General features: G+C 63.5%; 55 protein-coding genes and 1 pseudogene (2 of these 56 cut by a window edge). 32 read left to right on the forward strand and 24 right to left on the reverse strand.

Annotated elements, in window-relative coordinates:
• The 4 genes in view from metX to GYH29_RS20895 are tightly spaced (at most 52 nt apart) and all read left to right on the forward strand, a layout consistent with a single transcriptional unit that may run on beyond the window.
• Nucleotides 1-192, forward strand: the 3' end of a protein-coding gene (gene metX / locus GYH29_RS20880) for a homoserine O-succinyltransferase MetX (RefSeq protein ID WP_043590005.1). Its footprint begins 951 nt before the window's first position; 192 of the gene's 1,143 nt are visible here — the last part of the coding sequence; the start codon falls outside the window, past its left edge; its stop codon occupies nt 190-192.
• Entirely contained in the window at nt 189-794 is a 606-nt protein-coding gene (metW, locus tag GYH29_RS20885) for a methionine biosynthesis protein MetW (RefSeq protein ID WP_019104002.1), read from the forward strand. The genes metX and metW overlap by 4 nt, the downstream gene beginning before the upstream one ends.
• A gap of 52 nt (nt 795-846) precedes the next feature.
• Nucleotides 847-2,115 (forward strand): AmpG family muropeptide MFS transporter, encoded by a 1,269-nt coding sequence (locus GYH29_RS20890; RefSeq protein WP_043589754.1) that lies wholly within the window; start codon nt 847-849, stop codon nt 2,113-2,115.
• Nucleotides 2,112-2,447, forward strand: coding sequence for an MliC family protein (locus tag GYH29_RS20895; protein WP_161524335.1), 336 nt, complete (start codon nt 2,112-2,114; stop codon nt 2,445-2,447). Before GYH29_RS20890 ends, GYH29_RS20895 begins: the two co-directional genes overlap by 4 nt.
• Before the next feature lie 17 nt (nt 2,448-2,464).
• Here GYH29_RS20895 and GYH29_RS20900 read toward each other — a convergent pair whose 3' ends face one another.
• The 6 genes from GYH29_RS20900 to polA form a co-directional block, all read right to left on the reverse strand.
• On the reverse strand, nt 2,465-2,890 hold the full coding sequence (locus GYH29_RS20900) for a type IV pilin protein (protein ID WP_161524612.1): 426 nt from the start codon (nt 2,888-2,890) through the stop codon (nt 2,465-2,467).
• Nucleotides 2,887-3,570: a hypothetical protein gene (locus tag GYH29_RS20905; RefSeq protein ID WP_081575868.1), complete on the reverse strand. Its 684-nt coding sequence runs from the start codon at nt 3,568-3,570 to the stop codon at nt 2,887-2,889. Before GYH29_RS20905 ends, GYH29_RS20900 begins: the two co-directional genes overlap by 4 nt.
• The gene (locus GYH29_RS20910; RefSeq protein WP_161524336.1) at nt 3,567-4,418 is read right to left on the reverse strand and encodes a PilW family protein; all 852 of its coding nucleotides are present in this window, start codon (nt 4,416-4,418) and stop codon (nt 3,567-3,569) included. The genes GYH29_RS20905 and GYH29_RS20910 overlap by 4 nt, the downstream gene beginning before the upstream one ends.
• Nucleotides 4,419-4,420: 2 nt before the next feature.
• Nucleotides 4,421-4,867 carry a hypothetical protein gene (locus tag GYH29_RS20915; RefSeq protein ID WP_043589750.1) on the reverse strand — a complete coding sequence of 149 codons (447 nt, stop codon included), beginning with the start codon at nt 4,865-4,867 and terminating at the stop codon, nt 4,421-4,423.
• Entirely contained in the window at nt 4,851-5,387 is a 537-nt protein-coding gene (locus GYH29_RS20920) for a GspH/FimT family pseudopilin (protein WP_161524613.1), read from the reverse strand. Before GYH29_RS20920 ends, GYH29_RS20915 begins: the two co-directional genes overlap by 17 nt.
• 181 nt (nt 5,388-5,568) lie before the next feature.
• Entirely contained in the window at nt 5,569-8,337 is a 2,769-nt protein-coding gene (polA, locus tag GYH29_RS20925; protein WP_161524337.1) for a DNA polymerase I, read from the reverse strand.
• A 15-nt stretch (nt 8,338-8,352) separates the two neighbouring features.
• Between polA and GYH29_RS20930 the strand changes: the two genes are divergently transcribed.
• From GYH29_RS20930 to GYH29_RS20960, 8 genes and pseudogenes are all read left to right on the forward strand, one after another.
• The gene (locus tag GYH29_RS20930; RefSeq protein WP_019101898.1) at nt 8,353-9,081 is read left to right on the forward strand and encodes an LOG family protein; all 729 of its coding nucleotides are present in this window, start codon (nt 8,353-8,355) and stop codon (nt 9,079-9,081) included.
• A gap of 26 nt (nt 9,082-9,107) precedes the next feature.
• A complete protein-coding gene (locus GYH29_RS20935; RefSeq protein WP_039755176.1) occupies nt 9,108-9,434 on the forward strand; it encodes a DUF2782 domain-containing protein in 327 nt (108 codons plus the stop codon).
• A 10-nt stretch (nt 9,435-9,444) separates the two neighbouring features.
• Nucleotides 9,445-10,389: a homoserine kinase gene (gene thrB / locus GYH29_RS20940; RefSeq protein WP_161524338.1), complete on the forward strand. Its 945-nt coding sequence runs from the start codon at nt 9,445-9,447 to the stop codon at nt 10,387-10,389.
• Between the two features lie 171 nt (nt 10,390-10,560).
• Nucleotides 10,561-10,830: a hypothetical protein gene (locus GYH29_RS20945; RefSeq protein WP_019101144.1), complete on the forward strand. Its 270-nt coding sequence runs from the start codon at nt 10,561-10,563 to the stop codon at nt 10,828-10,830.
• A 299-nt stretch (nt 10,831-11,129) separates the two neighbouring features.
• Nucleotides 11,130-13,006 (forward strand): annotated as a pseudogene (locus GYH29_RS24915) (YjbH domain-containing protein); the annotation flags it as partial.
• Nucleotides 13,007-13,264: 258 nt separating this feature from the next.
• The gene (locus GYH29_RS24920; protein ID WP_232060618.1) at nt 13,265-13,852 is read left to right on the forward strand and encodes a phosphatase PAP2 family protein; all 588 of its coding nucleotides are present in this window, start codon (nt 13,265-13,267) and stop codon (nt 13,850-13,852) included.
• Nucleotides 13,853-13,863: 11 nt separating this feature from the next.
• Nucleotides 13,864-15,840, forward strand: coding sequence for an SLBB domain-containing protein (locus tag GYH29_RS20955; protein ID WP_232060431.1), 1,977 nt, complete (start codon nt 13,864-13,866; stop codon nt 15,838-15,840).
• 34 nt (nt 15,841-15,874) lie between these two features.
• Nucleotides 15,875-17,071: a GumC family protein gene (locus GYH29_RS20960; protein ID WP_043589745.1), complete on the forward strand. Its 1,197-nt coding sequence runs from the start codon at nt 15,875-15,877 to the stop codon at nt 17,069-17,071.
• Here GYH29_RS20960 and GYH29_RS20965 read toward each other — a convergent pair.
• Nucleotides 17,068-18,264 (reverse strand): multidrug effflux MFS transporter, encoded by a 1,197-nt coding sequence (locus GYH29_RS20965; protein ID WP_043589743.1) that lies wholly within the window; start codon nt 18,262-18,264, stop codon nt 17,068-17,070. The genes GYH29_RS20960 and GYH29_RS20965 overlap by 4 nt on opposite strands.
• A 176-nt stretch (nt 18,265-18,440) precedes the next feature.
• Between GYH29_RS20965 and arsC the strand changes: the two genes are divergently transcribed.
• The 5 genes from arsC to GYH29_RS20990 all read left to right on the forward strand — a co-directional run bounded on the left by arsC (nt 18,441) and on the right by GYH29_RS20990 (nt 23,800).
• Nucleotides 18,441-18,788 (forward strand): arsenate reductase (glutaredoxin), encoded by a 348-nt coding sequence (gene arsC, locus GYH29_RS20970; RefSeq protein ID WP_043589741.1) that lies wholly within the window; start codon nt 18,441-18,443, stop codon nt 18,786-18,788.
• Between the two features lie 279 nt (nt 18,789-19,067).
• Nucleotides 19,068-19,568 carry a MarR family transcriptional regulator gene (locus GYH29_RS20975; protein ID WP_019101138.1) on the forward strand — a complete coding sequence of 167 codons (501 nt, stop codon included), beginning with the start codon at nt 19,068-19,070 and terminating at the stop codon, nt 19,566-19,568.
• 109 nt (nt 19,569-19,677) lie between these two features.
• Nucleotides 19,678-21,084 carry an efflux transporter outer membrane subunit gene (locus GYH29_RS20980; protein WP_161524339.1) on the forward strand — a complete coding sequence of 469 codons (1,407 nt, stop codon included), beginning with the start codon at nt 19,678-19,680 and terminating at the stop codon, nt 21,082-21,084.
• Between the two features lie 10 nt (nt 21,085-21,094).
• Nucleotides 21,095-22,255, forward strand: a complete 1,161-nt coding sequence (locus GYH29_RS20985) for an EmrA/EmrK family multidrug efflux transporter periplasmic adaptor subunit (RefSeq protein WP_019101136.1) — start codon at nt 21,095-21,097, stop codon at nt 22,253-22,255.
• 12 nt (nt 22,256-22,267) lie between these two features.
• Nucleotides 22,268-23,800: a DHA2 family efflux MFS transporter permease subunit gene (locus GYH29_RS20990; protein ID WP_039754557.1), complete on the forward strand. Its 1,533-nt coding sequence runs from the start codon at nt 22,268-22,270 to the stop codon at nt 23,798-23,800.
• 48 nt (nt 23,801-23,848) lie between these two features.
• Here GYH29_RS20990 and GYH29_RS20995 read toward each other — a convergent pair whose 3' ends face one another.
• From GYH29_RS20995 to paaG, 13 genes are all read right to left on the reverse strand, one after another.
• A complete protein-coding gene (locus tag GYH29_RS20995) occupies nt 23,849-24,622 on the reverse strand; it encodes an enoyl-CoA hydratase-related protein (RefSeq protein WP_019101134.1) in 774 nt (257 codons plus the stop codon).
• Entirely contained in the window at nt 24,622-25,836 is a 1,215-nt protein-coding gene (pcaF, locus tag GYH29_RS21000; RefSeq protein WP_161524340.1) for a 3-oxoadipyl-CoA thiolase, read from the reverse strand. Before pcaF ends, GYH29_RS20995 begins: the two co-directional genes overlap by 1 nt.
• A gap of 15 nt (nt 25,837-25,851) precedes the next feature.
• Nucleotides 25,852-26,625: an enoyl-CoA hydratase-related protein gene (locus GYH29_RS21005; RefSeq protein ID WP_019101132.1), complete on the reverse strand. Its 774-nt coding sequence runs from the start codon at nt 26,623-26,625 to the stop codon at nt 25,852-25,854.
• Nucleotides 26,594-27,226 (reverse strand): TetR/AcrR family transcriptional regulator, encoded by a 633-nt coding sequence (locus GYH29_RS21010; RefSeq protein WP_019101131.1) that lies wholly within the window; start codon nt 27,224-27,226, stop codon nt 26,594-26,596. The genes GYH29_RS21005 and GYH29_RS21010 overlap by 32 nt, the downstream gene beginning before the upstream one ends.
• Before the next feature lie 122 nt (nt 27,227-27,348).
• Nucleotides 27,349-28,416, reverse strand: a complete 1,068-nt coding sequence (gene paaE / locus GYH29_RS21015; protein WP_019101130.1) for a 1,2-phenylacetyl-CoA epoxidase subunit PaaE — start codon at nt 28,414-28,416, stop codon at nt 27,349-27,351.
• Between the two features lie 33 nt (nt 28,417-28,449).
• Nucleotides 28,450-28,956, reverse strand: a complete 507-nt coding sequence (gene paaD, locus GYH29_RS21020; RefSeq protein ID WP_039754569.1) for a 1,2-phenylacetyl-CoA epoxidase subunit PaaD — start codon at nt 28,954-28,956, stop codon at nt 28,450-28,452.
• On the reverse strand, nt 28,956-29,738 hold the full coding sequence (paaC, locus tag GYH29_RS21025) for a 1,2-phenylacetyl-CoA epoxidase subunit PaaC (RefSeq protein WP_019101128.1): 783 nt from the start codon (nt 29,736-29,738) through the stop codon (nt 28,956-28,958). Before paaC ends, paaD begins: the two co-directional genes overlap by 1 nt.
• A gap of 10 nt (nt 29,739-29,748) precedes the next feature.
• On the reverse strand, nt 29,749-30,249 hold the full coding sequence (locus tag GYH29_RS21030; protein WP_019101127.1) for a 1,2-phenylacetyl-CoA epoxidase subunit B: 501 nt from the start codon (nt 30,247-30,249) through the stop codon (nt 29,749-29,751).
• A 12-nt stretch (nt 30,250-30,261) separates the two neighbouring features.
• The gene (gene paaA, locus GYH29_RS21035) at nt 30,262-31,245 is read right to left on the reverse strand and encodes a 1,2-phenylacetyl-CoA epoxidase subunit PaaA (protein ID WP_043589735.1); all 984 of its coding nucleotides are present in this window, start codon (nt 31,243-31,245) and stop codon (nt 30,262-30,264) included.
• A 121-nt stretch (nt 31,246-31,366) separates the two neighbouring features.
• Complete coding sequence (gene paaK / locus GYH29_RS21040; RefSeq protein ID WP_161524341.1) at nt 31,367-32,680, reverse strand: phenylacetate--CoA ligase PaaK; 1,314 nt, start codon at nt 32,678-32,680, stop codon at nt 31,367-31,369.
• Nucleotides 32,681-32,811: 131 nt separating this feature from the next.
• Nucleotides 32,812-33,243, reverse strand: coding sequence for a hydroxyphenylacetyl-CoA thioesterase PaaI (gene paaI / locus GYH29_RS21045; RefSeq protein WP_019101124.1), 432 nt, complete (start codon nt 33,241-33,243; stop codon nt 32,812-32,814).
• Nucleotides 33,236-34,750 carry a 3-hydroxyacyl-CoA dehydrogenase PaaH gene (paaH, locus tag GYH29_RS21050; protein ID WP_161524343.1) on the reverse strand — a complete coding sequence of 505 codons (1,515 nt, stop codon included), beginning with the start codon at nt 34,748-34,750 and terminating at the stop codon, nt 33,236-33,238. The genes paaI and paaH overlap by 8 nt, the downstream gene beginning before the upstream one ends.
• 1 nt (nt 34,751) lies before the next feature.
• Entirely contained in the window at nt 34,752-35,549 is a 798-nt protein-coding gene (paaG, locus tag GYH29_RS21055; RefSeq protein WP_039754561.1) for a 2-(1,2-epoxy-1,2-dihydrophenyl)acetyl-CoA isomerase PaaG, read from the reverse strand.
• Between the two features lie 202 nt (nt 35,550-35,751).
• Between paaG and paaN the strand changes: the two genes are divergently transcribed.
• From paaN to GYH29_RS21070, 3 genes are read left to right on the forward strand one after another with little or no spacing between them, the layout of a single operon-like run.
• Complete coding sequence (gene paaN, locus GYH29_RS21060; protein WP_161524344.1) at nt 35,752-37,419, forward strand: phenylacetic acid degradation protein PaaN; 1,668 nt, start codon at nt 35,752-35,754, stop codon at nt 37,417-37,419.
• Between the two features lie 59 nt (nt 37,420-37,478).
• On the forward strand, nt 37,479-37,787 hold the full coding sequence (locus GYH29_RS21065) for a DUF485 domain-containing protein (RefSeq protein ID WP_019101120.1): 309 nt from the start codon (nt 37,479-37,481) through the stop codon (nt 37,785-37,787).
• Nucleotides 37,784-39,418, forward strand: coding sequence for a cation/acetate symporter (locus GYH29_RS21070; RefSeq protein WP_161524345.1), 1,635 nt, complete (start codon nt 37,784-37,786; stop codon nt 39,416-39,418). Before GYH29_RS21065 ends, GYH29_RS21070 begins: the two co-directional genes overlap by 4 nt.
• A gap of 7 nt (nt 39,419-39,425) precedes the next feature.
• Here the strand turns inward: GYH29_RS21070 and GYH29_RS21075 are convergent, their stop codons facing one another.
• Nucleotides 39,426-40,310 (reverse strand): LysR family transcriptional regulator, encoded by an 885-nt coding sequence (locus tag GYH29_RS21075; RefSeq protein ID WP_161524346.1) that lies wholly within the window; start codon nt 40,308-40,310, stop codon nt 39,426-39,428.
• A gap of 117 nt (nt 40,311-40,427) precedes the next feature.
• On the opposite strand from GYH29_RS21075, the gene GYH29_RS21080 reads away from it, so the two are divergent.
• Complete coding sequence (locus tag GYH29_RS21080) at nt 40,428-41,453, forward strand: YeiH family putative sulfate export transporter (RefSeq protein ID WP_019101117.1); 1,026 nt, start codon at nt 40,428-40,430, stop codon at nt 41,451-41,453.
• Between the two features lie 71 nt (nt 41,454-41,524).
• Here the strand turns inward: GYH29_RS21080 and GYH29_RS21085 are convergent, their stop codons facing one another.
• Nucleotides 41,525-41,713, reverse strand: a complete 189-nt coding sequence (locus tag GYH29_RS21085; protein WP_043589723.1) for a YbdD/YjiX family protein — start codon at nt 41,711-41,713, stop codon at nt 41,525-41,527.
• Nucleotides 41,713-43,773, reverse strand: coding sequence for a carbon starvation CstA family protein (locus GYH29_RS21090; RefSeq protein ID WP_161524347.1), 2,061 nt, complete (start codon nt 43,771-43,773; stop codon nt 41,713-41,715). Before GYH29_RS21090 ends, GYH29_RS21085 begins: the two co-directional genes overlap by 1 nt.
• Before the next feature lie 244 nt (nt 43,774-44,017).
• Between GYH29_RS21090 and GYH29_RS21095 the strand changes: the two genes are divergently transcribed.
• The 4 genes from GYH29_RS21095 (at nt 44,018) to GYH29_RS21110 (ending at nt 48,271) form a co-directional block, all read left to right on the forward strand.
• Nucleotides 44,018-44,737 carry a response regulator gene (locus GYH29_RS21095; protein ID WP_019100920.1) on the forward strand — a complete coding sequence of 240 codons (720 nt, stop codon included), beginning with the start codon at nt 44,018-44,020 and terminating at the stop codon, nt 44,735-44,737.
• A gap of 3 nt (nt 44,738-44,740) precedes the next feature.
• On the forward strand, nt 44,741-46,087 hold the full coding sequence (locus GYH29_RS21100) for an ATP-binding protein (RefSeq protein ID WP_019100921.1): 1,347 nt from the start codon (nt 44,741-44,743) through the stop codon (nt 46,085-46,087).
• Nucleotides 46,088-46,401: 314 nt separating this feature from the next.
• Nucleotides 46,402-47,223, forward strand: coding sequence for an alpha/beta hydrolase (locus tag GYH29_RS21105; protein ID WP_019100922.1), 822 nt, complete (start codon nt 46,402-46,404; stop codon nt 47,221-47,223).
• A 460-nt stretch (nt 47,224-47,683) separates the two neighbouring features.
• Complete coding sequence (locus tag GYH29_RS21110; RefSeq protein ID WP_019104561.1) at nt 47,684-48,271, forward strand: outer membrane beta-barrel protein; 588 nt, start codon at nt 47,684-47,686, stop codon at nt 48,269-48,271.
• Nucleotides 48,272-48,416: 145 nt separating this feature from the next.
• Here the strand turns inward: GYH29_RS21110 and GYH29_RS21115 are convergent, their stop codons facing one another.
• The gene (locus GYH29_RS21115; protein ID WP_039756880.1) at nt 48,417-49,037 is read right to left on the reverse strand and encodes a glutathione S-transferase family protein; all 621 of its coding nucleotides are present in this window, start codon (nt 49,035-49,037) and stop codon (nt 48,417-48,419) included.
• Nucleotides 49,038-49,136: 99 nt separating this feature from the next.
• Here GYH29_RS21115 and hemF point away from each other — a divergent pair, with 99 nt between their 5' ends.
• The 7 genes from hemF to GYH29_RS21150 form a co-directional block, all read left to right on the forward strand.
• On the forward strand, nt 49,137-50,048 hold the full coding sequence (hemF, locus tag GYH29_RS21120) for an oxygen-dependent coproporphyrinogen oxidase (protein WP_019102864.1): 912 nt from the start codon (nt 49,137-49,139) through the stop codon (nt 50,046-50,048).
• A 126-nt stretch (nt 50,049-50,174) separates the two neighbouring features.
• Nucleotides 50,175-51,845, forward strand: a complete 1,671-nt coding sequence (locus GYH29_RS21125) for a glycosyltransferase family 39 protein (RefSeq protein WP_161524348.1) — start codon at nt 50,175-50,177, stop codon at nt 51,843-51,845.
• A 28-nt stretch (nt 51,846-51,873) separates the two neighbouring features.
• Complete coding sequence (locus tag GYH29_RS21130; RefSeq protein ID WP_019102862.1) at nt 51,874-52,245, forward strand: SMR family transporter; 372 nt, start codon at nt 51,874-51,876, stop codon at nt 52,243-52,245.
• 14 nt (nt 52,246-52,259) lie between these two features.
• Complete coding sequence (locus tag GYH29_RS21135) at nt 52,260-53,387, forward strand: DegT/DnrJ/EryC1/StrS family aminotransferase (protein ID WP_161524349.1); 1,128 nt, start codon at nt 52,260-52,262, stop codon at nt 53,385-53,387.
• Between the two features lie 7 nt (nt 53,388-53,394).
• Entirely contained in the window at nt 53,395-54,342 is a 948-nt protein-coding gene (locus GYH29_RS21140) for a glycosyltransferase (RefSeq protein WP_019102860.1), read from the forward strand.
• The gene (locus GYH29_RS21145) at nt 54,339-55,241 is read left to right on the forward strand and encodes a formyltransferase (protein ID WP_161524350.1); all 903 of its coding nucleotides are present in this window, start codon (nt 54,339-54,341) and stop codon (nt 55,239-55,241) included. Before GYH29_RS21140 ends, GYH29_RS21145 begins: the two co-directional genes overlap by 4 nt.
• A gap of 68 nt (nt 55,242-55,309) precedes the next feature.
• Nucleotides 55,310-55,806 carry the start of a bifunctional UDP-4-keto-pentose/UDP-xylose synthase gene (locus GYH29_RS21150; protein WP_052051892.1) on the forward strand. It continues 547 nt past the right edge of the window, so the window shows 497 of its 1,044 coding nt (coding positions 1-497); its start codon is at nt 55,310-55,312; its stop codon lies off the right edge, out of view.

The following is a 55,806-nucleotide window of genomic DNA, read 5'->3' on the forward strand; positions in this document are numbered from 1 at the left end:
ACTAGCGACTGGCGCTTTTCGCCGGAGCGATCGCGCGAAACCGTCAAGGCGCTGGTGGCCGCCAACCGGCCGGTGTCTTATGCCGAAATCGAGTCCGTACACGGCCACGACGCCTTTTTGATGACCGACGAACCCTATGTCCAATTGATGCGCGCCTACCTCGACCGCGTGGCGCGGGAGGTGCAAGCATGAACGCCCCGCAAACCACGGCGCCGCTGCGCGCCGACCTGCGCCTGATCGCCGACTGGATCACGCCCGGCAGCAGGGTTCTGGATCTAGGCTGCGGCGACGGCGCGCTGCTGTCCTGGCTGGGCCGCAACAAACAAGTGGTGGGTTACGGCGTGGACCTGGATGTGAGCAATGTCGTCAAATGCGTTGCCTCCGGCGTCAACGCGCTGCAAGGCAACCTGGAAACCGGATTGGCCGAATTCGACAGCGACGCCTTCGACCACGTAGTGCTGTCGCAAACCATACAGGCGATGCGCGAAACCGAGCAGATTCTCAACGAAATGCTGCGAGTAGGCCGCGAAGCCATCGTCACTTTTCCCAACTTTGGCTTCTGGGAAAACCGCTGGCAAATCTTGCAGGGTCACATGCCGGTTTCCGACACCATCCCCTACCAGTGGTACGATACGCCCAACATTCACTGGTGCATGCTCGGCGACTTTGAAGCGCTGTGCGCCAAGAATCGGCTGCGCGTGGTGGAACGCGTGGTGATGAATGGGGTCAAACGAGTGACTTTCATGCCCAACTTGCGCGGCAGCCTGGCGTTCTACCGGGTGGCGCGCCAATAACAACAAGCGGCGGGCCGGTCCCGCCGCGCGATCCGTAGAAACTGGCCTGCCCATGAGCAACACAACCATCGACTGGCGGCGCGACGTCTTCTCGCGCACGATGCTGATCTGCGTCTTCACCGGCTTCGCATCCGGTCTTCCGCTGTACACCCTGATCAACCTGCTGCCCGCCTGGCTGCGCAGCGAAGGCGTCGACCTCAAGGCCATCGGCTTGTTCGCGCTGATCGGCTTGCCCTATACCTGGAAATTCCTGTGGTCCCCGTTGATGGACCGCTACGTGCCGCCGCTGCTGGGCCGCCGCCGCGGCTGGATGCTGCTGACCCAACTGGCGCTCATCGTCACCATGGCAGGCTTCGGCCTGTTCAATCCGGCCCAGCACATCTGGAGCATCGCCGCGCTGGCGGTGGGCGTGGCCTTCTTCTCCGCCAGCCAGGACATCGTGCTGGACGCCTATCGCCGCGAAATTCTCAGCGACAACGAACTGGGGCTCGGCAACACCGTGCACATCAACGCCTACCGGCTGGCCGGCCTGGTGCCCGGCTCGCTGTCCTTGATCCTGGCGGATTACATCCCCTGGGACCGGGTCTTCTTGATCACGGCCTTGTTCATGATTCCGGGCGTACTGATGACGCTAAAAGTCAGCGAGCCCAAACTGGCGGGCCAAGCGCCCAAAACGCTGCGAGAAGCCGTGGTGGAGCCCTTCCATGAGTTCATCACCCGCCAGGGCTGGCAAGGCGCCGCCTGGATTCTGGGCTTCATCTTCCTGTACAAGCTAGGCGACAGCATGGCCACCTCGCTGGCCACGCCGTTCTACTTGGACATGGGTTACGCCAAGTCCCAGATCGGGCTGGTGGCCAAGCACGCCGCGCTGTGGCCGGCGGTGGTAGGCGGCCTGCTCGGCGGCCTGTGGATGATCAAACTGGGCATCAACCGGGCGCTGTGGGCCTTCGGCGTGGTTCAGGTACTGTCCATTCTGGGCTTCGCCTGGCTGGCCAGCTATGGACGTTTCGCCTCCATCGGCGCGCATGAACTGAGCATGCTGGCCGTGGTCATCGGCTTCGAAGCGCTGGGCGTCGGTCTCGGCACCGCCGCCTTCGTCGCCTTCATCGCCAAGAGCACCCACCCGGCCTACACCGCCACCCAGTTCGCCTTGTTCACCAGCCTGGCCGCGGTGCCCCGCACCCTGGCCAACGCCTCTACCGGCTATATCATCGACGCCATAGGCTGGACCCATTTTTTCCTGTTGTGCACCGCGCTGGCGCTGCCCGGCATGGTGTTGTTGCTGAAAGTCGCCCCATGGAGGGAAAAGGAGGGAGCATGAAGGCATGGAAATCAGCGTTGCTAGGCGCAACGCTGCTGAGCGCATCCTGCGCCGCCGCCGCGTCGGCCTCCGCCGACACGGCCATGCAAACCGTCAAATACCGCTGCAACGGCAGCAAAATGGTAGTGGTGGAGTATCCAATCCAGAACAGCGACGCCGCTATCCGCCTGAGCTGGAATAACCACCGCTATCGGCTAACTCCAACCAAGGTTGCTCAAGGTGAGCGTTATATAAGCCAACAACTGATCTGGTCGCTGCTGGACGAACAAGCGCGCCTGACCACCCGCGGCGGCCGCGTACTGGCTCAAAGCTGCCGCAAGATCCAGCTGTAAGCGACGGCCGACGACGCTTAATCACCCCAGGCCCCGCATGACTGCGGGCCGGACTCATCCGGCCCGCATTGCGATAGATTGCCATCCTGATCCAGGCTCAACTGCAAACGGCCGGCCAACCGGTGCCCCGCCCTGGGCTTGGCCAACAAACGGAAACTGGCTTGTCCGGCGCTGTCCGTCGCAAGACTGGCGCTGCCCAGCCTGATTTCAAACTCGCTCGTGCCCGGCCGCGGCAACGGCGGCCACGACCCGGACTGTGAACGGTTTTCCAAATGCCAACGCTGGACGAAATGGAGATTCTCCAACAAGGCCGCGCGCGCCTCAGCCAACTGCCCGCGCAATATCTGCTGCTGATAAGCCGGCCAGGCCATCGCGGCCAGGATGGCCGTCACCGCCATCGCCGCCAGCAACTCCAGCAAGGTCATCCCGACTTGCGTTCTCATTCCTCCTCCAATTGCCGCCAGTTCAAGCGCCCGCCGCGGCCAGCCTGCTCGCCCGCTCCGGCCCAGAACCAACTTTGCACAGTCAGCGCGCTACGCTCGCTTTCGCCCCAAACCCTCACGCTGATCCGGAACAGACGACCATCGACGCCAACGAACCGAAACGCCGGGTTGAGCAGCTCCAACACATAGCGCGGCGGGCTCCAACGCTGTCCAACTCGCACCCGCGCCGGCAAACACGATGTCGGCGGACGGCCCGGCGTCGGCTCAAGCGGACGACTGGGTCCGCAAGGATGCAATAGCGGCCACCGCGCGCCGTTGATCTGCACGCTGCGCCGCCATAAATCTGGCTCGGTCGAACACAAACCGTAACCGACGCCGTCAACGGTGGACAGACAGTCCGGCATGAACCAACCCAAGCCACGGGCGTCGCCGTGCCAGGGAATGCCGCTTTCGCCCGCCAAGCCATCCTCAAAGCGGAGATTCAAGTCCAAAACTCGCCGCTCCGCCGCCCGCAAGGCCTGCAGCGCCGCCAGCCGCAGCGCCCGCTGTTCCGCCAGATTGCGCGTGGCGCGCTGTTCCACCGCCACTGAACGGGCGGTTCCCATGGCCAGCGCCGTCAACAGGCTGAGCAGCGGCAGGATCAGCCACAACACGGCGCCGTGCGGCCGGGAACCTCTCATCCGCTCGGCTCCAATGCGCACGGCAGGGCCGGCGTCAACGCCACCACGGTGGTCCATCCCTGCCGGCGGCCGTCCGACTGAATCTCAAGCGACAGCTCCACCCGCGACAAACGCATCCAATCCTCAACGCTCAGTTGCTCCGCTTGTTCCCGCCAGGTCAGCTCCAGCGGCCGGCAAGCGCGGCGAACGCCAAAGCGCTGCCGCAACGCCGCCACGCCCGTTGCCAGCAATTGCGGCGGCTCCGCCGCCAGGCCGGGCCGGCTTTCCTCCAACCATAAGGCATCGCCTTCGCCCTCTCTACGCAGGACGTAACGCTGCGAAGCGATGGCCAATACCTCCAAGGAGGCGCTATCCGCGCCGCGCAACGGCCCCGCCGCAGCGTCCCCCTGCCAGGCCAGCACATGCGCGCCGGACTCCCGCCGCCATTGCAAGCCCGGTTCACCCTGCGTCAACAGCCTCAGACTAGAGCAACTGGCCAACGCCGCTTCTTCCCAATCCGCCTCGCTGTGCCAACGCAACATGGTCTGCGTCGCCTCCTCCGTCACCGATACCGCCGCAGCGCTAACGCCGTAGCGAAAGCGCATGCCTTCCGGCGCCTCGAACCCGCGCCCCGGCGATTCCGCAGCTTGCGCGCACGCGAAGCGTCCATGCCTGCGCCAGCTCTCCGCCAGTTGCGCCAGCGCAAACTGCCCGTCCTGGTGTCGCCGCAAACGGCTCTCGAGCGCTCGCAGGCTACCCTGCATCGTCAACGCGCCTTGCAAGGCCAGCGCCAACACCAGCAGGCCCAGGCTCATCGCCACCATCATCTCCACCAGGGAAAAACCCTGGTCACGCACACCGGCGGCCACGGCTAAGGCGCTTCCAATGCCAGCACGTAACGACGAGCAAAACGACCAGGGCCATCTCCGCCCGCTCTCTCGTCCCAAGTCAACCGCACATAGACGACATCGCCCTGCTGCTCGCACAGCTCCGTCATCGCATTCAACGCGCCGCGGCACTGCCGCGCCTCAATGGCGTTTCCCCCCAAACCTTCCAGCCGCTGCCGCAAGCGCGACCAATCCGCCTGCTGTTGCGCAGCCGCCTGCGCCGCTTCCGTCTCCGGCCACAACAGCGCCGCTTCGCCCAGCTCCAGCGCTGCCGCGATCACCTCCGCTCGCAACATGGCGTCGCGGCCATGCAGCAGAGCACGTAGCTGCACAGAGGACAGCGCCAACATTGAAACCATGACAACGAACAAGGCCAGCATGGTTTCCAGCAAAGCGCCGCCGCGCAAGGCGGACTCAGGCCGGGCAAGCATGATCCGCCTTGCCGACTTCCGCACGGCCATAGCCGCTGACCGTCAGAATCAAACACAGACCCGCGCGCGGACTTTCCAGCACCAGGCGAGCCCCCTTCCCGCGCGCCAGCCGTCCGTCCGGCATGAATTGCAACTGGTCCCGCTCCGCGCGCATTCGCACCTTGCCCACGGCGAACACCAGCAGATGCAAGCGCTCCTGACTGTCGTAACCCGCTTGGACGCCGCCCTCCTTATCCGCGTAAACCAGAGCGCCACGGTCCCACACCTGCCTCTGCTTGGCACAGCCTTGCAATTGCAGGTTCCGCTTCAGGTTGGCCGCGCACACGTATACCGGACGGTTGCTACGCAGCGCCTCGCTGCGGGCAAAGTGCAAGAGATTGGCCATAGCTTGGGCGTGGCTGCGCAATTGCTGGGCCAACAACAAACGGCTCAGTCCCGGCGCGGCGATCGCCAAGCACAGCAAGATGATCGCCAGAACCGTCATGGCCTCAATCAGGGTGAAACCGATCTGAGTTCGCATGTCAGACCCCGTCTCATTGGGAGTCTGGACAATATATTGAGCAAAGCGAGGCTAACGGAACCGATCTTGTTCCCGAAAACGCCAGACCAACCAGGCATTTAGGCCAGGGCCAACAAAACGACATGGGCATGAAAAAAGCCAGCCTACCCGGCTGGCTTTCAGATTACGATGCAAATCCCGCTCAGTGCGCGCTTTCCCAACTTTCCCCCGCGCCCACCTCCGCCAACAGCGGCACCTTGAGCTTGGCCACGCCGGCCATGATCTCAGGCAAACGCCGCTTAACCCGCTCCAACTCGGCTTCCGGCACTTCCAGCACCAGTTCGTCGTGCACCTGCATGATCAGTTTGCTGCCCATGGCGTCGTCCTGAAGCCAGTTCTGCACCGCTATCATCGCCAGTTTGATCAGATCCGCCGCCGTACCCTGCATCGGCGCGTTGATCGCCGCGCGTTCCGCGCCGGCGCGTCGCGCCGGGTTCGACAACTTGATCTCAGGCAGGTACAGGCGGCGACCGAACACGGTTTCCACATAGCCTTGCTCGCGCGCGGTTTCGCGCGTGGTCTGCATATACTCCGCCACGCCCGGATAGCGCATGAAGTAACGGTCAATGTATTGCTGGGCGGCGCTGCGCTCTATGTCCAGCTGCGCAGCCAGGCCGAAGGCGCTCATGCCGTAGATCAGGCCGAAGTTAATCGCCTTGGCGGCGCGCCGCTGATCAGGGCTGACTTGGGACAATTCCACGCCGAACACCTCGGCGGCGGTGGCGCGGTGGATGTCCTCGCCGCTGGCGAAGGCCTGCAGCATGCCGGCGTCGTCGGACAAATGAGCCATGATGCGCAGCTCAATCTGTGAATAATCGGCGCTGACGATCACGTGCCCCGGCGGCGCGATGAAGGCCTCCCGCACTCGACGCCCTTCCGGTGTTCGCACTGGAATGTTCTGCAGATTGGGGTCCGAGCTGGCCAAGCGCCCGGTGATCGCCACCGCTTGCGCATAATTGGTATGCACTCGGCCGGTGGCAGCATTGATCAGCAGCGGCAATTTGTCGGTGTAAGTGGACTTGAGCTTGGCCAGGCCGCGGTATTCCAGGATGCACTTGGGCAACGGGTGATCCAGCGCCAAGGCCTCCAACACCGACTCATCAGTGGAATAACCGCCGGACGGAGTCTTCTTCACGCCCTTGGTGGGAATGGCCAACTTGCCGAACAGGATTTCTTGCAACTGTTTGGGCGAGTTCAGATTAAACGGCTGGCCGGCCAATTCATAAGCCTGGCTCTCCAGCCGCAGCATTTCCGTGCCCAATTGGTGGCTTTGCGCCGCTAGCCGGTCGCGATCTATCAACACCCCATGTCGTTCCATCGTAAACAACACCTCGGCCACCGGCAGCTCGATGTCGCGGTAGACCTCGCGCAAGCGTCCTGTCAGCAAGCCGGAGAAGTATTGATTCAAGCGCAGCGTGATGTCGGCGTCCTCGGCCGCGTAGTTGGACGCAGTGTCCACGTCCACCTCGCCGAAACCGATCTGCTTGGCGCCTTTGCCGCAAATCTCCTCGTAACTGACCGTGGATTCGCCCAGGTGACGGCGCGCCAGATCGTCCATATTGTGGCGCTCATGGCTTTCCACCACATAGGAGGCCAGCAGGGAATCGTCGATCACGCCCGCCAGGCGAATGCCGTGATTGGCGAACACATGACGATCGTACTTCAGGTTCTGGCCGCATTTTTTCCTGTCGGCGTTCTCCAGCCAAGGTTTGAGCTTGGATAGGCTTTGCTCCAGATCCAATTGCTCAGGCGCTCCGGCATAGTGATGACCCAACGGCAAATAGGCGGCCTCGCCGGAACGCACCGAGAAACTGAGGCCGATAATACGCGCCTGCATCTGGTCCAGGCTGGTGGTCTCGGTATCCAGCGACACCACCTCCGCTGCCGCCAGCTTGGCCAGCCAGGCGTCCAGCTGCGCCGCGTCCAGAATGGTTTCATAGCGCCGCTCCGCCACCGTCTCCGGCAAGGCTGGGCTGTCCTGCGCCGCCTCAATGGCAAACAGATCGTCGCCCTGCGCGCCTGCCGCGGTTTGCGCCACCGCCGGCATGTCCTCGCCCTCGGTCACTTCGCGGTAGAAGGTACGGAAGCCCAGGCCTTGGTACAACTCGGCCAGCCGCGGCTTATCCTTGACGCCATGTTGCAGGCTGTCCAGGCCGTAAGGCATGTCCGCGTTCAGATCGACATCGCACTTGATGGTGATCAGCTCGCGGCCCTTGGGCAGCCAGTCCAGCGCCGCGCGCAGGTTCTCTCCCACCTTGCCGCCCACTTCCGCCGCCTGGGCGATGATGGCGTCCAGATTGCCGTACTGTTCCAGCCACTTGACCGCGGTCTTGGGGCCGCACTTGTCGACGCCCGGCACATTGTCCACCTTGTCGCCGATCAGGGTCAGATAGTCGACGATCAATTCCGGCGGCACGCCGAACTTGTCCTTGACCCCGTCCCGGTCGAAGGTTTCATTGGTCATGGTGTTGACGATGGAAACCAGGCCATCCACCAATTGCGCCATGTCCTTGTCGCCAGTGGAAATGATTACCCTCATGCCGGCTGCCGCGCCGGTTCTCGCCAGCGTGCCGATCACGTCGTCGGCTTCCACCCCCGGCACCACCAGCATCGGCCAGCCCGAGGCTTGCACCACCTCATGGACCGCCGTAATCTGGGAGGCGAGTTCCTCCGGCATCGACGGGCGATTGGCCTTGTATTCGGGGTAAAGGTCGTCGCGAAACGTCTTGCCTTTGGCGTCGAAAACGCAGGCGCTATAATCGAACTGCACTTCCTTCTCCAGCCGCCTGAGCATGTTCACCATGCCGTAGACAGCCCCCACCGGGCGGCCATCCGGAGAGCGCAAATCGGGCATCGCGTGAAAGGCGCGGTACAAATAAGAAGAGCCGTCGATCAATAACAGTGTTTTCATAAAAAGAGGCAGAATATGAGCTTGTCCGATAAATTACCGCAAACCAGCGATCGTCACGCGATGATGCAGCGTTTCCGTTCCCGCGAAGCCTGGCATGTGATGAAGATCATGTCGGAGTTTGTCGATTCGGCGGAAGCCTTGCAAGGCATCATGCCGGCGGTGAGCATTTTTGGCAGCGCGCGCACGCCGCGCGACCACAAATATTACAAATTGACCGAAGAAGTCGCGCGCCTGCTGTCGGACTCCGGCTTCTCCGTCGTTTCCGGAGGCGGCCCCGGCATCATGGAAGCCGCCAATAAGGGGGCATTCTACGGCAGAAGCCCGTCGGTGGCGCTGAATATCGTGCTGCCACATGAACAGAAACCCAATGAATACCAAGACCTGAGCATCAAGTTCAACCACTTCTTCAGCCGCAAGGTCATGTTCGTCAAACACGCCATCGCCTACGTGGTGATGCCGGGCGGCTTCGGCACACTGGACGAAATGTTCGAGGCGCTGACGCTGATCCAGACCGGCAAGAGCCGCAAGATCCCCATTATTCTGTGCTGCAGGGAGTTCTGGGAAGGCCTGCTGGACTGGGTCAAGGACCGCTTAATCAGCGAAGGCATGATCAACCCCGACGACATGAATCTGATCCAACTGATCGACGATCCGCGGCAAATCGTCGAAACTATCTTCAAACATTACGAAACCCGCGGTTTTGAAGCGCTGCCAGAAGAGCGCGAACAACTGCTGCATCTTTAAAACCGATGACAATCAAGGACCACGCCATGCGCCGCCTGCTCGCCGCCCTCGCCCTGCTGCCATTGACAGCCGCCTGGGCCGATACGCCCCCTCCCGCCAAGACCCCAGTGCCGCCGCCGCCGGCGATCAGCGAACAAAACGCCGCCACCGCAGAACCTGAGGTGCGCATCATTCAGAAGGGCGAAGACAAGATCGAGGAATACCGGCTCAACGGCCATTTGTACATGGTCAAGGTGACACCGTCGCACGGCGTGCCCTACTACCTGATGGACGATAACGGCTCCGGCTCCATGAAACAGATCGATCCCGCCAACCGCATCATCATCCCGCGCTGGGTGCTGATCCGGTTCTGAGAGGGCAACCATGTCTGTTTACACCACGGTCAGCCATGACCAGATGCAGGAATGGCTCAAGCGTTACACCTTGGGCCAGTTGCTGGACTTGCAGGGCATCGTCTCCGGCATCACCAATACCAACTACTTCGTCACCACCACGCATGGTCGCTACGTGCTGACGCTGTTCGAAGCGCTGAAACTGCAGGAACTGCCCTATTACCTGAAGCTGATGAGCCACTTGGCGCGCCACGGCGTAGCCTGCCCGGCGCCGGTAGCCGACAATACAGACCAGTTCGCCTCGATGCTGGCCGGCAAACCGGCCTGCCTGGTCAGTTGCCTGGACGGCGCCGACGTCGCGCAGCCCACCCCGGCGCAATGTCGCGCCGTCGGCGAGATGCTGGCGCAAATGCATATCGCCGGCGCCACCTTCCCCGGCAAAATGGCCAATCCCCGCGGCCCGCGCTGGTGGAGCGAAACCGCGCGCCAGGTCTACTCCCGCATGGACGAAGACGCCGCCGCATTGCTTCGCGAGGAGGTGCAGTTCCAAGACAGCCACCGTTTCGATCACCTGCCCTCGGGCGTGATCCATGCCGACTTGTTCCGCGACAATGTGCTATTGGACGGCGACCGCATAGCCGGCTTCATCGACTTCTACTACGCCTGCAACGACGTACTACTCTACGACCTGGCCATCGCGGTCAACGACTGGACACGCAACGATGAGCACAACATAGACGACGAACGCGCCGCCGCCTTGCTCTTCGGCTATCAGTCGGAACGCAAGCTTACCTCGGAAGAGAAAAAGGCCTGGCCGCTGATGCTGCGCGCCGCCGCGCTGCGCTTCTGGGTTTCACGGCTGCAGGACCTGCATTTCCCGACAGCGGGCGAGATGACCTACACGAAGAACCCGAAAATCTTTCAAACTGTGCTGGAGACGCATCGCTCGCGCAGCGAATTCTGGCTGCAGCATTAATGGCACACTCATTCCCATCGGGTTGACAAATCCTCAGTTGTCACTTTGCAGACTTACCGTCTTGCACTATGCTGATGGCAAGTGGTATTGATTTTATGAAGTTGATAGTTTTCCTGTTTTAAATGTTGCACTTAGATTAACTTTGAAGCACAAATACAAGGGCACACTATCATGTTGAAGAAAGTCTTTATTCTTGCCTTGGCTGGCTTGCTCTCTGCTCCCGTGTTTGCAGCAGAGGAAGCCGCAGCGACCTCGGCGGCGGGCAGCAGCGCCGCTGGCACCACCTCCGCGGCGGCCGCTGGCGCTGCCGGCACTACCGCCGGCATTGCCGGCCTGAGCGTGGGCACCATTGCAGCCATTGGCGCTGCGGTTGCCGCCGCGGTTGCGGTTTCCAGCAACAGCGACTCCTCTACCTCCCACTCCGCCACCACCCACCATTAAGCCGCCGTGCCTATGCACCGCGGCTTGATCGGACGCTGGCGTTCGCCCCAAACAGGCAGTCTGTCTGCGCGAGCAACAGGTTGCCTGTGTTTCTATCCGCTCTCGATACGGAGCGCTGCGTAGCTTTTAAGATTTTTATTAGCATTAGCAATTGTTGCTCGTAACACAATCAATAACTCTAAATAAAGCAATCCATGCGTGGCATTCTGATCAAAGGGATAGTTTTAGGGGGAAGCTGCGGCCTGCTGTTGCCGGTTTACGCGCAACCGTCGCTCAATGGCCAATCCGGCTACATCAATATGCCGTCGGCGGATGTTGGCCGCGACGGCTCTTTAAGCTTTGGGTTCAGTTCCGACAAACCCTACAACACCTTATGGGTCTCGGCGACGGCGCTGCCCTTTCTGCAGATTTCAGGCCGCTATGTCTCCATCTCCGGCATTGCCGGTTTTGACGACCCGCAGTACGGGGGCGGCTACGGCAGCTTTAAGGACAAGGCGATCGACACCAAATGGCGACTGCTGGACGAGTCCGACATTTGGCCCGCGCTCGCCTTCGGCCGCACGGATATTTTCGGCACCACCTTGTGGCGCGGCAATTATCTGGTGGCCAGCAAGCACCTCAGACCCAATCTGGAAGTCTCGGCGGGCGTCGGTTCCGGTCGAATCGAAGGCCCTTTCGGCGGGCTGCGCTGGACCCCCGAGCGTTTTCCCCGCTGGTCGCCGAATACGACGCCAATCACTACCCATCGGATTTCCGCGCCAAAGACACTTTCGCCGCGCAAAGGAAAAAGGGAGCCGCTGCCGGCATTGAATACCGCTGGGGCTGGCTGGGCCTGCAATTGGCCAAGCAAAAAACTCACGCCAGCCTGAACGCCTCGATAGAAATTCCTTTGAACGAACGCGAGTTCGTGCCCAAGATCAGCGAGCCCGCTTATTTCAGCGGTGCTCCCGACGTGCCGCTCCGTCCCACCTTGCGCCAATGGCATGCCGACAGCGCCTATGGCCATGGCCTGGTCAGCGCCTTGAGCAAGCAGGATTTCAAAAACATCCGCATCAGCATGCGCGGCGACGAATTCGTACTGGAGCTGAACAATAGCCGGATTTCCAATGTAGGCCGCGCGGTGGGCCGCGCGGTACGCACCGCGCTGTACTTTGCTCCAATTGAAACGCGCAGCATCCGCGTGGTCTACACCAAGCTGGAGCAGCCGATCGCGACCTATAGTTTATTCAATCTGGCCACCTTGAACGACTACCTGCTGGGCAAGGTAGACCGCCAACGCTTTCTGGACAGCGTCAACATCAAGCCGGGTAAGGATTCCGAACTGGAGGAGGTTTACGCGCAACAGCTCAGCGCAAACATCAAAGACAGCGTCAACCTGGAGGTTTTGGCGGGCAAGGACGGCGACATCGTCCAACTCAACGCCGAAGACAACGAAGCCAACCGCTTCCGGCTGGTGCCCAAGACCGGGGTCTATTTCAACGACCCCAGCGGCGCCTTCCGCTATGAGATCGCCGCCGCCGCCACCTATACGCGGCGCCTTGGAACCGGCTTGTTTATGAGCAGCGCGCTCAGCGCCAACCTTTACAACACGGTCTCCGGGGTAAAACAACCGTCCAACAGCCTGCTGCCCCATGTCCGTTCCGACGTGGCCGAATACAAGAAAACCAACTCTCCCAAGCTGGATCGCCTGCTGCTGAACCAGTATCTAACTCTGGGGCCAAATACCTACGCTCGCGCGTCCGCCGGCATTTACGAGGAAATGTTCCGCGGCGCCGGCGGCCAAGTGCTCTACTACCCCGACACCCGCCACTGGGCGATAGACCTCGCCGTGGACGCCCTGCAACAGCGCGACTACAAGGGCTGGCAGGGGAAGCGCGACTACCAGACTGTCACCGCGCTGGCCTCGCTCCACTACAAATTGCCGCTGAACGTCACCGCCACGGTGCGGGCGGGCCGTTTTCTCGCCAAGGACAGCGGCGCGCGCCTGGAGTTGAAGCGCCGCTTTCGTTCCGGCATCGAAATCGGCGCCTGGTACACCAGCACCAACGGCAACGACATCACCTCGCCCGGCGCCCCCAGCTCGCCCTATAAGGACAAGGGGCTGTTCATTTCCATCCCGCTAAACAGCATGCTGACGCTGGACACCCAGGCGGTGGGCAACTTCGCCCTATCCCCATGGACGCGAGATGTTGGTCAGATGGTGCTGTCGCCCGGAGACCTCTACGACCAGCTCAACGACCCGCGCAGCGATGTGAACGCCTACGACGGTCTGGGCAATTTCGCCGAACGGCCGGATGAACAGGGCTTGCCTCAAGTCAATCCGCCCACTCCGTCCTTCCATCCCTGGCAGTCGGTGCGACTGCGGCTGGACGACTCGTCCAGACAATTCGCGTCCATGGAGGACAAACCGGGCGCCGTGGCGATTGCCGCCGGCATGACTCTGGCGGCGATAGCCTTGGACAAGCCGGTGAACCAGGCAGTGGGCCAACATCAGGACAACCGCCTGCTCAAGGGCTGGAAGCAGGTTGGCAATGCCCTGCCCATCGCCGCGCTGGGCCTGGCGGGCGGAGCCTTCGCCCTGGGCGACGACAGGCTCAGCAACACCGGTTTGATCGCACTGGAATCCTCGGCGCTCTCCGCCGCCGGCAGCATCGCCGTGAAGGGATTGGGCAACCGCGCACGGCCAAACGCCAGCAACAATCCCTGGCAGCAGCAGCCGGCGGGCAGTTCCCGCTTCCAAAGCAGCTTCACCTCCAATCACGCCGCGGTGCTGTTCGGCGCGCTGACGCCTTTCGCCAAGGAGTACGACCAGCCCTGGCTGTACGGCTTGGCCGCCATCGGCGCGCTCGGCCGCGTCGCCGGCAAAGATCACTGGTTGTCAGACGTCGCAGCCGGCAGCCTGCTGGGTTATGCCTCGGGCTCCTGGCTCTGGCAAGCCCAGCGGGACGAGTCCCGTTATCGCACCTCGCTGATGCTGGGCCCCAAGCAGGCCGGCATCCAAGTTTCGAAATCACTGGATTGAAACGACCGCCCATGAATCATCCTCTCGCGACCATGACCGACTATCTACGCCTTCGCCGCCAGGTGGTCCCGCTGCTCATCGCTCTGTGCGCCGCCAGCCCAGCCATCGCTGCCACGCCAAACCCTGCCGGCGACTTCTCCAACACCATGATGCCAAGCTATGGGCCGGAAGCCATGATGTACGGACAACCCAGCATCAGCAATCAGGCTCCGCTTGCTCAACAAGCATGGCCGCAGCAGACGCCGCAAGCGCAATGGCAACAGCAGCGCAGATTGCCGCCGCCTGGAGCGAAACCGAACAAGCGCAATCCCTTGCAGAGCGAGTCGGAAGAAGAGAAGTTGCCGCCCTTCATTGAGTACGTGAAAGTGGCCACCGGCAACATCCTGCCCGTCTTCGGCGCGGACTTGTTCGACAACCCGCCATCGACCTTTGCCCCCAGCGGCACCGCCCAGGTCAACCCGGACTATGTGATCGGCGCCGGCGACCAGATCCAGGTCAAGGGCTGGGGCATGGTCGACATCGACCTAACCCTGACCGTGGAGCGCAACGGCACGGTCTACCTGCCCAGAGTCGGCGCCATCGCGGTTGCCGGCGTGAAGTTCAGGGATTTGCAAGACACGCTGAAAAAAAGCGTCTCGCGCGTGTTCCACAACTTCGACCTGAGCGCCAGTCTGCTGCAGACCCGCGCGGTGCAGGTCTACGTCGTCGGCCATGCGCGCGCGCCCGGCAGCTATACCCTGGGCGGGATGAGCACCTTGCTGAACGCGCTGTTCGCCGCCGGCGGCCCCAGCGACAACGGTTCGATGCGCCATATCCAATTGATGCGCGACGGCAAGGCCGTAGGCCAGCTGGATCTTTACAAAATCCTGGTGGACGGGGACAAGTCCAGTGATCTGACCCTGCGCGACGGCGACGTGATTCAAATCCGGCCCACCGGCAAACGGGTTGCCTTGCAAGGCAACGTCAAGCATCCGGCCATCTATGAATTTGCCGACGGCGACAGCGTCGCCGACCTGCTGCATTGGGCCGGCGGCCTGGAATCGGCGGCGGAAGGCAAAGCTTGGCAATTGGAAAAAAGCGTAGACAACCGCTTCGAAGCTCAGTGGCAGACGCCCAATGGACAGACCGGCCCTGACAACGCCGCATTGAAGCGGCTCAAGCTGGGCGCCAGCGATATTTTCCGCGTGTTCGCGCCCAACGCCCTGCCGGTGAACATCCAACAAGACACCGAATACGTCCGCGTCAGCGGAGAAGTAAAGCAAACCGGCACCTTTTTGCTTCAAAAAGGCGAGACCCTGCGCGACCTGATCATGCGCCTGGGCGGTGCCACCGAAAACGGCTATGTCTTCGCCACCAATCTGCAACGCGAGAACATCAAGAAAGAACAGCAGGCCAAGCTGGATGAGGTGGCCAACCGCTTTGAAAAGGAACTGGAACAAGCCTCCGCCGCTCGCCTGTCCAAACAGACCGATAAAGACAATGTCGCGGCCATTACCGCGGAAGTCGAGCGCCAGCGCAAGCTGGCGGAAAAAATGCGCGCCATCAAAGCGGAAGGACGCGTCGTGCTGGAACTGAGCGGCAGCAGCGCCCAAGTCAAGGACCTGCCAGACCTGCCGCTGCAAAATGGAGACGCCGTCACTATCCCGCGCCGGCCCGGCACCGTCAATGTCCTGGGCTCGGTTTACCAAAGCAATGCCTTCATCTACCGGCCACAACGCTCGGTGAAGGATTATCTGGATCTGGCCGGCGGCATCAGCCAGACCGGCGACAAGTCCGCGACCTACGTGATCCGCGCCGACGGCACAGTGGCCAGCAACAACAACGCGGGCTGGTTTAACAGTCTGGGCGGCAAGCGCATCAATCCGGGCGACACCATCGTCGTACCCGATGAGCTGGCCGTCAACAGCTGGACCCAGTCGCTGAAAGAATGGACCTCCATTCTCTATCAGTTCGGGCTAGGCGCCGCCGGTTTGAAAGTCTTGAAGTAAGGCAAGGCCCCCACACTTAACTTGGGATTCAGACATGTCCACACCCGACAAGACAGAACCTCAGACCATCCCCAGCGATGACATCGATCTCTTCGACGTATTGAAGACTTTGCTGAAGCACAAACGCTGGGTCATCGGCAGTGTTATCGCGCTGGGCGGCGCCGCCTTGGCATTGAGCCTGCTGCTGCCGCCTCTGTATAGCTCCACCGCCAAGATACTGCCGCCGCAGCAGCAAAGCTCAAGCACGAATATGCTGCTGGGCCAACTGAGCGGGCTAGCCGGCATGGCTGGGGTAAGCGGCATCGCCGGGCTGAAGAACCCAGGTGATCTCTATATCGGCCTGCTGCAAAGCCGCACTGTGGCGGACAACCTGATTCAACAGTTCAAGCTGAAACAACGTTATGCCGCGGAAACGATGGATGATGCCAGAAAAGCGCTGCAAAGCGTCAGCACCATCAGTAGCAGCAGCAAAGACGGCTTGATCAGCATCAGCGTGGAAGACAAGGATCCCCAGTTCGCCGCAGCCTTGGCCAATGGCTATATCGCCCAGTTGATCCGCTTGAACCAGTCCCTGGCCGTCACCGACGCGGCCAAACGCCGGCTGTTTTTCGACACCCAGCTAAAACAGACCAAGACCCAGCTAGCCGCGGCGGAAACCGCGCTGCGCCAGACCCAGGAGCGCACCGGCATGATTCAACCGGACGGCCAGGTGCAGGCGATTATGAACACCGTCACCCAACTCAAAGCCAGCGTCGCCGCCAAGGAAGTGCAATTGGAGGCGCTGCGCAGCTACGCCACCGAGCAGAACCCGCTCTATCAGCGGACCAAACAAGAACTGGCGGGTTTGAAAACCCAGTTGGCGAAGCTGGAAAGCGGCGCCGAAATCGCTGGCGACGTGATGGTGCCCACCGGCAAAATGCCGCAATCGGGGCTGGAATACCTGAGACGACTGCGCGAGGTCAAGTATCAGGAAACAATTTTTGAACTTTTGGCCAAGCAATACGAACTGGCCCGAATCGATGAAGCCAAGGACTCGTCTCAAATCCAGATATTGGACAGCGCCGTGGTACCCGAGCTAAGAAGCAAGCCAATTCGCTCTTTGATCATGGCCGCTGGGCTAGTCGGCGGCCTGATGCTCGGCATCGCGCTGGCCCTGCTGCGCGAACGCTTCCACAGCGCGCAACAATCCGGCCGCTTGCATGAGTTGAACTGGGCGTTGAAGGAGCGCTAACGCGCCACCCTGCGTCTATAGCCCATCCTGAACACAAACCCCAGCACCAGCATGACCATCATGCAGGCCGCCAGGCTCAGCGGGCTACCCCAGACCAGCGGCGCGATCAAACCGGCCACCACGCTAGACATCATGGTCTGGAAGAAGCCCTGCAAGGACGAGGCGGTGCCGCGCAAGGACGGAAACTGGTCCATCAGGTTCAGGGTGATGGACGGCGCGGCGATCGACATGCCGGTGGTGTACAGGGCCAGCGGCAACACCGCCCACGGCATCGCGGCTTCCGGCGCAAGCAGGTTGTACAGCAAGTTCCAGCCGGCGGCGATGAACATCACCACATAGCCGCGAGACACAATATCCTTCTGCGATACCCGCCCCGCCATCTTGCCGGACAGGTAGGCGCCGAACATGATGCCGGACACCGCCGGGCCGAACATCCACAGGAACTGCCCTGGCCCCAGGTGCAGATGCTGCATCAGAAAGACCGGCGCCGACGGGATGTACAAGAAGAAACCGGCGAAATTGAAAGACACCGCCGCGGTCAGCAATTGGAATTCTCGCTTGCGTCCCACCTGCCAGTAATTGGCCAGCAGATACTTGATCTTCAAGGGCTGGCGCGCGGATTCGTGATGGGTTTCCGGCAAGGCGAACCAGCTCATCAGAAACAGCGCCAGGCCAATCAACGCCATGAACACGAAGATGGAGTGCCAGCCAAAGGCGCCGAACAGCCAGCCGCCCACCACCGGCGCGATGGCAGGCGACAGCGAAAACAACATGGTAACCTGCGACATCAGCCGCTGGGCATCGGCGCCGTCCAGCTTGTCGCGGATGATGGCGCGCCCCACCACCAGACCAGCACCGCCGCAGAAGCCTTGCAGCGCCCGGAACAGCAGCAGCTGCCCCAGACTGTCGGCCAAGGCGCAGCCTATCGACGCCAGGCTGAACAACAAGGTGGTGACCAACACCACCGGGCGGCGTCCCACCGCGTCCGAGATCGAGCCGTGCCACAGCATCATCACTGCGTAAGACAGCAGATATACCGTCAACGCCTGCTGCATCTGCAACGGAGAGACCGCCAGGCTTTGCCCGATCGCGCTCATCGCCGGCAGGAAAGTGTCGATCGAAAACGGCCCCAGCGTGGACAGGGCCGCCAGCAGGATTGCCAGCCCGAAGTGGCTGCGTGTGGAGGGATGCATGGCGGATAAATAACAATGAGAGTCAATGCATGGTAATGGTTAGACCGGAACTTGCCAAACTGGTCTGCTTCAAATTAAACCTCATTGACACAAATCGCATCGCGAGCTCTGGCGCCCATTGCGATTTCGTGCCACGATCAAGCCACTCCGCGCACGCATAACAAGGAGAGACCAGCATGATTCGCCTGTACCACAACCCGCGCTGTTCCAAGTCCAGGGAGGCGCTGAGCCTGCTGGAAAACGCCGGCGCGGAAGTCGAAGTCGTAGAGTACTTGAAGCACCCGCCCAGCTACGAAGAACTGGAGCGCCTGCTGACGCTGCTTAACATGGAGCCGCGCGACCTGATTCGCCAGAAGGAGGAGGAATACACCGAACTCTATCTGGACGACATCACGCTGGAACCCAGACATCTGATTACCGCCATGATAGACAATCCCAAGCTGATCGAACGCCCTATCGCCGTCTGCGGCGAACGCGCCGTGGTGGGACGGCCGCCGGAACGGGTGCTGCAGCTTCTGGACTAAGAGTCCTGTGCACGATCTCGCGAGCTAGAGCGAGACAAGGCGAAAACCGCTGCGAAAGCGGGATGTACATACGGTACATGAGCATTTCGAAGGTGTGTCCACCTTGACGCGCAGCAGATCGTGAACAGCTTCCTAAGCCTAGCGGGCTCCGCCCTCCAGCGCCCAAGGCAATCGCTCTTGGGCGTTTTTGCATTCAGCGTCCCGCCAACCTGCACTCGTCCCATCCCCCTCAAAATTATCACTTGCGGAATAGTAACTCACGTTATTAAAATAACGACTATGAATCCAACCAAGTCATTTCAAACGCTAGAGCAGGCCGTCAACCGGATCGAAGCGCGTTTTCCCGGCGTGCCGCGCCAGGAAGTCATTCTGGCGCGCTTGCTGTACCACATCCTGCCGCGGCTGTCCGCCCACCTGTGCGACAAGCTGAAGCATCACGGCCTCAACGAGACGGTGTGGATGGCGCTGCTGGCGCTATACGCCTGTCCACAACAAGCGCTCTATCCGTCTGAAATCAGCGACACGCTGGATTCATCGCGCACCAACGCCACGCGCATTGCCGACGAACTGGTCAAAAACGGTTGGGCGGCTCGTTCGCCCAGCGCGGAAGACCGGCGCAAGATCCTGCTTGAGTTGACGCCGGGCGGCGTTCAACTCGTGGAATCCCTGCTGCCCATTTCCCGCGAATGCCACCGCGAGTTGTGGTCGGATTTCGACGCCGCGGAAAAACAGGAGTTCGAACGCTTATTGCGCAAGCTGCTCTGCAGCCTGGGCGGTTGAAGCTGGGCAACCGGCTTTTTTTCGTCCTTATAATAACCTGCGTGACTATCACATCATCAATCACTTTACCAATTGCTAATACAGCAAGTGAACACGGGAGTCCCACAAGGTGAAAAAGACTCAATGGCAGCACGGCGTCAGCGCCCTGCTGCTCAGCGCCCTGTTGGGCGGCTGCGCGAGCTTCGGCCCTGACAACGTCCCCGCATCTGAGCTCAAAGCCGAACAATTACGGCTGACCGATGGCCAGGGCGAACAGATCGCCAATGATTGGTGGACGCAACTGAACGACGCCGCGCTGAGCCAGCTGGTGGCCAAGGCCCTGCAGGACGCGCCCTCGCTGAAACTGGCCGAGGCCCGGCTGCGCCAAGCTCGCGCCGCAGTCGGCATCGTCGAAGGCAATAGCGGCCCCAAACTCGATTTCAGCGCCAATATGACGCAGCTGCATTACGAGTTCCCGGCGCCGATCTCGCGCGACTACGTCAACGCCTACACCGCGATGCTGATGGGTAGCTGGGAGTTCGACTTCTGGGGCAAGCACCGCGGCCAGATCGACGAAGCCGTCGGCCAGCAGCAAGCCATCGCCTTCGAAGGCGCGCAAACCCGGCTGACGCTGACTCAAGCCGTCATCGCCCAATACACCCAGTTGCAACGGCTGCAGGCGCAAAGCGCGGTGCTGACCAAGCGCATCCAACTGGCGGAAAGCCGCCAGACGCTAACCCAGGCCCGCATCAACGCCGGCCTGCTGCCGGGCGACAACCAGCGCGGCAACGAAGTCTCGCTGCATCGCCTGCGCCAGCAGCAAAGCGCGCTGACTCAGGACAGCGACCGCGCCCGTCACGCGCTGGCGGCGCTGACCGGCCAAGGCCCGGAAGCCTTGCGTGACTTGCAGCCCGGCAAGACGCTGACGGTGCCGGCCATGGACGCCGACAGACTGAACGCCGACCTGCTGGGCAAGCGCCCAGACATCGCCGCCCAACGCGCGCGGGTGGAAGCCACCGCCGGCGCGGTCAAAGCCGCGCGCGCCGAGTTCTATCCCAATATCAAGCTAACCGCCTTCGCCGGCCAGACCTCGCTGGAATTCAACAAGTTGATGAACGGCGACTCCACCTTCTGGGGCTTCATGCCGGCGATCAGCCTGCCCCTCTTCCACTCTGGCGCGATCCAGGCCAATTTGGGCAAACAGCGGGCTGGCTACGACATCGCCGTGCACAGCTACAACCAGACCGTGCTGGACGCGCTCCGCGACGCCGCCGACTCCGTCAGCGGCTGGCAGCAAAGCGGCAAGCAACTGGAACAGGCCCGCCAAGCGCAAGACAGCAGCCGTCGCGCCGCCGACTCCGCCGCCGCCCGCTTCAAGGCCGGCATCATCAACAAGCTGAACCTGCTGGACGCCCAAGACAGCGCGCTGGCGCAACAATCTGCGCGCATCGACGCCGAAGCCGGCCGCAAACTGGCCTGGGCTTCCCTGAACACCGCATTGGGCGGCGGCTTCAACGCTGCGCCCGCCACCCACTGAGAACGCATCCATGGACAAGAAAACCAAAACTGCGCAAGGCCGCAAACGCAATCTGATCATCGCCACCACCCTGTTCGCCGCCATCGCCATCGGCTATGGGGCGTACTGGGCGCTGGTGCTCAGCCACCAGGAAAGCACCGACGACGCTTATGTCAGCGGCCATCTGGTGCAAGTCACCCCGGAAGTGGGCGGCACCGTCGCCAAAGTCCTGGTGGACGACACCCAGCACGTCAAGGCCGGCCAATTGCTGGTCAGCCTGGACAAGAACGACGCACAGCTCAACTTCGACCGCGCCCGCAATGAATTCGCTCAAGTCGTGCGCCAGACTCGGCAGTTGATGAGCAACACCCAGCAACTGGCCGCTCAAGTCACGCTGCGCGAAACCGAACTAGCCCGCGCCGACGCCGATCTGAAGCGTCGCAAACAGCTGGCCGGCACCGACGCGCTGTCGGCGGAAGAGTTGAGCCACGCCAACGACGCCGTCGCCGGCGCCAAGGCCGCGCTGGACGCCGCGCGCGAACAGCAAAAAGCCAGCGCCGCGCTGCTGGGCAAGGACGCGCTGGCGCAGCAGCCCGCGGTCAAGGCCGCCGCCAGCCGGCTGAAGGAAGCCTGGCTCGCGCTGCAGCGCACCGAGATCAAGGCGCCGCTGGACGGCGCCGTCGCCCGCCGCAATGTGCAGGTTGGCCAGCGCCTGGCCGCCGGCACTCCGCTGATGTCGGTGATCCCGCTGCAAAACCTGTGGGTGGACGCCAACTTTAAGGAAGGCCAACTGGCCAAGATCCGTATCGGCCAGCCGGTGGAACTGAAATCCGACCTCTACGGCGGCAAGATCGTGTACCACGGCAAGGTGGTGGGCCTGTCCGCCGGCACCGGCAGCGCTTTCTCGCTGCTGCCGGCACAGAACGCCACCGGCAACTGGATCAAGGTGGTGCAACGCGTGCCGGTGCGCATCCAGCTGGACCCGAAAGACCTGCAATCGCACCCGCTGCGCGTCGGCTTGTCGATGGATGTGGTGGTGGACACCTCCAGCACCGACGGCAAGGCCGTGGCCGAAGCCCAGCCCTTCGTCGCCCACCAGGACGTCTCCGGCCAGTTGCCGGACCTGAAACAGGCCGATGAACTTGTGCGGACGCTGCTGGCGGCCAACGCGGGTGAAGGCAAGGCCGAATAAGGGGGCCGGACCATGAATCATCCACCATTGACCGGCTCCAAGCTGGTCTGGATCACGCTGGCGCTGTCGATGTCGGTGTTCATGCAAGTGCTGGACACCACCATCGCCAACGTGGCGCTGCCCACCATCTCGGGCAACCTGGGCGCGGCCACCAGCCAGGGCACCTGGGTGATCACCTCATTCGGGGTGGCCAACGCCATCGCGGTGCCGCTGACCGGCTGGCTGGCCAAACGCCTGGGCGAGGTGAAGTTGTTCACCGCCTCCACCCTGCTGTTCGTGCTCACCTCCTGGCTGTGCGGCATGTCCAGCAGCCTGGAAATGCTGATTTTCTTCCGCGTGCTGCAAGGCGCGGTGGCCGGCCCGATGATTCCGCTGTCGCAGAGCCTGCTGTTGTCCTGCTATCCGCCGGAGAAGAAAGGCATGGCGCTGGCGCTATGGGCGATGACGGTGATCGTCGCGCCGGTGTTCGGCCCGATTCTGGGCGGGGTGATCAGCGACAACTGGCACTGGGGCTGGATCTTCTTCATCAACGTGCCGGTGGGACTGGCGGCGGCCTTCATTTCCTGGCGCATCCTCAAGCCGCGCGAAACCGAAACCGTCGATCTGCCGATCGACCGCATCGGCCTCGCCTTGCTGGTGATAGGCGTAGGCGCGCTGCAAATGGTACTGGACCGCGGCAAGGAGCTGGATTGGTTCAACTCCACCGAGGTGATCACCCTTGCGGTGATCGCGGTACTGGCGCTGGTTTATCTGGTGATCTGGGAGCTTGGAGAGAAGCATCCCATCGTCGACCTGAGCCTGTTCAAACAGCGCAACTTCACCGTCGGCACCATCGCCATCAGCCTGGGCTTCATGCTCTACTTCGGCACCGTGGTGCTGCTGCCCTTGATGCTGCAGACCCAGATGGGCTACACCGCCACCTGGGCCGGCCTGGCCGCGGCGCCCATCGGGCTGATCCCGGTGGTGCTGTCTCCCATCATCGGCAAGTACGCGCAGCGGCTGGACATGCGCTGGGTAGTGACGGTGAGCTTCAGCGTGTACGCCGTCTGCTTCTTCTGGCGCAGCACCTTCAACCCCCAGATGGACTTCGCCTACGTGGTGTGGCCACAGGTAGTGCAAGGCATTGGCGTGGCCTGCTTCTTCATGCCGCTGACCACGATCACGCTATCCGGCCTGCACCCGAGCCAGATCGCCAGCGCGTCCAGCCTGTCCAACTTCCTGCGGATTCTGGCCGGCAGCATCGGCACCTCGATCACCACCACGATGTGGGACCGTCGCGAGGCGATGCACCACGCGCGCCTGACCGAGCATGTCAGCCTCTACGATCAGGCCTCCAACGCCTGGTTCCGGCTGCTGGACATGGCCGGCCTGTCCTCCGGGCAGCAGGCGGCGCTGACCTCGCTGCAGATCACCAAGCAGGGTTACATCATGGCGGCCAACGAGATTTTCTGGCTGTCCGGCGTGCTGTTCGTACTGCTGATCGGCCTGGTGTGGTTCGCCAAGCCGCCGTTCACCGCCTCCGGCAGCGACAGCGGCGCGCATTGAAAATAGCCTGAGCGGGCCGGGCGGCGACGACATCGCCGCCCGGTTTTTCTATTCTCCCCGAAACACCGCCGCGCGCTTGTCCAGGAAAGCCCGCATGCCCTCCTTCTGATCCCGCGACGCGAACAAGAGCTGGTAGGCCTTGCGCTCCAGCATCAGCGCCGTCGCCAACGGCGCGTCGGCGCCGGCCAGCACCACTTCCTTGATCTGCGCCACCGCCAGCGGCGGCAGCATGGCGATCTGCGTCGCCAGTTCTAGCGCGCGCGTTTCCAGCGCCTCATCCGCAGCCACCTCGCTGACCAGCCCCATCGCCAGCGCCTCCGCCGCGCCGATGCGCTCGCCGCTCAGCAGCAGTTTCATCGCGCGGAATTTGCCCACCGCCCGCAGCAGGCGCTGGGTGCCGCCGGCCCCCGGCATCACGCCCACTTTGACTTCCGGCTGGCCAAACTGCGCGGACTCGGCGGCGACGATGATGTCGGCATGCATCGCCAGCTCGCAGCCGCCGCCCAAGGCGTAGCCCGCCACCACGGCGATCACCGGCTTGGGACAGTCCGCAATCGCCTGCCACAGCGTGTGCACCTGGCGCTGCATCAACTCGATGCTGTCGCAGTCCACTAGCTCGGCCAGATCCGCGCCGGCAGCGAAGGCGCGGCAGTCGCCGCACAGCAAAATCACTCTTACATCGGCCGAGGCGCTCAGCGTCTGGAAATGCCGCGCCAGCTCCCGTCGCAACGCCATGTTCAAGGCATTGAGCGCCTGCGGGCGGTTCAAGCGCAGCCGCGCCACGCCGGCGGCCGGATAATCCAGCACAACCAGTTCATCCATCACGCAAGCTCCTTCACCCGCTCCAGCACCAAGGCCACCCCCTGACCCACACCGACGCACATCAAGCACAGAGCCAACCGGTCGCCGCTGGCTTCCAGCTGGCGCAAGGCGGTCAAGACCAGCCGGGCGCCAGAAGCGCCCAGCGGATGGCCCAGCGCAATCGCGCCACCATTGGGGTTCACCCGGGCGTCGTCGTCCGCCAAGCCCAACTGACGCAACACCGCCAGCGATTGCGAAGCAAAAGCCTCGTTCAACTCAACCACGTCCAGATCCGCCACGCTCAGGCCCAGCCGCCGCAACAGCTTTTCCGCCGCCGGCGCCGGCCCCAAGCCCATGATGCGCGGCTCCAGCCCTACCGAACACATACCAAGAATCCGCGCCCGTGGTCGCAGGCCGTGACGCTTGAGCCCGGCGCCGCTGGCCAGTAGCAAAGCCGCCGCGCCGTCGTTGACGCCGGAGGCGTTGCCGGCGGTAACCGATCCATCCGCCACCACGCTCTTGAGCCGAGCCAGCTCCGCCAACGTGGTAGCCGGCCGTGGGTGTTCGTCCTGAACTACCCGCAGCGACTCGCCCTTGCGCTGCGGCAACTCCAACGCCAGGATTTCCGCGTCGAAAAAGCCGCGCTCGCGCGCCGCGGCGTAACGCTGCTGGCTGCGCAGCGCGAAGGCGTCCTGATCGGCGCGGGAGACATGGAATTGCCGCGCGACGTTTTCCGCGGTTTCCGGCATCGAATCGATGCCGAACTGACGCTGGAAGGCCGGATTGACGAAGCGCCTGCCTATGGTGCTGTCTTCTATCCGCGCATTGCGCGCAAACGAGCTGTCGGCCTTGCCCATGACGAAGGGCGCGCGCGACATACTCTCCACGCCGCCGGCCAAAATCAGGTCGGCTTCACCGGCGGCGATCGCGCGCGCGGCGAGGCCCACCGCGTCCAGACCAGACGCGCACAGGCGGTTGACGGTGATTCCCGGCGTGGATTGCGGCAGGCCCGCCAGCAGCGCCGCCATCCGCGCCACGTTGCGGTTGTCCTCGCCGGCCTGGTTGGCGCAGCCCAGAATCACCTCGTCCAGGCAGGACCAGTCCAGCTGCGGCTGACGCCGCATCAGCGCGGCGAGTGGCAACGCCGCCAAATCGTCGGCCCTCACGCCGGAAAGCGCGCCGCCGTAACGGCCAAACGGGGTGCGGATGCCATCGCAAATATAGGCATGGGGCATGGAAAACCTCCTGGATCAACGGTGTTGGAATTGCGGCGACCGCTTGTCGAGAAAGGCTTGCATGCCCTCCTTCCTGTCGGCCAGAGAGAAGCTGGCATGAAAGGCGCGTCGCTCGAACAGCAGACCTTCGGCCAAGCTGGATTCGAAGGCTCGGTTCAGCGACTCCTTGATCAGCATCAGCGCCGGCATCGAGTAGCCGGCCATCCGTGCAGCCAGCGCCCGCGCCGTCGCCAACACCTCGGCGTCCGCAACCACCCGCGACACCAGGCCGGCCCTCTCGGCTTCGTCGGCGCTGTAAAGCTGACCGCTCAAGCACCACTCCATCGCCTTGGCCTTGCCGATGGCGCGCGGCAGGCGCTGAGTGCCGCCCATTCCAGGCAGCGTGCCCAGTTTGACTTCCGGCTGGCCGAAGCGGGCGGACTCGCCGGCGATGATCACATCGCACATCATCGCCAGCTCGCAGCCGCCGCCTATCGCCAGGCCGCGCACCGCCGCGATCAGCGGCTTGCGCACGCTGCGCGCGCGCTCCCAATGCCGGCTCACGTAGTCGTCGAGAAAGACTTGCTGATAATCCCACTCGGCCATGCGGCCGATGTCGGCGCCAGCGGCGAAAGCCTGCTCGGTGCCGGACAGCAGAATGACGCTGATGTCGGGGTCGCTGTCCGCCGCGTCCAGCGCGGCCTCCAGCTCCCGCATCAACTCGGGGCTCAGCGCATTGTGCTGCGCCGGCCGGTGAATCTCCAGGTGGCAGATCCGCTCAGCGCGGCGCTCCCTCAAATGCTCGCTCATGGTCAGTTCCTTCTCCACATCCATACACGCCGTGAAGAAACAACTGGCTGACTATCCGTGCCATGCCCGCCCTATCAATCGCGCCGTCGGCGCGGAACCAGGTAAAGGTCCAATTCATCATGCCGAACAAGGTCATCGTCACCGGCTTGACCTGCTCCGTCGACAGCTCCGGCCGCAAGCGGGCGATCAGTTCGGCGAAGGCCGCCACCACGCTGGCCTGCTTGGCCTTCACCTGCCGCCGGTCCGCTTCGCCCAGGAATTTGACGTCCTGCACCAACACCATGTGGTAGTGGCGCGAGGACGCGTACTCCTCCATGAAGCGCTCGATCAGCAGCCGCAGATGCGCCTCCGCCGGCAGGCCTTGCCGCGCCGCCTCGTCGACGATGCCGACCAGCCGGTCCACATAGGTGTCGGCGATGTCGAACAGCAGATGCGATTTATCACGATAGTAGTGGTACAGCAGCGGCTTGGACATGCCGCACAACTCAGCCAGTTGGGCTATCGAAGCACTGGGAAAACTCTGCTCGGCAAACAGACGGGCCGCGTTTTCCAGTATGTTTTGTTGCTGCGCCTCGTAATTGGGAGATTTAGTTCTGGCCATATCCGCATATCGGTTGAATGAAAAGACCAGACGCGGCACCAGCGAACCTCCCCGATGACTACGAGCCGCCAGGCAAACCCCGATGAAACTGGGTTTTGCCAGCGGTTCTAGACAAGCAACCGTCAACGCTCATCAAAACTGAGCACCACTTGCTGGGTCCGTGGACGCGCCTGACAGGCGAGCACGAAGCCTTGTTCCACCTCGGCCGGTTCCAGGGCGAAATTCTTGTCCATGGCAACCCGGCCGGACAGCACCTTGGCCCGGCAGGTGCAGCATACCCCACCTTGGCAAGAGTAAGGTAGGTCGACTCCGGCCGCCGTGGCCGCTTCCAAGATGCGCTCGCCCGCGCCCAGTTCCAGCAGCCGCTGCTGACCATCGATGATGATGGTGACGCTGGCCGCCGGACTGTCCTCGATCGCTGCTGCCGATTTGGCCTCGCCGCGCTCCGGCACGCCGAAGCGTTCGTAATGAATGCGCCCGGCGGCCAGTCCCGCGCGCTCAAGGCAGGCGCGGGACTGATCTATCATATCGTTGGGTCCGCAAACGAAGGCTTCGTCCACCGCGCTGTCCGGCAGCAACGCGGCCAGCGCCCTTTGCAGCCGTTCGCCATCGAGACGGCCGTGGAACAACTCCGGTTGCTGCGCTTCGCGGCTGAGGAAGTGATACACCGCCAGGCGCGCCGGATAGCGCGACTTCAGTGCCGCCAGTTCGTCTGCGAACAAGATCCCGCCGCGCTTCCGATTGCCGTACAGCAAGGTGAAACGGCTGTGCGGCTCTCGCCGCAAGGTGGTTTTCAAGGTGGACAGCAAGGGGGTGATGCCGCTGCCGGCGACGATGCCCAGATAGTGCTTGCGCTGCTCCACCGCCAGTGGCGTGAAGAAACGCCCCTCCGGCGGCATCGCCTCCACTTCGCGCCCAGGCTGCCAATGCTGATGGACGTGGCTGGAGAACACGCCGCCGTCCACTCGCTTCACCGCCACCCGCAAGATGTCCTCATCCACACCGCAGCACAGCGAATAAGTGCGCCGCTGCTCCACGCCGTCAATCTGTTCGCGGAACACAAGATGCTGGCCCTGGGTGAAGCGGAAGCTCTCCCTAAGCTCCGCCGGCGGCTCCAGCATCAAGGAAATGGCATCGTCGGTTTCCTGGCGGCGTTCGACGATGCGCAGGCGATGAAAAGCTAGTCTCATTCCAGTCTCCTTACTCCGGTCCTCTCCGCGGACTCAGATCGGCTTGAAATACTCAAATGGCTCCAGGCACGCCTCGCAGCGATAGAGCGCCTTACAAGCGGTGGAGCCGAATTGGCTCAGCCGCCGGCTGCGACCGGAGCCGCATTGCGGGCAGGCTGGCGCCGTCGATTGGAAGCGCAACGGCTGCCAGTTGTCCTCGGCCGCGCTCGCGCACGCCGGAGGCGCAATGCCGTAGCGGCGCAGCTTGTCGCGGCCGTCGGCGCTGATCCAGTCGCTGCTCCAGGCCGGGCTCAACTGGGTGCGCAGCACCACCCGCGCCTCGCCCGCCCGACTCAGCGCCTGCCGCACCGAGGCGGCGATGGCCTCGGTGGCCGGACAGCCGGAATATGTGGGAGTCAGCGTGACCTCCAGGTCCTCTCCCACCCGCGCCACCTTGCGCACGATGCCCAGATCGCACAGCGACACCACAGGTACCTCGGGATCCGGCACCTGATCCAGTACCCGCCAGGCTTGCGCCACGCTCAGCCGCGCGGCGCGCATCACCAGCACCCTCCGGGATAGGCGCGCTGCAGGAACTGCATCTCCGCCAGCACATGGCCCAAGGACTCGCTGTGTTCGCCGCGCTTGCCGCCGGAGCGATAGCCGGTGTCCGCCGGGAGCCGCAGCGTGGCTTCCGCCAACACCGGCAGCACTAGCGCCTCCCATTCCTTCCGCAGAAGAGCCGCCTGCGGCGCAATGCCGCCCAGGCGCCGCTCCAGCGCGTCGTTGTCGAACATCTCGGCCAGATACGGCCACCAATGCGCCAGCGCCCGCTGCATGCGCCGCCGCGATTCATCGGTGCCGTCGCCCAGCCGCACCACCCATTCCGCCGCGTAGCGCAGGTGGTAGCGGCTTTCCACCAGCGCCTTGCCGGCGATCGCCGCCAGCCGCGGCTCCGCGCCGTCGCGCAGCGCCCGCCACAAGGCCACCTGGTAGGCGCTGAACAGGGCGATGCGCAGCACGGTCTGGCCGAAGTCGCCGTTGGGCAACTCCAGCAAGGTCAGATTGCGGAACTCCGGCGCGTCGCGCAGATAGGCCAGCGCGTCCTCGTCCCGGCCCCGTCCTTCCCATTCGCCGGCTAGGCTCAGCAGCAAACGCGTCTGGCCTATCAGGTCCAGCGCGATATTGCTCAGCGCGATATCGTCTTCCAACTCCGGCGCGTGACCGCACCATTCGCCCAGGCGCTGGCCCAACAACAAGGTGTTGTCGCCCAGCCGCAGCGCGTATTCGATCAGGTCCGCCGTCACCGGCGGCTGCGTTTGCACAACTCTCTGCACAGACATCGCGCACTCCTCACATATGGTTCACGGCTTCCGGCAACTGGAAGAAGGTGGGCAGGCGATAAGTCTTTCCGGCCATGGGTTCGAACAGCATTTCCCGTTCGTCCGGCTCGCTACAGCTCAGCGCCGCGCTGGGCAGCGCCCAGACCGCGCCGGGCGGGAACTCGCCAAAGGCACGCTCCGCCCGCTGCAAGGCCTGCGATGCCGACGCGGCCAGCAGGCTGGCGACGTGCAGGTGGTCCAGGCCCGGCTTGAGCTGCAGAAATACTTCGTATTGTTGCGACTCCGTGGCCGACTCCCCCGCGGAGGGCGGCTCGCCGTTTTCGTCGAGGCTGTCGCTGGGCGCCACCCACAGACTGACGCCCTCTTGGCGACGGAAATAGATATCGCGGGCCAGCAGCAGCGCATGGCGCGCATCGGCTGCATGCAGGCTGCTGGAGTGCTTGTATTGCAAAGCGTTGCGGCCGAGGACGAAGACCTCGAAACGCGGCCAGGCGTTGGTGGACTCGGACATGGAGGCTCCTGATTAGGCGGCGGCGCGCGCCGCCTGTTTGTCTGCATAGGCTTGGGCGGCGGCGCGCACCCAGGCCCCCTCTTCATGCGCGCGGACGCGCGCGGCCATGCGTTCGCGGTTGCAGGGGCCGTCGCCGGCCAGCACCCGCTTGAACTCCTCCCAGTCCGGCTCGCCGAAGTCGTAATGCCCGCGTTCCGCGTTCCAGGCCAGCGCCGGGTCCGGCAGCGCGATGCCCAGCACCTCGGCCTGCGGCACGATGGCGTCGACGAATTTCTGCCGCAGATCGTCGTTGGAGATGCGCTTGATGCCCCATTGCATACTGCTGGCGCTGTGCACCGAGTCCCGATCCGGCGGGCCGAACATCATCAGCACCGGCCACCACCAACGGTTCACCGACTCCTGCACCATAGCCCGCTGCTCCACGTTGCCGCTCATCATCGTCAACAGCAGGTCGTACCCTTGGCGCTGATGGAAGCTTTCCTCCTTGCAGATGCGCACCATGGCGCGGGCGTATGGGCCGTAAGAGCAGCGGCACAGTGGAATCTGGTTCATGATCGCCGCGCCGTCCACCAGCCAGCCTATGGTGCCGATATCGGCCCAGGACAAGGTTGGGTAGTTGAAGATGCTGGAATACTTGGCGCGGCCGGACAGCAAGGCCGCCACCATCTCGTCGCGCGGGCGGCCCAGGGTTTCCGCCGCCGCGTACAGATAAAGGCCGTGCCCGCCCTCGTCCTGCACCTTGGCCAGCAGGATGGCCTTGCGCTTGAGCGTGGGCGCGCGGCCGATCCAGTTGCCTTCCGGCAACATGCCCACCACTTCGGAATGCGCATGCTGGGAGATCTGCCGCAACAAGGTCTTGCGGTAGGCGTCCGGCATCCAGTCGCGCGCCTCTATCTTGTCGTCGGCCCGCAGCTTGGCGTCGAAAGCCTGCAGGCGCTGCGACGGTTCGGTCGCCGCCGCGGCGATGTCCGGCTGATCCAGGGCTTGGGTGTACATCGCGTATCCTCCTTGGTGAGCGCCGCCGGACCAAGCGTCTGGGGCGCGGAAACGGCTTATTAATTAATTTACCGTTCGTTCAATTAAAATACAAGCGTTAGTGATACCCACCAGCCGCCGCCTAGCCGCGCGGCCGCTTGTCCACCACTCGCCGCGCCTTGCCCACAGAACGTTCTATCGTCATCGGCTCCACCACCCGCACGGTGGCGGTCACACCCACATGGCTCTTGATGCTGTGCTGCAGCTGCCGCTCCGCCAGTTGCCTGGCGTCGTCGCGCGCCGGCCCGCTGAGCTCGCGTTCGACGAAGACCGACAGGCAGTCCAGGTGGCCGTCCTTGTCGACTTCCAGGTAGAAATGCGGCGCCAACCCCGGCTGTCGCAGAATCACTTCCTCGATCTGGGTGGGGAACACATTGACGCCGCGGATGATCAGCATATCGTCGGAGCGGCCGACGATCTTGCCGATGCGCCGCATCGAGCGGCTGCTGGGCGGCAGCAGCCGAGTCAGGTCGCGGGTGCGGTAGCGGATCACCGGCATCGCTTCCTTGGTCAGCGAGGTCAACACCAGCTCGCCTTCCTCGCCATCCGGCAGCACCTCGCCGCTGAACGGATCGATGATTTCCGGGTAGAAGAAATCCTCCCAGATCACCGGGCCGTCCTTGCTTTCCACGCATTCGCTGGCCACGCCCGGCCCCATCACCTCGGACAGGCCGTAAATGTCCACCGCGTCGATGCCGGCGCGGCGCTCGATCTCCTGCCGCATCAGCCCGGTCCACGGCTCGGCGCCGAAGATGCCGACCCGCAGCGAGCAGGCGGCGGACTCCATGCCCCGGCGCTCCATTTCATCGAGGATGTTCAACATATAGGACGGCGTGACCATGATGATGTCCGGGCGGAAGTCCTGGATCAGTTGCACCTGGCGCTCGGTCTGACCGCCGGACATCGGCACTACGGTGCAGCCCAGCCGCTCGGCGCCGTAGTGCGCGCCCAGGCCGCCGGTGAACAGGCCGTAGCCGTAAGCGATGTGCACCATGCTGCCGCGCCGGCCGCCGGCGGCGCGGATGGAGCGCGCCACCACCGTGGCCCAACTGTCGATGTCCTTGCGGGTATAGCCCACCACCGTCGGCTGGCCGGTGGTGCCGCTGCTGGCGTGAATGCGCGATACCTGATCCCGCGGCACCGCGAACAGGCCGAACGGATAGTTGTCGCGCAGATCCGCCTTGCTGGTGAACGGAAAGCGGCTGAGGTCCTCCAGCTGCCGCAATTGCTCGGGGTGAACGCCCGCTCGGACGCACTTGGCGCGAAACGGGGCAACATTGTCGTAAGCATGTTGCAAGGACCAGCGTAAACGCCGCAGTTGCAAGTCGGACAATTCATCGCGGCTGGCGGTTTCCATCGCGTCCAGTTCGCTGGACGAAGGGCGGGTGGCGGACATGGTGCTTCTCCTATGTGGATTGGGGGCTGGCTCTGCGGCCATTTGCTGCTGCTGGAAACAGTAGGGCTGGCTTGCTCTCCTTGATGGACTCTTAGCGGGTGGCAGGGGACGGAGCGAAGGTATACGGCCCTTCACTCCGCCTTCGGGCCGGACCGGTGCGAGCGGCCGCGCAGCAGGACCAGGGTTTCGCCGCGCTGATTGCTCACCCTCACATCGTAAAGACCTTGCCGGCCGCCCTGGTGCTGGCACTCGGCCTCCGCCAGCAGGCAATCACCGCTATGCGCCGGCAGCAGGTATTCCATGCTGATGGCCACGCCGACCGCGCGCGGGCCCCAGCTATTGCAGGCGACGGCGAAAGCGGTGTCCGCCAACGCGCACAGTAGGCCGCCGTGGCACAGTTGGAAGCCGTTGAGCATATCGTCACGCACCCGCATGCGCATCCGGGCGCGGCCCGGCGCGACTTCCAACAACTCCATGCCCAGGCTGGCCGACGCTCGGTCCTTGCTCAGCATTTCCAGCGCGCTGTGCTCGGCAAGCCGCCCGGCGGACTCGGTCTCAGTCATGGAATCGTCCTCCAGACAGCGCCAGCCGCCGCAATAGCGGCGAAACCCGATAACGTTCGTCGCCGTATTGAGCGTGCAGGGCGTCCAGAACCTGCGCCACATACTCGTTGCCTAGCCGATCAGCCCAAGCCAGCGGTCCACGGGGATAAGCGGCACCCAAGCACATGGCCTGGTCCACGCTGTCCGCCGCCGCCACGCCCTGCCCCACCGCGTCGGCAGCCTCGTTGGCCAGCATCGCCACGGTGCGCAACACTGCCATGCCGGCGGCGTCGTCCAGCCGCGACACCTGCAGGCCGGCCGCCTGCAGCACCCCCGCCGCCCGCTCCGCCAGCTCCGGCGCGGCCTGGTCCGCCACCGCCAGCGCCAGCCGCTGCGCGCTGGCGTAATCCAGCGCCAGATCGAACACCGCCCAGCCGGCGTGGCCGCTGTCGGCGGCGCGGCGGGTGGCGCTGCGGCCATCGGACAAGGCCAGCCGCAAACCGTCCCAGCTTAGCCAGCCTTGAGCCGGCCCCGGCTCGCGCTCCAGCCGCACGCCGCCGGCCTGCAAGCGCGCCAGCAGCGGTTCGGCCGCGCCCAGCCCGCCGTGCACCCGCAGTACGGCGGGCGCGGGCCGCGACGGCGCGGCATCCGCCGCCGGCAAAGCCTGGCCGTAATCGTAAAAACCGCGGCCGCTCTTGCGGCCCAAGCGGCCGGCCGCCACCAGTTCCTGCTGCAGCGGCGACGGCCGGAAACGCGGGTCTTGCTGCATCGCCTGGAACACCGATTGCGTCACCGCGAAATTCACGTCGTGGCCAATCAGATCCATCAGCTCCAACGGTCCCATCGCGAAACCGCCGGCTTCGCGCAGCAAGGCGTCCAGCGTGGCCGGCGCGCACGCGCCTTCTTGCAGCAAACGCAAGGCCTCGGCATAAAACGGCCGCGCCACCCGGTTGACGATGAAGCCGGGCGTGGACGCGGCCGGCACCGGGGTCTTGCCCCAGGCGCGCATCAGCGTGCACAGACGGTCCGCCAGCGCCGGCGCGGTCGCCAGCCCGCTCACCACTTCCACCAGCTTCATCCGCGTGGCCGGGTTGAAGAAGTGCAGGCCCAGCACTCGCTCGGGATGGCGCAGTCCCGCCGCCAGCTCGGTGATGGATAGGGAGGAGGTATTACTGGCCAGGATGGCGGCGGCCGGCAGCAGAGCGTCCAGCTGCCGCATCAGCGCCTTCTTGGCGTCCAGACGTTCGACAATGGCCTCTATCGCCAAGCTCGTGTCGGCCAGTTCCTCCAAGCTGGCCACCGGCCGCAGCCGGCCGCGCGCGGCGTCCAGCTGCGACTGGCTCCATTTGCCTCGCTGAACCAGGCTGGCCCAGTCGGCGGCGATCGCGTCCGCCGCCGCCGCCGCGGCGCCGGCATCCTGATCGTAGAGATACACTTCATGCCCGGCCGCCGCCGCCACCGCGGCGATGCCGCGCCCCATCGCCCCGGCGCCGATCACAGCCACACGGCTCTCTGCTGTCGGTGCCATCTCATTTCCCCTGGAAACAGGGCGGCCGCTTGGCCAAGAAGGCCGCCACCCCTTCGCGGTAGTCGGCGCTGAAGCCCAACTGGCGCTGCGTATCGCGCTCCAGCCGCAGCTGTTGCTCCAGACTGTTGTCCTCTGCCGCCTGCAGCGCCCCCTTGATCCGCGCATAGGCCAGCGTCGGCCCGCCGGCCAGCTGTTCGGCGAGTTGCCTCACCGCTGCGGGGAAGTCCTCGTCGTCTACGCAACGCCAGATCAGCCCCCATTCCTCTGCTTGTTCCGCCGGCAATGGCTCGGCCAATAGCGCCAATCCCATCGCCCGAGCTTGGCCCAGCAGGCGCGGCAGCCAGTAACTGCCGCCTGAATCCGGCATCAGGCCAACCTTGCTGAACGCTTGGGTAAAACGCGCCGAGCGCGCGGCGATCACCAAGTCACAAGCCAAGGCGATGTTAGCGCCGGCGCCGGCGGCCACGCCGTTGACCGCGGCGATCACCGGCTTGGGCATGTCGCGCAGCCGCCGCACCAGCGGCGCGTAGTAGTCCTCGATGGACTGCCCCAGGTCCACCGCCTGCTGCCCAGGCAGCACCGCCCGGTCGCTCAAATCCTGGCCGGCGCAAAATGCCCTCCCGGCACCGGTCAACACCAACACCCGGACCTCTACGTCGTCGCGCAGGCGGTCCAGCGCCGCCGCCAAAGCCTGATGCATCGCCGGATTGAAACTGTTCAGGCGCTGCGGCCGGTTCAGAGTCAAGGTCGCCACGCCGGCCTCCAGGCTCAATTCAACGCTCGTTTCCGTTGTCTGCATGCATGCCCCCTTTTTGATCGCGGCCATGGCGCAACCGGCCAAGCCTTCACATGCGGCAAACGCTATCATTGACCGACCGGAAAATCAATTATAAGCTGACCCACATCAATGACAGCGCGCTAAAACTGTTGTTGCCGCACCCGGTCCTGTCGCTGGCATGGCTCAGGCCGGCCTCTCATCCCTCCGCCCGAGGAGAAGCTCCATGTCTCACCCATTGTTCCAGCAGCATCAAGCCACCTTAGACCAGGCCCTACAGGCCTTGCGTGAACGCCAGTACTGGTCGCCGTACCCGGAAATGCCCAGTCCCAGAAGCTACGGCGAAACCGCAGCCGCCGACGGTCAGGCGGCGTTTGAGGCTTTATTGCAACAAGACTTCTCACTGGATGGTCTGCCGCCCAGCCAGGGCTGGGTGGGCAGCGAGCGCTCCCCCTATCGCGGCGCCTTGCGCATCCGCTATCCGCGCCACGACGCCGACGCCTTGCTGAGCGCCTCCACCGCCGCGCTGCAAACGTGGCGGCAAGCCGGCCCGCAGGCCTGGGTGGGCGTCTGCCTGGAGATACTCCAGCGGCTGAACCGCCGCAGCTTTGAAATCGCCCACGCGGTGATGCACACCACCGGTCAGGCCTTCATGATGGCCTTCCAGGCCGGCGGCCCGCATGCGCAGGACCGCGCGCTGGAAGCGGTGGCCTACGCATGGCGCGAAATGGCGGCCATTCCCGATCGCTGCCGTTGGAGCAAACCACAAGGCAAGCACGAGCCGCTGGTGCTGGAGAAAAACTGGAAGGTAATCCCGCGCGGCGTCGGCCTGGTGATAGGCTGCAGCACCTTTCCCACCTGGAACGGCTACCCCGGGCTGTTCGCCAGCCTGGCCACCGGCAACAGCGTGATCGTCAAGCCGCATCCCGGCGCGGTGCTGCCGCTGGCCCTGACGGTGCGCATTGCCCGCGAGGTGCTGGCCGAAGCCGGCTTCGACCCCAATACCGTGCTGCTGGCGGCGAATCAACACGGCGAGCCGCTGGCCAGCCTGTTGGCGCAACGGCCGGAGGTGAAGCTGATCGACTTCACCGGCAGCAGCGCTCACGGCGAGTGGCTGGAGAGCCAATGCCGTCACGCCCAGGTCTACACCGAAAAAGCCGGCGTCAACTGCGTGGTGCTGGACTCCACCGCCGACTTCCCCGGTCTGTGCCGCAATCTCGCGCTATCGCTGGCGCTGTACAGCGGCCAGATGTGCACCGCGCCGCAAAACATCTTCATCCCGGCCGATGGCATCCACACTCCCGAAGGCCAACTGTCCTACCAGCAGACGGTGGCGGGCCTGTGCGCGGCGCTGGAGGCGCTGTGCGCTGAGCCGGCCAAGGCGGTGGAGCTGCTGGGCGCGATCCAGAACCCCGGCGTGCTGCAAAGGCTGGAGGCGGCGCGCGCGCTGGGCCAGCCGGCGCTGGACAGCCGGAGGCTGAGCCACCCGCACTACCCGGAAGCCGAAGTGCGCACTCCGTTGCTGCGCCAGCTGTCGATGGAAGACCGCGCCATTTACGAGCAGGAACACTTCGGGCCGATCAGCTTCCTGATCCAGGCGCCGGACAGCGCCGCCGCGCTGCGCCGGGCGGAAGACGGCATGCGCCGCCACGGCGCGCTGAGCTTCTCGGTCTACAGCACGGACCAGCAGGTGCGGGAACAGGCCCGGCAGGCGGCGGAAAACGCCTGCGTGTCGCTGGCGCTCAACTTCACCGGCGCGGTGATGGTCAACCAGTCCGCGGCCTTCAGCGACTTCCACGGCAGCGGCGGCAACCCGGCGGCCAACGCCAGCCTGTCGGACAGCGCTTTCGTCGCCAACCGCTTCCGCGTGGCGCAGACCCGCAGCTTCGGCTGATCCCCGGCCCCGGCCATGGCCGGGGCGTCGCCCGCCAGACTCACGAACGGAGCCGCGTCATGACACCACAACAACAGCAAGCGATTCTGAACCACCCCGCCTTTCAACAACTGGCCAGCCGCAAGACGCGGCTGGGCTGGAGCCTGACCGCCGTCATGCTGCTGCTCTATTACGGCTTCATCCTGGTGCTGGCCTTCGCGCCGCAGTGGCTGGCCCGGCCCATAGGCGCCGGCGTCACCACTTTGGGCATGCCGGTGGGCGTCGCCATCATCCTGGCCGCGTTCGCGCTGACCGGGATCTACGTGCGCCAGGCCAACAAGCGGCTGGACCCGCTGAACGACGAAGTCCTGCGGGAGTGCCAGCCATGAGAGCCCTCCTCGCCATATCGGCGCTGACCTTGGCCTTCCCGGCCTGGGCCCAGGCCGGCGCGCAGCGCCCCTTGAACTGGAACGCCATCCTGATGTTCCTGCTGTTCGTGACGCTGACCCTGTTCATCACCGGCTGGGCCGCGCGCCGCACCCGCTCCGCCTCCGACTTCTACACCGCTGGCGGCGGCGTCAGCCCGCTGCAGAACGGCCTGGCCATCGCCGGCGACATGATCTCCGCCGCGTCCTTCCTCGGCATCTCCGCAATGATGTTCAGCAAGGGCTACGACGGCCTGATCTATGCGCTGGGAGTGTTGGCCGGCTGGCCCATCATCATGTTCCTGATCGCCGAACGACTGCGCAACCTGGGCCGCTTCACTTTCGCCGACGTGGTGTCCTACCGGCTGAGCCAGACACCGGTGCGCATCACCGCCGCCTGCGGCACGCTGACGGTGGCGCTACTCTATCTGGTGGCGCAGATGGTGGGCGCCGGCAAGTTGATAGAGTTGCTGTTCGGCGCCAGCTATTTGAGCGCCGTCGTCATCGTCGGCGTGCTGATGGTGTTGTACGTGATGTTCGGCGGCATGCTGGCCACCACCTGGGTGCAGATCGTCAAGGCGGTGCTGCTGCTGTCGGCCACCAGTTTCATGGCCTTCATGGTCTGGCGGCGCTTCGGCTACAGCAGCGAGGCGATGTTCGCCGCCGCCGCCGAGCTTCGCGGCCAGGCCATCCTGGCGCCTGGCGGCCTGGTGTCCAATCCGGTGGACGCAGTCTCCCTGGGCTTGGGCATGATGTTCGGCACAGCCGGCCTGCCCCACGTGCTGATGCGCTTCTTCACCGTGGCCGACGCCCGCGCCGCGCGCCAGTCCGTGTTCTACGCCACCGGTTTCATCGGCTATTTCTACCTGCTGCTGATCCTGGTGGGCTTTGGCGCCATCCTCATCGTCGGCGGCGACGCCGGCTTTCGCGACGAAGGCGGCGGCATTGTCGGCGGCGCCAATATGGTGGCGGTGCACCTGGCCCAGGCGGTGGGCGGCAATCTGTTCCTCGGTCTGGTGTCGGCGGTGGCCTTCGCCACCATTCTCGCCGTGGTGGCCGGCCTGGCCTTGTCGGCCGCGTCGGCGGTGTCTCATGACCTGTACGCGGTGGCGCTGCGCCAGGGCAAGGTGAGCAATGCGGAGGAAATGCGGGTGTCGCGGCTGGCGACGCTGGTGATAGGACTACTGGCCATCCTGCTGGGACTATTGTTCGAAAAGCAGAACATCGCCTTCCTGTCCGGCCTGGTACTGGCGATTGCCGCCTCGGTGAATTTTCCGGTGCTGTTTCTGGCAATGTTCTGGCCCCGGCTCACCACCCGAGGCGCGGTGGCCGGCAGCCTGGCCGGTCTGGTCTCCGCCATCGCCTTGCTAGTGCTGGGGCCCATGGTGTGGGTGGACATCCTGAGCCATCCACGAGCTATCTTCCCCTACGCCAACCCGGCGCTGTTTTCCATGAGCGCGGCCTTCGCCTGCGCCTGGCTATTGTCAGTCTGCGACCGCTCGTCCCAGGGGCAATTGGAACGCAGCCGTTTCCCGGCGCAATATATTCGCGCTTTGACCGGGCTGGGAGCCGGCACAGGCACCGGCAAACACTAACCACGGCTCAGGCCAGCAGCGCCGCCATCGTCATGTTCTGGAACGCGGCCATGCCGCGGGTCAGTGTCTTGTCGCGGTGCTGCACCTGATACAAGGTGCGCGTCAGCGTTGGCAGGCCGGCGCTCACTTCCACTACCGCGCCGGTCTGCAACAGATCGGCCACCACCCGCCGCGACAGGCAGCTGACGCCAAGGCCGGCCGCCACCGCGTGCTTGATCGCCTCGGAATGACCCAACTCCATGCTCACGTTAAGCATGGCTAGGTGCGGCAACAGCAGACGGTCCACTTCCTCGCGCGTGCCAGAGCCGGCTTCACGCAGAATCCATTCGGCCTTAGCCAGGTCCTGGCGCGCCGCCACCCCTCGCGCCAAGGGATGATCGGCGGCGGCGAACACCACCAGTTCGTCCTGACACCAGGGCTGAGCAATCAAGTCCGGGTGGTGGCAAGGCCCTTCGATGAAACCGAAGTCCACCCGCAGCGCCGCTACCGCGTCGACGATGTCGCGGGTATTGGCCACGTCCAGTTCCAGCCGCGCCAGCGGCCAGGCGGCGCGGAAAGCCGCCAGTTGCTGTGGCAATAAATAGTTCGCCACCGTGCTGCTGGCGCCTATCTTCAAAGACATCGCTCCGGCGTTGAACAGGCTTTGCATGTCCTGGGCCGCATCCAGCATCGCCCGCGCCTTGGGCCACAGCAGCCGGCCATGCTCGTTCAGGCTCAAGCGCTTGCCGATGCGGTCGAACAGGCGCACGTCGAGCCCGGTTTCCAGCTTGTCCAGCGCCTGGCTGGCCGCGGACTGGGTCAGGGCGACATGGTTGGCCGCCTGGGTGACGGTGCCGTATTCGGCCACCGCGACGAAAACCTCCAGTTCGCGCAGAGTCAGCTTCAAGCCCATACCGCCTCCTTAATATCGATTTTACTACTGATATATATCCATTTTATCCGTTTCTCTACTGAAAACGAGGGGCGTATCGTTAGCACCATTCGCCATAGACCAAACAGGCATTTGCTTATGACAAACCTTCGCCAAATCATGCCGGGCCTGGCGTTGGCCATCGCCGTCGCCGTCGCTTCGCTCTACGCAGCGGATTTGCCGGCGATGAAGCACCTAGGCTTCTCCGCGCTCACCATCGCCATCCTGGGCGGCATGCTGATAGGCAACACCGTCTACCGCTACTTTGCCGGCGCCAGCCACCACGGCATCCAGTTCTCCAAGCAAAAGCTGCTGCGCCTGGGCATCATCTTGTTCGGCTTCAAACTCACCTTCCAGGACATCGCCGCCGTCGGCTTCGCCGGCGTATTGATCGATACCCTGGTGCTGTGCACTACCTTTCTGCTGGCTTTCCGCATCGGCCGCAAATACTTGGGCATGGACGAGCAGAGCGTAATCCTGATCGGCGCGGGCAGTTCCATCTGCGGCGCGGCCGCGATTCTGGCCACGGAACCCGTAATCAAAGCTCATGCGGAAAAAGTGGCCGTAGCCGTCGCCACCGTAGTGGTGTTCGGCACCGTGGCGATGTTCCTGTGGCCGATGCTGTATCAATGGACTAGCCACCTGGGCATTTCCGAGTTCAACTACGGCGTGTTCGCCGGCTCCACCATCCATGAGGTGGCGCAAGCCGTTGCCGCCGGCAAATCGGTCAGCGAGGCGGCCATGACCACTGCGGTGATCACCAAGATGATACGCGTAATGATGCTGGCGCCGTTCCTGATCGCCTTGTCCAGCTGGCTGGCCGCCAAGCCGCACGGCAGCCGCCAACAGAAGAGCGGCATCGCCATCCCCTGGTTCGCCGTCGCCTTCCTGGCCGTGGCCGCCTTCAACTCCTTCAACCTGCTGCCGGCCGCGTGGGTCAGCGCCATCGTCTCGCTGGACAACCTGCTGCTGGCCGCCGCAATGGGCGCGCTGGGCATCACCACCCACTTCTCCGCCATCCGCCAGGCCGGCGCCAAACCGATGCTGCTGGCTTCCATTCTGTTTGGTTGGCTGATCGTCGGCGGCGGCCTGATCAACTTCGGCGTCAGCCATCTGTTGCACTAAACGCCGCGCAAGCCAAAACAAAACCGCCCGGTTTGCGCCGGGCGGTTTTTTGCCGTCGGATCAGACCCGACTCAGCATGGACACTTCTTCATGCTCTTGCCGCCATAGCGCTCGTCCTGGCAGCGGCGAAAGAAGGCCTCACGGCTCATCACTTCCGCATTGGGATTGAAACGGCGGCGGCTGGCGACGTAAGCGTCGTAATCCTTGACGCCCACCATCAACCGGGCGGTTTTCGCCCATTGCTGCCATAGCTTGTTCATTACGCACCCTCCTCACGGAACACCGCCGGCACCTCTTTGGCGGTGGACCACTTCACCGCCAGCGACTTGCGCATCACGTTCAGCGCGAACACCAGCATGGCGATCACCACCGCCATGAACAGTGCCGTCAAAGTGGCGTCCACATAGTCATTGAAGATGATCTGATGCATTTGCGCCATATTCTTGGCCGGCGCCAAAAGCTCGCCCTTGGCCGCGGCGGCGGAGAATTTGTCGGCGTGCGCCAGGAAGCTGATCTTGGGACTGGCGTGGAACAGCTTCTGCCAACCAGCGGTCAGCGTCACGACCAGCAGCCACAGCGTGGGCACCGCGGTAACCCAGATATAGCGGGTTTTCTGCATCTTGATCAGCACCGCGGTGGCCAGAATCAGCGCAATGCCGGCCAGCATCTGGTTAGCAATGCCGAACAGCGGCCACAAGGTATTGATGCCGCCCAGCGGATCCACCACCCCCTGATACAAGAAGTAGCCCCAACCGGTCACCGCCAGACCGGTGGCGATCAAGTTGGCGGCCCAGGACTCGGTGTTGGCCATCGGCTTGACCACAAGGCCCAGCAGGTCTTGGATCATGAAGCGCAGCACGCGGGTGCCGGCGTCTATAGTGGTCAGGATGAACAGCGCTTCAAACAGGATGGCGAAGTGATACCAGAAGGCCATCATCCCCGGTCCGCCGATCACATTGGACAGAATGTGCGCCATGCCCACCGCCAAGGTCGGCGCGCCGCCGGCGCGGGACAGGATGGTGCTCTCGCCCACATCCTTGGCCATCTGGGTCAGCATATCCGGCGTGATGACGAAGCCCCAGCTGGAAATCACCTGAGCGGCTTCCTCCGCGGTCTTGCCTATCACCGCCGCCGGGCTGTTCATCGCGAAGTAGACACCCGGATCCAGCACGCAGGCGGCGATCAAGGCCATGATGGCAACGAAGCTTTCCATCAGCATGGAGCCGTAGCCGATCATGCGAGCGTGGGTTTCGTTCTCAAGCATCTTGGGCGTGGTGCCGGAGGCCACCAGCGCATGAAAGCCGGACACTGCGCCGCAGGCGATGGTGATGAACAGGAAGGGGAACAGATTGCCGGAGAATACCGGGCCGCTGCCGTCGATGAACTTGGTCACCGCAGGCATGTGCATATTGGGCGCCACAATCATGATGCCGATGGCCAGGCCGACAATGGTGCCGATTTTCAGGAAGGTGGACAGATAATCTCGGGGCGCCAGCAGCAGCCACACCGGCAGCACCGAGGCGACGAAACCATAGCCGATCAGCGTCCAGGCCAGCGCGGTGCCGCTCAGGGTAAACAACGGAGCCAGGGTTTCGTTCTTGGCGATGTCTCCGCCGTAAACAATAGCCAGCATCAGCAGGATAAAGCCGATGACGGAAATCTCGCCGATTTTGCCCGGCCGGATGTAGCGGGTGTAGATGCCCATGAACAGGGCAATCGGTATCGTGGCCGCAATGGTGAAGGTGCCCCAGGGACTGCCGGTCAGCGCCTTGACCACCACCAGGGCCAGCACCGCCAGCAGGATCACCATGATCATCAGAATGCCGATGGAGGCGATAACGCCGGGAATGGCGCCCAGTTCGGTGCGGATGATCTCGCCCAGCGATTTGCCGTCGCGGCGCACCGACAAGAACAGAATCAGGAAGTCCTGCACCGCGCCGGCCAGCATCACCCCCACCAAGATCCACAACGTGCCCGGCAAATAGCCCATCTGCGCGGCCAGCACCGGCCCCACCAGCGGCCCGGCGCCGGCGATGGCGGCGAAGTGGTGGCCGAACAACACCCATTTATTGGTGGGCACGTAATCCAGGCCGTCATTGTATTTTTCCGCCGGGGTCAGCCGACGGGCGTCCAGTTCCAACACTTTGTGGGCGATGAAGCGACCGTAAAAGCGATAGGCGATGGAGTAGGCCGACACCGCCGCCACAATCAGCCACACAGCGTTGACCGGTTCGCCGCGATTGAGGGCCACAACGGCAAAGGCCGCTGCGCCGGCCAGGGCGACGGCCAGCCACACGGCCCATTCTCTTATCTGTTGCATATGGCAAGTTCCTATTCTCTTTATCCCGTTTTAATTCCCCGGTCCCTGGCGACGACAACGGCCACGGCCGGCTTTTTTTGCCTGACCGATTCTGGATTGATAGTTCCGGAAAATCAAGCAAGCCTTGTCATTTGCAAAAACTATCAATGGTTTATGACGAATAGCAGTCACGATAATGCTAAAGTCGCCGGCAAACCCCGCGTGCTAATATTTTGATTTGAACCACCGAATCCCGTCGACGGACATGAACAGCGATACCCCCCATATTCTCATTGTCGAAGACGACGTGAGACTAGCCGAATTGATAGGCGCCTATCTGAGCAAGCACGGCTATCGCATCTCCCAGCACGGCCGCGGCGACACCGCGCCGGCCATCATTCTGGAAGAAAAGCCGGACTTGGTGATCCTGGATATCATGCTGCCAGGCAAGGAAGGCTTCGACGTCTGCCGCGAAATCCGCCCGCGCTATAACGGCAGGGTTTTGATCATGACGGCTCGCGACGAGGACGTGGACGAAATCCTGGGGCTGGAACTAGGCGCAGACGACTACCTGGCCAAGCCGGTAGAACCCCGCCGCCTGCTGGCGCGGGTGCGCGCTTTGCTGCGCCGCGGCGGGCCGGGCGCGCAGGCGGACGGCGAGGCCGCCGACGAAGACAGCTTCACTTTCGGCCAGTTTTGCATCAGCCAGGCCACGCGCGAGGCCACGCTGAACGGAGAGCTGATTGATCTGACCACCGCCGAATTCGACCTGCTGTGGCTGCTGTCCTCCCACGCCGGCCAGGTGTTGTCGCGCGACGACATCATGAGCGAATTGCGCGGCATAGGCTTCGACGGACTGGACCGCTCGATAGACGCGCGCATTTCGCGGCTGCGCCGCAAACTGGGCGACAATCCGGACGCGCCGGCCCGGATCAAGACCGTGCGCGGCAAAGGTTATCTGTTCTCACGCAGCGACTGGGAATAAGCAATGAGCACCCGTCGTCTGCGCGGCTGGCTCAAACCGTCGCTGGGCACCCTGTTTGCCCGTTATTTCTTCGCCACCATGCTGGTGGAGCTGATCATCATCATCGGCTTCGGCTTCCTGGTCACCAAGCTGTACGAAAACAGCGACCGCGACGGCAAGCTGCAGTTCATGAACGGCACCGTGACGCTGATCCGCCAGCAGTTGGCCCAAACGCCGCACAAGGACTGGGACGGCAAGCTGGCCGATATCGCCCGCGCCTTCAGCTATCCGGTCAAACTAATCGCCCACCCTCCCGACGATTTCGAGCAGGAGGGCCACGCCGCGCTGCTGAGCGGCCGCCCCTATCTGGACTTCGACAATCAATTGCTTTACGTGCCGCTACCCCGTGATCCGCGCCTGTTGCTGCTGGGTCCCCTGGAGGCGCCGGCCAGCAACAGCAGTTGGATCAGCGAAGACATGGAAATCCTGCTGCTGTGGATTTTGCTGACCGGCTCCACGCTGGGCACCCTGATCTACTTCAGCCTGCGCCCCTTGTGGAAAGACTTGCTGGAAGTGCGCCGCAAGGCGGAGGTGTTCGCCGACGGCGACTTCAGCGCCCGCGCCCAGCCTTCTAAAAGCAGGCTGTTGGCGCCTTTGTCCCTGGCTTTCAACAGCATGGCCGCCCGCCTGGAGCGGCAGATGGAAACCCGCCAGGCCTTGTCTCACGCCATCGCCCACGAGATACGCACCCCGATCGCGCGGCTGCGCTTCGGCCTGACCATGCTGGAGGAAGAAGAGGACGAGCAGGAGTGGCGGCGCTACCGCGAAGGCATGGAGCGCGATATGCAGGAATTGGAAGAACTGTTCAACACCAGCATGGAGTTCGCCAAGCTCAATCGCAACGAAGTGCCCTTGCACTGGGAAACCGTTGATCTTTACGACTGGTTCGACGATCTGGTCGATCTGGTCACGCCGCTGAAACCGCCCGGCATCAAGCTGGAGCTGGACTGCGCGCTGGGCAACGGCGCCTTCGACCGCAAACTGATGTACGTGGCCAGCCGCAACCTCTTGCTCAACGCCTTCAAATACGCCAACGCCCAAGTGCGGCTGACGGTATGTCACAACGCCGCCGGCCAGTTGCTGATCCATGTCGACGACGACGGCTGCGGCATCCCCGAGGCTGAGCGCGACAAAGTGTTCGAACCCTTCCTGCGCCTGGACCGCAGCCGCGACCGCGCCACCGGCGGCTACGGTTTGGGCCTGTCCTTCGTCAAACTGATCACCGAACACCACGGCGGCCAGGCCAGCGTGGCCGCCAGTGAACTAGGCGGCGCGCGCTTTACTCTACGCATCATGCAGCCGCAGCAATAAGCACTGTTTAAGATCTGCTGTGCGCCGTGAGGCGTGACACGGCGAGTACCGCTTATAAATGGACGTGTACCCTCCGTACACTCCGCTTTCTCAGCCGTTTTCGCCTTGTCTTGCCTCAGCTCGCAAGATCATGAACTGGCTCCATAAAGGTGCCGGAACGCAGATGCCAGAGCCGGCAAAAAGTAAAGCCACAGTTTGTTAAGCAATCTGAATTGGGTCACGCTCCGTCACAAAGCGGGGACAGGAAGCCAACAGACCCAGGACCGAAGCGCCGGGATAATGCCAGCATCTCAACTTGGATTCGGGTATTTCCCATGGTTTCTTCACGACCGGCCGCCCTGCTGGTACACGGTCTGGGCGGCAGCGCATACGACCTTGGCGCGCTTGGACGCACTCTGGAGGAGGCTGACATCGTCACGCACACCCCGCTGCTGCCGGGACATGGCGGCGAGCCGGAAGATCTGCTGTCCGTCCGCTGGCAGGACTGGGTGGAAACCATACGCAAGGAATACCTGGAGCTGAAGACGCGCCACAAGGTAGTGCATCTGGCCGGCGTTTGCCTGGGCGGCCTGGTGGCGCTGGAAGTGGCGCGGCTGGAAAACCACAAGGACGGGCTCGCGCTGTACGCGCCGCCGCTGTTCCTCGACGGCTGGAGCCTGCCCAAGCTGACTTGGGCCCGCCACATCGTCTACCGCATTCCCGGCCTGGCCAAGAAGATGCGCGTGCCGGAGGTTGAACCTTTCGGCATCAAAAACGCCCGCATCCGCAAAGCGATCCAGCAGCGCTTCGAACGCGGCGAACGATTCCACTACGCCTACATCCCGCTGGCCTGCATCCGCCAGGTGGATGGGCTGCGCCGCCAGCTGATGTCGCGGCTGGAGCAGATCACTTGCCCGACGCTGATCGTGCATGCCGACGAGGACGACATCACCAGCCCGCGTTCCGCCCATCACCTGCAGCGCCACCTGGGCGGCAAGGTCGATTTCATGCCTTTGTCCAACAGCTACCATATGGTCATGGTGGACAATGAACGCGGCGAAGTGCTCAAGCGCAGCCTGAAGTTTTTCAACCAGCGCGCTCAAGCGCCGGCCACCGCCGCCGAGCAAAACGGTTGGGCCCTGTTCGCCGCCGCCTGAACGCCGCGCACTCACAATCAAGGCAAGCTTCCCGCTTGCCTTTTTTCTTGCCCGCGCCAGCCCCACCGGCCTCCTCGCCATCAATTAAAGTTGCAAGCAATCACAACTAAAAACCGAATTTAACAGCTGCGCAAACTTCCAAGCCGCCTCGTCACCAACCGTCATCAAGCCAGAACAGAGCAACAATGGAAGGCCAGGACCAACTGAATCAAACTGTTTGCACGAGCCGGATCGGCCCCCAGCCGGTCTTGCAACGGTTCCGTTCTCTTCCCTTTGTGTGACTTTGCGTGCCCGCCGGCTTCGGCGGGCATCTTTTCTTTCAAATGCCCGCGCTGTTTTGTTACAAATCGTTACACAAGCCCCTCACCCTTCACACAAAGAGCGCTTACAAGCTCAACAGACTGACTTGCTTCTTATTCGCACAATATTGCAGTTATCAACAAAGCAAACAGTCGCAAAAATGAAAAAACTAATCACCGCTTCCGTGTTGAGCCTGGCAGCTCTGTCCGCGCATGCAGCCGATCCTGGCTTCTACGTTTTCGGCAACACCGGCTACAATTTTTCCAAATTCAACTCCGCCACCAGAGATGTCGCCATTAAAGACGCCAAAGCCGCTGGCGCCATCTGGGAACTGGGCGCTGGCTACCGCTTCAACCAATACTTGGCCACTGAATTGGCCTATGCCAACTTCGGCAAATCCAAGGCAATCCTTAGCGCCAACAGCCAATCATCCGACAGTTCGCTGCGCTCCGAAGCCGCTCGCATCGCCGTTTTGGGCATCCTTCCGGTTACGGAAAGTTTTGAGGTCTATGGCAAAGTCAGTCTCAACCGGGTTCAAAGCACCTGGAAGGGACTCAACCAAACGGAAAAGCGCAATGAAACCCGTGCGGGTGTCGGCCTCGGCGCCCAGTACCACTTAAGCAAAAACCTGGCTTTGCGCGGTGAGTATGAATACATCACAGGCAAGGATCTCAAAAAAGACGGTTACACCGTGGCCAAGAACACTGGCTCCAATGTACTCAAAGCAGGCGTCAGCTTCAGTTTCTAAAATCGGCCCAACTCCAGAGCAGAACGAAATTAAACACGCACAGCTGAGGATGCCGGTTTGCTAGTGGCAAATACATTCGGCTCTATGTTTTGATTTCGCTCCCATCGCCAGCCGCGGCCCCTGCGTTCGCGGCTGGTTTTGCGTTTCAGACCGCCGGCACCGCCATGCCGCGCCGCACCGCCGGGCGAGCGCCCAGCCGCTGGAACCAGTTCCAGACTCGGGGAAACGCCGCCAAATCCACCTGATGCCATTCGTGACGCGCCGCCCATGGATAAAGCGCGATATCGGCGACGCCGTACTCGCCGGCCACGTAATCTCGCCCTTCCAACTGTCGGTCCAGCACCCCGTACAGGCGCAAAGCCTCGTCGTGGTAGCGTTTCTGCGCGTAAGGCAGGCTTTCCGGCGCGTAGCGCAGAAAATGGTGAGCCTGCCCCAGCATCGGCCCGAAGCCGCCCATCTGGAACATCAGCCATTGCAGCGCCTCGTAGCGCGCCGCGCCCGCAGCCGGCAACAAACGGCCGTGCTTTTCCGCCAGATATTGCAGAATGGCGCCGGACTCGAACATCGCCAGCGGCCGCCCGTCCGGCCCGTCGCTGTCCACAATGGCCGGAATCTTGTTGTTGGGGCTGATGGCCAGAAAAGATTCGGCAAACTGCTCGCCCTTGCCGATGTCCACCGCGTGCACGGCGTACGGCAACTCCAGCTCTTCCAGCATGATGGAAATCTTGCGCCCATTGGGCGTGCCCCAGGTATACAGATCAATCATGATGCGCATCTCCCTTGTTCAAGGCTTGGGCGGCTAGCGCCTGCGCGCGCCGCCCCGTCTGCTACAATGCAGCCCATTTCAAGCCTTCAGGATACTGCGATGAGCCAGCCGCGCGTCAATGATGTCAAAGCCTTTCTCTTGGACCTGCAAGACCGCATTTGCGCGGCGCTGGAGCAGGCCGACGGCGGCGCTCAATTCGTCGAGGACGCTTGGCAGCGCCCGGGCGGCGGCGGCGGGCGCAGCCGGGTCTTGGCCAAGGGCGCGCTGTTCGAACAGGCCGGCGTCAATTTCTCGCATGTACACGGCGACGCGCTGCCCGCCTCCGCCACCGCCCACCGTCCCGAACTGGCCGGCCGCGGCTTTCAGGCCATGGGCGTGTCGCTGGTGATCCATCCGGAAAACCCGCACATCCCCACCAGCCACGCCAATGTCCGCTTCTTCATCGCGGAGAAGGACGGCGAGACGCCGGTGTGGTGGTTCGGCGGCGGTTTCGACCTGACCCCGTTCTATGCCGTGGAAGCCGACGTGGTGCACTGGCACCGCGTGGCCCGCGATTTGTGCCGGCCCTTCGGCGAACAGGTGTACCCGGACTACAAGCGCTGGTGCGACGAGTATTTCTTCCTGAAGCACCGCCAGGAGGCGCGCGGCGTCGGTGGCTTGTTCTTCGACGACTTGAACGCCTGGGGCTTCGATTCCTGTTTCCGCTTCATGCAGGCGGTGGGCGACGGCTTCACCAACGCCTACTTGCCCATCGTCGAACGCCGCAAAGGCGATAGCTGGGGCCACCGCGAACGCCAGTTCCAGCTTTATCGCCGCGGCCGCTACGTCGAATTCAACCTGGTCTGGGACCGCGGCACCCTGTTTGGCCTGCAGTCCGGGGGACGCACCGAATCCATCCTGATGTCGATGCCGCCGCTGGCGCGCTGGGAATACGATTACCAACCGGAACCGGGCAGCCCGGAAGCCGAGCTGACCGAGCGTTTCCTGACCCCGCGCGACTGGCTGGCCTGAGAGCCGAAGCCAAGCCGGATACCGCGTTTTCCCCAGCCCGCACATGAGTTTAGCCAATCACAAGAACGGCGAAATCGGGTATCCTTGCGCAGCTGCCCATAACAATCCCATGACCATCCGTTCCGCATGAATCAACCCCATTTTTCGGCCGGGCTCTCCGGCTGCGCCGCCCGTCCCTGGCAGGAGCCGGCGCTATGGCTGCTGTTCGCCGTCGTCTGGTTCGGCACCCTCGGCTACCGCGGGCTGATTCACGCGGACGAAGGCCGCTACGCGACGCTGTCGCTGTTCATGCTGCACAGCGGCGACTGGATCACTCCGCGACTGAACGGCCTGCTGTATTTCGAAAAACCGGCGCTGCAATACTGGATGGGCGCGCTAAGCTTCGCCGCCTTCGGCGTCAACGAGTTCGCCGCCCGCTTCTGGCCGGGCCTGACTGGCTTTCTGTCCGTGGCGATGTGCGGCTTCACCGCGCGCCGGCTCTGGGGCGTAGACGCCGGCCGCCACGCTGCGCTGGCCGCCGGCAGCTGCGCCTGGATCGTGGCCAACAGCCACTTCCTGTCGCTGGACATGGGGGTGAGCTTCTTCCTGACCGTGGCGCTATGCGGCTTCCTGCTGGCACAACACGACGGCGCCGACGCCCGCGCGACCCGTAACTGGATGTGGGTCACCTGGGCGGCGATGGCCGCCGCCACGCTGAGCAAAGGCTTGATCGGCCTGCTGATTCCCGGCGCCACCCTAGTGCTGTACAGCCTGCTCAACTGGCAATGGGCATTCTGGAAACGCATGCATTGGCTGAGCGGCCTGGCCTTGTTCCTGCTGTTGACCGCGCCGTGGTTCATTCTGGTGTCCCAGCGCAACCCGGACTTCGCCCATTTCTTCTTCATCCGCGAACACCTGGAACGCTTCCTCACCACCGAGCACAAACGCACCGGCGCGCCGTGGTATTTCGTGCCCTATCTGCTGCTTGGCTTGCTGCCTTGGACCAGCCTGCTGCCGACGCTGTGCCGCGACGGCTGGCGCGAACCTGGCGCGCGGCTGCGCGTCGGCCGCCTACTGCTGATCTGGTCGGTCTTTATCTTCGCCTTCTTCAGCAAGTCCAGCTCCAAGCTGCCATCCTACATCCTGCCGATGTTCCCGGCGCTGGCGTTGCTATTGGCGCCGACGTTGCAGCGCTTGCCCTCCGCCGCGCTGAAGAAGCACCTGCTGCCGGCGCTGCTGCTGTGGCTGGCCGCGCTTGCTCTCTATCCCTTTGTTGATCGTTTCGCGTCCGAGGACATCCCGCTCGACGTACTGCACGGCTTCGCCCATTTCGTCGCTGCCGCCGCGCTGCTGTTCTTGGCCTGCGCCGTTGTCGCCTGGCGCTTGCTGGGCCGCGAACACAAGCTGGCCGCGCTGTGCTGGCTGGCTTTCGGCAGCTTGCTGGCCGTCAGCGTCGCCGCCGCCGGCCACGACAGCTATGGCCGGCTGAAGGGCAGCAAGGAAATCGTCCGCCAGATCCAGCCTTATCTCAATGCGGACACGCCGGTGTTCTCGGTCCGTTATTACGACCAGACTTTCCCCTTCTATCTGGGCCGCCCGGTCACCCTGGTGCAGTTTGTCGATGAGTTTGAATTCGGCGAGAGCCAGGAGCCGCAGCGCTGGATGCCGCGACTGGAACAATTCGTCGCCGCCTGGAACGCCGCCCCGCGCGCGCTGGCGATGACCGACCCCGCCACTTATCAGGAACTGCAAGCCCAGGGCCTGCCGATGCGGGTGGTCTACCAAGATCCGCGCCGCCTGGTGGTGGCCAAGCCGTGAAACCGCCAACCTTTGGACCCGCTCTACTATGAAGTTGATCGAATTCGGCCTGATTCTGCTCGGCGTGCTGCTCAACGCCGCCGCCCAGCTATGCTTGAAAGCCGGCGTGCGCCAGATCGGCCACTTTGACTTTTCCGCCTCCAACGTACTGCCGATAGGCTGGTCGCTGGCCACCAATCTGCCCATCGTCGGGGGCCTGTCCTGCTATGTCGTCAGCGTGGTGGTATGGATCATGGCGCTGTCGCGAGTGGAGGTCAGCATCGCTTACCCTATGCTGTCCATCGGCTACGTGGTCAACGCGCTGTTGGCCTATTGGCTGTTCGGCGAAGCGCTGAGCGCTCAAAAACTGATCGGCATCGGCGTCATCATCATCGGCGTGGTGCTGGTCGCCCGCAGCTAAGCAGAAAGGCTAAAATGGATTTCCTGCCCTTCACCCGCCCGGACATCGACGAAGCCACCATCGCCGCCGTCGGCGAGGTGCTGCGTTCCGGCTGGATCACCACCGGTCCCAAATCCCGTCAACTGGAAGCCGAGCTGTCCGCCCATGTCGGCGGCCGTCCGGTACGAGTGGTGGCATCCGCCACCGCCGCGCTGGAAATGGCCTTGCAAGTGGCCGGCGTCGGCCCCGGCGACGAGGTGATTACCTGCCCGCTGAGCTGGGTGGCCACCGCCAACGTGATTCTGAAAGTGGGCGCCAAACCGGTATTCGTCGACGCCGACCGCGCCAGCCGCAACATCGACCTGGACCTGGCGGAGCGGGCGATCACCCCGCGCACCCGCGCCATCATCCCGGTGGACCTGGCCGGCCTGCCGGTGGACCGCGACCGCCTCTACGACATCGCCAAGCGCCATCGGCTGCGCGTGATCGAGGACGCCGCCCAGTCCATGGGCGCCAACTGGCGCGGCCGCCGCATCGGCAGCTTTGGCGATTTGGTGTCCTTCAGCTTCCACGCCAACAAGAACATGACCAGCGGCGAAGGCGGCTGCCTGGTGCTGAACGACGAGGACGAAGCCCGTCTGTTCGAGAAGCTTCGGCTACAGGGCGTGACCCGCCACGCCGACGGCGGCATGGACGTGGACGTGCTGGGCGGCAAGGCCAATATGACCGATATCGCCGCCGCCATCGGCCTGGGCCAGTTGCCGCGGCTGGAGGGGCTCAACGCCCGCCGCCGCGAGCTGGCGGCGCTGTATTTCCGCCATTTCGACCGCCAGCTGGGCTGCGAACTGCCGCTAGAGGACATGGCCCAGAGCAATTGGCATATGTTCCAGCCGCTGTTGCCGCTGGACCGAATGAGCATGGACCGCGGCGAATTCATCGCCCGGATGAAAGACCTGGGCATAGGTGTGGGCGTGCACTACCCCGCCATGCATTTGTTCACCTTGTTCCGCGAGATGGGCTTCCAGCCGGGCGATTTCCCGGTGGCGGAAGACATCGGCCGCCGCACCGTCACCCTGCCGCTGTTCCCGGCCATGGCCGACGAGGACGTGGAACGCGTGTGCGCCGCCGTGAGCGGCGTGCTGAAGCCCGTGCTGAGCGTATAAAACATCTATGAAAAGCGTAATCGATCTTTCCGTCGTCATCCCGGTATACAACGAGCAGGACGTGCTGCCGGCGCTGTTCGACCGCCTCTACCCCGCGCTGGACGCGCTGGGCGTGCGTTATGAAATCGTCTTCGTCAACGACGGCAGCCGCGATAAAAGCCCTGCCATGCTCGCCGCGCAGTTCGACCTGCGCCCAGACGTGACCCGGGTGGTGCTGTTCAACGGCAACTTCGGCCAGCACCGCGCCATTCTGGCCGGCTTCGAATACAGCCGCGGCGATCGGGTGGTGACGCTGGACGCCGACCTGCAAAACCCGCCGGAGGACATCAAGCTGCTGCTGGCGGAAATGGACAAGGGCCACGACTACGTCGGCTCCATCCGCCGCCAGCGCAACGACAGCCTGTGGCGCCACCTGGCCAGCCGCGCGATGAACCGCCTGCGCGAGAAGCTGACCCGCATCAAGATGACCGATCAGGGTTGCATGATGCGCGCCTACAGCCGCCGCATCATCGACACCATCAATCAGTGCAACGAGCTGCACACCTTCATCCCGGCGCTGGCCTATCAGTTCGCGCAGAACCCGACCGAAGTCACCGTCGGCCATGAAGAGCGCTTCGCCGGCGAATCCAAGTACTCGCTGTACAGCCTGATCCGCCTGAACTTCGACCTGATGACCGGGTTCTCCATCGTGCCCCTGCAGCTGTTCTCGCTGCTGGGCATGCTGGTCTCCGCCGGCTCCGGCGTGCTGGTGGTCTACCTGGTGCTGCGGCGCTTCATCGTCGGCCCGGAAGTGGGCGGATTGTTCACCCTGTTCGCCATCGCCTTCCTGCTGATCGGCATCGCGCTGTTCGGCATCGGCCTGCTCGGCGAATACATCGGCCGCATCTACCAAGAAGTGCGGGATAGGCCGCGCTATGTGATCGGCGCGGTGCTGGAGCAAAAGGACAAACCATGAAAGCCGTGGTCTTCGCTTATCACAATGTCGGCGTGCGCTGCCTGAGAGCGCTGATCGGCGGCGGCGTGGATGTGGCGCTGGTGGTCACCCATCGCGACAACCCCAATGAAAACATCTGGTTCGCCAGCGTGGAGCAGGTGGCCCGCGACTACGGCATACCAGTGATCACCCCGTACGACCCGAACACGCCGGAAGTGCTGGCCCAAGTGCAAGCGGTGCGGCCGGACTTCCTGTTCTCTTTCTATTACCGTCACATGCTCAAAGCCCCGCTGTTGGAATGCCCGGCGCGCGGCGCCTTCAATATGCATGGCTCGCTGCTGCCCAAATACCGCGGCCGGGTGCCGATCAACTGGGCCATCATCCATGGCGAAACCGAAACCGGCGCCACCCTGCACGTGATGAACGTCAAGCCGGACAACGGCCCCCTCGTCGATCAGATGGCGGTGCCCATCTTGCCGGACGATAATGCCGACGAAGTGTTCGCCAAGGTCACCGTGGCCGCGGAAATGGTGCTGGCCCGCAGCCTGCCGGCGCTGCTTGCCGGCAAGGCCGAATTCCGCCAACAGGATTTGAGCCAAGGCGGCTATTTCGGCGGCCGCAAACCGGAGGATGGCCGCATTGACCCGCAAGCCGGCGCCGCCGATCTGCACAACTTCGTGCGCGCGCTGACCCACCCGTTCCCGGGCGCCTTCGCCGACATCGACGGCGGCCGGCTGGTAATCTGGAAAACCCTGCGCGCAGGCGGCCACAGTCAGCAATTGCAAACGGCCCGGCTACACTCAGAAAACGGTGCGCTGTGGCTGGACGCCGTGGACGGCGGCCGCTTGAAGGTACTATCCGCCACGCTGGACGGCGCGGCGCTGGATCCGGCGACAACACAGACGCTGACGCTGGCCTGAAGCGGCGCACTCACGGAATACACATGCAAATCACAGTCCCCCTCCAGGGGACGATGAAGGAAATCTCAATGAAAAAAGTACTGATCCTCGGCGTCAACGGCTTTATCGGCCACCACCTGACCAAGCGCATCATCGAAACCACCGACTGGCACATCTACGGCATGGACATGCACGATGACCGCGTGGCCGAGTGGAAAGACCACCCGCGCTTCCACTTCTTCGAAGGCGATATCACCATCAACAAGGAGTGGATCGAGTACCACGTGAAGAAATGCGACGTGGTGCTGCCGCTGGTGGCCATCGCCACTCCGTCCACCTATGTGAACAACCCGCTGCGCGTGTTCGAGCTGGACTTCGAAGCCAACCTGCCCATCGTTCGCCAGTGCGTGCAGTACAAGAAACACCTGGTGTTCCCGTCCACCTCGGAAGTCTACGGCATGTGCCATGACGAAGAGTTCGATCCGGAGAACTCCGAGTTGATCTGCGGCCCGATCAACAAGCCGCGCTGGATCTACTCCTGCTCCAAGCAGCTGATGGACCGCGTGATCCACGCCTACGGCATGCA

Origin of the sequence: Chromobacterium haemolyticum (assembly GCF_009936155.1) — a bacterium.
Classification (GTDB): Bacteria; Pseudomonadota; Gammaproteobacteria; order Burkholderiales; family Chromobacteriaceae; genus Chromobacterium; species Chromobacterium haemolyticum.

Excerpts from the sequence above, each read along its gene's own strand:
- metW (WP_019104002.1), top strand. The coding sequence starts at position 189 with ATGAACGCCCCGCAAACCACGGCGCCGCTGCGCGCCGACCTGCGCCTG.
- GYH29_RS20890 (WP_043589754.1), top strand. The coding sequence starts at position 847 with ATGAGCAACACAACCATCGACTGGCGGCGCGACGTCTTCTCGCGCACG.
- GYH29_RS20895 (WP_161524335.1), top strand. The coding sequence starts at position 2,112 with ATGAAGGCATGGAAATCAGCGTTGCTAGGCGCAACGCTGCTGAGCGCA.
- GYH29_RS20900 (WP_161524612.1), bottom strand. The coding sequence starts at position 2,890 with ATGAGAACGCAAGTCGGGATGACCTTGCTGGAGTTGCTGGCGGCGATG.
- GYH29_RS20905 (WP_081575868.1), bottom strand. The coding sequence starts at position 3,570 with ATGAGAGGTTCCCGGCCGCACGGCGCCGTGTTGTGGCTGATCCTGCCG.
- GYH29_RS20915 (WP_043589750.1), bottom strand. The coding sequence starts at position 4,867 with ATGCTTGCCCGGCCTGAGTCCGCCTTGCGCGGCGGCGCTTTGCTGGAA.
- GYH29_RS20920 (WP_161524613.1), bottom strand. The coding sequence starts at position 5,387 with ATGCGAACTCAGATCGGTTTCACCCTGATTGAGGCCATGACGGTTCTG.
- polA (WP_161524337.1), bottom strand. The coding sequence starts at position 8,337 with ATGAAAACACTGTTATTGATCGACGGCTCTTCTTATTTGTACCGCGCC.
- GYH29_RS20930 (WP_019101898.1), top strand. The coding sequence starts at position 8,353 with ATGAGCTTGTCCGATAAATTACCGCAAACCAGCGATCGTCACGCGATG.
- GYH29_RS20935 (WP_039755176.1), top strand. The coding sequence starts at position 9,108 with ATGCGCCGCCTGCTCGCCGCCCTCGCCCTGCTGCCATTGACAGCCGCC.
- thrB (WP_161524338.1), top strand. The coding sequence starts at position 9,445 with ATGTCTGTTTACACCACGGTCAGCCATGACCAGATGCAGGAATGGCTC.
- GYH29_RS20945 (WP_019101144.1), top strand. The coding sequence starts at position 10,561 with ATGTTGAAGAAAGTCTTTATTCTTGCCTTGGCTGGCTTGCTCTCTGCT.
- GYH29_RS24920 (WP_232060618.1), top strand. The coding sequence starts at position 13,265 with ATGACTCTGGCGGCGATAGCCTTGGACAAGCCGGTGAACCAGGCAGTG.
- GYH29_RS20955 (WP_232060431.1), top strand. The coding sequence starts at position 13,864 with ATGAATCATCCTCTCGCGACCATGACCGACTATCTACGCCTTCGCCGC.
- GYH29_RS20960 (WP_043589745.1), top strand. The coding sequence starts at position 15,875 with ATGTCCACACCCGACAAGACAGAACCTCAGACCATCCCCAGCGATGAC.
- GYH29_RS20965 (WP_043589743.1), bottom strand. The coding sequence starts at position 18,264 with ATGCATCCCTCCACACGCAGCCACTTCGGGCTGGCAATCCTGCTGGCG.
- arsC (WP_043589741.1), top strand. The coding sequence starts at position 18,441 with ATGATTCGCCTGTACCACAACCCGCGCTGTTCCAAGTCCAGGGAGGCG.
- GYH29_RS20975 (WP_019101138.1), top strand. The coding sequence starts at position 19,068 with ATGAATCCAACCAAGTCATTTCAAACGCTAGAGCAGGCCGTCAACCGG.
- GYH29_RS20985 (WP_019101136.1), top strand. The coding sequence starts at position 21,095 with ATGGACAAGAAAACCAAAACTGCGCAAGGCCGCAAACGCAATCTGATC.
- GYH29_RS20990 (WP_039754557.1), top strand. The coding sequence starts at position 22,268 with ATGAATCATCCACCATTGACCGGCTCCAAGCTGGTCTGGATCACGCTG.
- GYH29_RS20995 (WP_019101134.1), bottom strand. The coding sequence starts at position 24,622 with ATGGATGAACTGGTTGTGCTGGATTATCCGGCCGCCGGCGTGGCGCGG.
- pcaF (WP_161524340.1), bottom strand. The coding sequence starts at position 25,836 with ATGCCCCATGCCTATATTTGCGATGGCATCCGCACCCCGTTTGGCCGT.
- GYH29_RS21005 (WP_019101132.1), bottom strand. The coding sequence starts at position 26,625 with ATGAGCGAGCATTTGAGGGAGCGCCGCGCTGAGCGGATCTGCCACCTG.
- GYH29_RS21010 (WP_019101131.1), bottom strand. The coding sequence starts at position 27,226 with ATGGCCAGAACTAAATCTCCCAATTACGAGGCGCAGCAACAAAACATA.
- paaE (WP_019101130.1), bottom strand. The coding sequence starts at position 28,416 with ATGAGACTAGCTTTTCATCGCCTGCGCATCGTCGAACGCCGCCAGGAA.
- paaD (WP_039754569.1), bottom strand. The coding sequence starts at position 28,956 with ATGCGCGCCGCGCGGCTGAGCGTGGCGCAAGCCTGGCGGGTACTGGAT.
- paaC (WP_019101128.1), bottom strand. The coding sequence starts at position 29,738 with ATGTCTGTGCAGAGAGTTGTGCAAACGCAGCCGCCGGTGACGGCGGAC.
- GYH29_RS21030 (WP_019101127.1), bottom strand. The coding sequence starts at position 30,249 with ATGTCCGAGTCCACCAACGCCTGGCCGCGTTTCGAGGTCTTCGTCCTC.
- paaA (WP_043589735.1), bottom strand. The coding sequence starts at position 31,245 with ATGTACACCCAAGCCCTGGATCAGCCGGACATCGCCGCGGCGGCGACC.
- paaK (WP_161524341.1), bottom strand. The coding sequence starts at position 32,680 with ATGTCCGCCACCCGCCCTTCGTCCAGCGAACTGGACGCGATGGAAACC.
- paaI (WP_019101124.1), bottom strand. The coding sequence starts at position 33,243 with ATGACTGAGACCGAGTCCGCCGGGCGGCTTGCCGAGCACAGCGCGCTG.
- paaH (WP_161524343.1), bottom strand. The coding sequence starts at position 34,750 with ATGGCACCGACAGCAGAGAGCCGTGTGGCTGTGATCGGCGCCGGGGCG.
- paaG (WP_039754561.1), bottom strand. The coding sequence starts at position 35,549 with ATGCAGACAACGGAAACGAGCGTTGAATTGAGCCTGGAGGCCGGCGTG.
- paaN (WP_161524344.1), top strand. The coding sequence starts at position 35,752 with ATGTCTCACCCATTGTTCCAGCAGCATCAAGCCACCTTAGACCAGGCC.
- GYH29_RS21065 (WP_019101120.1), top strand. The coding sequence starts at position 37,479 with ATGACACCACAACAACAGCAAGCGATTCTGAACCACCCCGCCTTTCAA.
- GYH29_RS21070 (WP_161524345.1), top strand. The coding sequence starts at position 37,784 with ATGAGAGCCCTCCTCGCCATATCGGCGCTGACCTTGGCCTTCCCGGCC.
- GYH29_RS21075 (WP_161524346.1), bottom strand. The coding sequence starts at position 40,310 with ATGGGCTTGAAGCTGACTCTGCGCGAACTGGAGGTTTTCGTCGCGGTG.
- GYH29_RS21080 (WP_019101117.1), top strand. The coding sequence starts at position 40,428 with ATGACAAACCTTCGCCAAATCATGCCGGGCCTGGCGTTGGCCATCGCC.
- GYH29_RS21085 (WP_043589723.1), bottom strand. The coding sequence starts at position 41,713 with ATGAACAAGCTATGGCAGCAATGGGCGAAAACCGCCCGGTTGATGGTG.
- GYH29_RS21090 (WP_161524347.1), bottom strand. The coding sequence starts at position 43,773 with ATGCAACAGATAAGAGAATGGGCCGTGTGGCTGGCCGTCGCCCTGGCC.
- GYH29_RS21095 (WP_019100920.1), top strand. The coding sequence starts at position 44,018 with ATGAACAGCGATACCCCCCATATTCTCATTGTCGAAGACGACGTGAGA.
- GYH29_RS21100 (WP_019100921.1), top strand. The coding sequence starts at position 44,741 with ATGAGCACCCGTCGTCTGCGCGGCTGGCTCAAACCGTCGCTGGGCACC.
- GYH29_RS21105 (WP_019100922.1), top strand. The coding sequence starts at position 46,402 with ATGGTTTCTTCACGACCGGCCGCCCTGCTGGTACACGGTCTGGGCGGC.
- GYH29_RS21110 (WP_019104561.1), top strand. The coding sequence starts at position 47,684 with ATGAAAAAACTAATCACCGCTTCCGTGTTGAGCCTGGCAGCTCTGTCC.
- GYH29_RS21115 (WP_039756880.1), bottom strand. The coding sequence starts at position 49,037 with ATGATTGATCTGTATACCTGGGGCACGCCCAATGGGCGCAAGATTTCC.
- hemF (WP_019102864.1), top strand. The coding sequence starts at position 49,137 with ATGAGCCAGCCGCGCGTCAATGATGTCAAAGCCTTTCTCTTGGACCTG.
- GYH29_RS21125 (WP_161524348.1), top strand. The coding sequence starts at position 50,175 with ATGAATCAACCCCATTTTTCGGCCGGGCTCTCCGGCTGCGCCGCCCGT.
- GYH29_RS21130 (WP_019102862.1), top strand. The coding sequence starts at position 51,874 with ATGAAGTTGATCGAATTCGGCCTGATTCTGCTCGGCGTGCTGCTCAAC.
- GYH29_RS21135 (WP_161524349.1), top strand. The coding sequence starts at position 52,260 with ATGGATTTCCTGCCCTTCACCCGCCCGGACATCGACGAAGCCACCATC.
- GYH29_RS21140 (WP_019102860.1), top strand. The coding sequence starts at position 53,395 with ATGAAAAGCGTAATCGATCTTTCCGTCGTCATCCCGGTATACAACGAG.
- GYH29_RS21145 (WP_161524350.1), top strand. The coding sequence starts at position 54,339 with ATGAAAGCCGTGGTCTTCGCTTATCACAATGTCGGCGTGCGCTGCCTG.